The organism is Modestobacter marinus, assembly GCF_019799945.1.
GTDB classification, from domain to species: Bacteria; Actinomycetota; Actinomycetes; order Mycobacteriales; family Geodermatophilaceae; genus Modestobacter; species Modestobacter marinus_B.
Genome location: NZ_JABGCH010000037.1, coordinates 1 through 40,428 on the forward strand (window position 1 = coordinate 1; position 40,428 = coordinate 40,428).

General features: G+C 73.8%; 37 protein-coding genes and 1 tRNA gene. 29 read left to right on the plus strand and 9 right to left on the minus strand.

What is annotated here, in order from left to right; genetic code table 11:
- Nucleotides 1–72: 72 nt before the first annotated feature.
- The 5 genes from HK417_RS21580 to HK417_RS21600 all read right to left on the minus strand — a co-directional run bounded on the left by HK417_RS21580 (nucleotide 73) and on the right by HK417_RS21600 (nucleotide 3,968).
- Nucleotides 73–591, minus strand: coding sequence for an EAL domain-containing protein (locus tag HK417_RS21580; RefSeq protein ID WP_222271598.1), 519 nt, complete (start codon nucleotides 589–591; stop codon nucleotides 73–75).
- Nucleotides 516–1,433, minus strand: coding sequence for a putative bifunctional diguanylate cyclase/phosphodiesterase (locus HK417_RS21585; RefSeq protein WP_222271600.1), 918 nt, complete (start codon nucleotides 1,431–1,433; stop codon nucleotides 516–518). The genes HK417_RS21580 and HK417_RS21585 overlap by 76 nt, the downstream gene beginning before the upstream one ends.
- Nucleotides 1,434–1,679: 246 nt before the next feature.
- Entirely contained in the window at nucleotides 1,680–2,303 is a 624-nt protein-coding gene (locus HK417_RS21590; RefSeq protein ID WP_222271602.1) for a hypothetical protein, read from the minus strand.
- Nucleotides 2,304–2,305: 2 nt separating this feature from the next.
- The gene (locus tag HK417_RS21595) at nucleotides 2,306–2,635 is read right to left on the minus strand and encodes a hypothetical protein (protein ID WP_222271604.1); all 330 of its coding nucleotides are present in this window, start codon (nucleotides 2,633–2,635) and stop codon (nucleotides 2,306–2,308) included.
- Between the two features lie 70 nt (nucleotides 2,636–2,705).
- Nucleotides 2,706–3,968, minus strand: a complete 1,263-nt coding sequence (locus HK417_RS21600; protein WP_222271606.1) for an isochorismate synthase — start codon at nucleotides 3,966–3,968, stop codon at nucleotides 2,706–2,708.
- A gap of 38 nt (nucleotides 3,969–4,006) precedes the next feature.
- On the opposite strand from HK417_RS21600, the gene HK417_RS21605 reads away from it, so the two are divergent.
- From HK417_RS21605 to HK417_RS21710, 22 genes are all read left to right on the plus strand, one after another.
- Nucleotides 4,007–4,723 carry a demethylmenaquinone methyltransferase gene (locus tag HK417_RS21605; protein ID WP_308123756.1) on the plus strand — a complete coding sequence of 239 codons (717 nt, stop codon included), beginning with the start codon at nucleotides 4,007–4,009 and terminating at the stop codon, nucleotides 4,721–4,723.
- 471 nt (nucleotides 4,724–5,194) lie between these two features.
- A complete protein-coding gene (locus HK417_RS21610; RefSeq protein ID WP_222271608.1) occupies nucleotides 5,195–6,445 on the plus strand; it encodes a glycosyltransferase family 2 protein in 1,251 nt (416 codons plus the stop codon).
- The gene (locus HK417_RS21615) at nucleotides 6,442–8,145 is read left to right on the plus strand and encodes a right-handed parallel beta-helix repeat-containing protein (RefSeq protein ID WP_222271611.1); all 1,704 of its coding nucleotides are present in this window, start codon (nucleotides 6,442–6,444) and stop codon (nucleotides 8,143–8,145) included. The genes HK417_RS21610 and HK417_RS21615 overlap by 4 nt, the downstream gene beginning before the upstream one ends.
- Before the next feature lie 26 nt (nucleotides 8,146–8,171).
- The gene (locus HK417_RS21620) at nucleotides 8,172–9,212 is read left to right on the plus strand and encodes a right-handed parallel beta-helix repeat-containing protein (RefSeq protein WP_222271624.1); all 1,041 of its coding nucleotides are present in this window, start codon (nucleotides 8,172–8,174) and stop codon (nucleotides 9,210–9,212) included.
- 88 nt (nucleotides 9,213–9,300) lie between these two features.
- On the plus strand, nucleotides 9,301–9,456 hold the full coding sequence (locus HK417_RS21625) for a hypothetical protein (RefSeq protein WP_222271627.1): 156 nt from the start codon (nucleotides 9,301–9,303) through the stop codon (nucleotides 9,454–9,456).
- Nucleotides 9,457–9,664: 208 nt separating this feature from the next.
- Nucleotides 9,665–10,027, plus strand: coding sequence for an NADH-quinone oxidoreductase subunit A (locus HK417_RS21630; RefSeq protein WP_222271630.1), 363 nt, complete (start codon nucleotides 9,665–9,667; stop codon nucleotides 10,025–10,027).
- A 9-nt stretch (nucleotides 10,028–10,036) separates the two neighbouring features.
- Nucleotides 10,037–10,702 (plus strand): NuoB/complex I 20 kDa subunit family protein, encoded by a 666-nt coding sequence (locus HK417_RS21635; RefSeq protein ID WP_222271633.1) that lies wholly within the window; start codon nucleotides 10,037–10,039, stop codon nucleotides 10,700–10,702.
- Nucleotides 10,699–11,391 (plus strand): NADH-quinone oxidoreductase subunit C, encoded by a 693-nt coding sequence (locus tag HK417_RS21640; protein ID WP_222271636.1) that lies wholly within the window; start codon nucleotides 10,699–10,701, stop codon nucleotides 11,389–11,391. Before HK417_RS21635 ends, HK417_RS21640 begins: the two co-directional genes overlap by 4 nt.
- Nucleotides 11,392–11,413: 22 nt before the next feature.
- The gene (locus tag HK417_RS21645; protein WP_222271639.1) at nucleotides 11,414–12,739 is read left to right on the plus strand and encodes an NADH-quinone oxidoreductase subunit D; all 1,326 of its coding nucleotides are present in this window, start codon (nucleotides 11,414–11,416) and stop codon (nucleotides 12,737–12,739) included.
- Complete coding sequence (gene nuoE / locus HK417_RS21650; protein WP_222271642.1) at nucleotides 12,739–13,770, plus strand: NADH-quinone oxidoreductase subunit NuoE; 1,032 nt, start codon at nucleotides 12,739–12,741, stop codon at nucleotides 13,768–13,770. The genes HK417_RS21645 and nuoE overlap by 1 nt, the downstream gene beginning before the upstream one ends.
- Nucleotides 13,771–13,775: 5 nt before the next feature.
- A complete protein-coding gene (gene nuoF / locus HK417_RS21655) occupies nucleotides 13,776–15,104 on the plus strand; it encodes an NADH-quinone oxidoreductase subunit NuoF (RefSeq protein ID WP_222271645.1) in 1,329 nt (442 codons plus the stop codon).
- The gene (locus HK417_RS21660; RefSeq protein ID WP_222271648.1) at nucleotides 15,101–17,566 is read left to right on the plus strand and encodes an NADH-quinone oxidoreductase subunit G; all 2,466 of its coding nucleotides are present in this window, start codon (nucleotides 15,101–15,103) and stop codon (nucleotides 17,564–17,566) included. Before nuoF ends, HK417_RS21660 begins: the two co-directional genes overlap by 4 nt.
- Nucleotides 17,563–18,969 (plus strand): NADH-quinone oxidoreductase subunit NuoH, encoded by a 1,407-nt coding sequence (gene nuoH / locus HK417_RS21665; protein WP_222271661.1) that lies wholly within the window; start codon nucleotides 17,563–17,565, stop codon nucleotides 18,967–18,969. Before HK417_RS21660 ends, nuoH begins: the two co-directional genes overlap by 4 nt.
- The gene (gene nuoI / locus HK417_RS21670) at nucleotides 18,962–19,597 is read left to right on the plus strand and encodes an NADH-quinone oxidoreductase subunit NuoI (RefSeq protein WP_222271671.1); all 636 of its coding nucleotides are present in this window, start codon (nucleotides 18,962–18,964) and stop codon (nucleotides 19,595–19,597) included. Before nuoH ends, nuoI begins: the two co-directional genes overlap by 8 nt.
- Nucleotides 19,594–20,442, plus strand: coding sequence for an NADH-quinone oxidoreductase subunit J (locus tag HK417_RS21675; protein ID WP_222271674.1), 849 nt, complete (start codon nucleotides 19,594–19,596; stop codon nucleotides 20,440–20,442). The genes nuoI and HK417_RS21675 overlap by 4 nt, the downstream gene beginning before the upstream one ends.
- A 236-nt stretch (nucleotides 20,443–20,678) precedes the next feature.
- Complete coding sequence (nuoK, locus tag HK417_RS21680; protein ID WP_222271677.1) at nucleotides 20,679–20,978, plus strand: NADH-quinone oxidoreductase subunit NuoK; 300 nt, start codon at nucleotides 20,679–20,681, stop codon at nucleotides 20,976–20,978.
- Nucleotides 20,979–20,997: 19 nt separating this feature from the next.
- Nucleotides 20,998–22,917 carry an NADH-quinone oxidoreductase subunit L gene (gene nuoL, locus HK417_RS21685; RefSeq protein ID WP_222271685.1) on the plus strand — a complete coding sequence of 640 codons (1,920 nt, stop codon included), beginning with the start codon at nucleotides 20,998–21,000 and terminating at the stop codon, nucleotides 22,915–22,917.
- A gap of 28 nt (nucleotides 22,918–22,945) precedes the next feature.
- Nucleotides 22,946–24,574 carry an NADH-quinone oxidoreductase subunit M gene (locus HK417_RS21690; RefSeq protein WP_222271694.1) on the plus strand — a complete coding sequence of 543 codons (1,629 nt, stop codon included), beginning with the start codon at nucleotides 22,946–22,948 and terminating at the stop codon, nucleotides 24,572–24,574.
- Nucleotides 24,574–26,118 carry an NADH-quinone oxidoreductase subunit NuoN gene (gene nuoN / locus HK417_RS21695; RefSeq protein ID WP_222271697.1) on the plus strand — a complete coding sequence of 515 codons (1,545 nt, stop codon included), beginning with the start codon at nucleotides 24,574–24,576 and terminating at the stop codon, nucleotides 26,116–26,118. The genes HK417_RS21690 and nuoN overlap by 1 nt, the downstream gene beginning before the upstream one ends.
- 49 nt (nucleotides 26,119–26,167) lie before the next feature.
- Complete coding sequence (locus HK417_RS21700; RefSeq protein ID WP_222271709.1) at nucleotides 26,168–27,241, plus strand: polyprenyl synthetase family protein; 1,074 nt, start codon at nucleotides 26,168–26,170, stop codon at nucleotides 27,239–27,241.
- A gap of 18 nt (nucleotides 27,242–27,259) precedes the next feature.
- Entirely contained in the window at nucleotides 27,260–28,498 is a 1,239-nt protein-coding gene (locus tag HK417_RS21705; protein WP_222271712.1) for a PQQ-dependent sugar dehydrogenase, read from the plus strand.
- A gap of 178 nt (nucleotides 28,499–28,676) precedes the next feature.
- A complete protein-coding gene (locus HK417_RS21710; RefSeq protein WP_222271715.1) occupies nucleotides 28,677–29,129 on the plus strand; it encodes a hypothetical protein in 453 nt (150 codons plus the stop codon).
- A gap of 90 nt (nucleotides 29,130–29,219) precedes the next feature.
- Here the strand turns inward: HK417_RS21710 and HK417_RS21715 are convergent, their stop codons facing one another.
- Both HK417_RS21715 and HK417_RS21720 read right to left on the minus strand, forming a co-directional pair.
- Entirely contained in the window at nucleotides 29,220–30,311 is a 1,092-nt protein-coding gene (locus tag HK417_RS21715) for a 2-oxoacid:ferredoxin oxidoreductase subunit beta (protein WP_308123760.1), read from the minus strand.
- The gene (locus HK417_RS21720) at nucleotides 30,308–32,236 is read right to left on the minus strand and encodes a 2-oxoacid:acceptor oxidoreductase subunit alpha (RefSeq protein WP_261327543.1); all 1,929 of its coding nucleotides are present in this window, start codon (nucleotides 32,234–32,236) and stop codon (nucleotides 30,308–30,310) included. The genes HK417_RS21715 and HK417_RS21720 overlap by 4 nt, the downstream gene beginning before the upstream one ends.
- Before the next feature lie 214 nt (nucleotides 32,237–32,450).
- Here HK417_RS21720 and htpX point away from each other — a divergent pair, with 214 nt between their 5' ends.
- Nucleotides 32,451–33,323, plus strand: coding sequence for a zinc metalloprotease HtpX (gene htpX, locus HK417_RS21725; protein WP_222271736.1), 873 nt, complete (start codon nucleotides 32,451–32,453; stop codon nucleotides 33,321–33,323).
- 29 nt (nucleotides 33,324–33,352) lie between these two features.
- Nucleotides 33,353–34,567, plus strand: a complete 1,215-nt coding sequence (locus tag HK417_RS21730; RefSeq protein WP_222271740.1) for an amidohydrolase — start codon at nucleotides 33,353–33,355, stop codon at nucleotides 34,565–34,567.
- On the opposite strand, the gene HK417_RS21735 is transcribed toward HK417_RS21730, so the two are convergent.
- Nucleotides 34,558–35,049 carry a YajQ family cyclic di-GMP-binding protein gene (locus HK417_RS21735; protein WP_222271743.1) on the minus strand — a complete coding sequence of 164 codons (492 nt, stop codon included), beginning with the start codon at nucleotides 35,047–35,049 and terminating at the stop codon, nucleotides 34,558–34,560. The two genes, HK417_RS21730 and HK417_RS21735, sit on opposite strands and share 10 nt — an antisense overlap.
- A gap of 96 nt (nucleotides 35,050–35,145) precedes the next feature.
- Between HK417_RS21735 and HK417_RS21740 the strand changes: the two genes are divergently transcribed.
- Nucleotides 35,146–35,227: transfer RNA gene (locus HK417_RS21740), tRNA-Tyr, on the plus strand.
- Between the two features lie 60 nt (nucleotides 35,228–35,287).
- Here the strand turns inward: HK417_RS21740 and HK417_RS21745 are convergent.
- Complete coding sequence (locus tag HK417_RS21745) at nucleotides 35,288–35,728, minus strand: pilus assembly protein TadG-related protein (protein WP_222271747.1); 441 nt, start codon at nucleotides 35,726–35,728, stop codon at nucleotides 35,288–35,290.
- A gap of 52 nt (nucleotides 35,729–35,780) precedes the next feature.
- Here HK417_RS21745 and HK417_RS21750 point away from each other — a divergent pair, with 52 nt between their 5' ends.
- From HK417_RS21750 to HK417_RS21765, 4 genes are all read left to right on the plus strand, one after another.
- A complete protein-coding gene (locus tag HK417_RS21750; protein ID WP_222271751.1) occupies nucleotides 35,781–36,173 on the plus strand; it encodes a hypothetical protein in 393 nt (130 codons plus the stop codon).
- A 66-nt stretch (nucleotides 36,174–36,239) separates the two neighbouring features.
- Nucleotides 36,240–36,737: a hypothetical protein gene (locus tag HK417_RS21755; RefSeq protein WP_222271753.1), complete on the plus strand. Its 498-nt coding sequence runs from the start codon at nucleotides 36,240–36,242 to the stop codon at nucleotides 36,735–36,737.
- 409 nt (nucleotides 36,738–37,146) lie between these two features.
- Complete coding sequence (locus tag HK417_RS21760; protein WP_222271764.1) at nucleotides 37,147–37,995, plus strand: hypothetical protein; 849 nt, start codon at nucleotides 37,147–37,149, stop codon at nucleotides 37,993–37,995.
- A gap of 392 nt (nucleotides 37,996–38,387) precedes the next feature.
- Nucleotides 38,388–40,428, plus strand: a 2,041-nt coding sequence (locus HK417_RS21765) for a diguanylate cyclase domain-containing protein (protein ID WP_222271781.1), incomplete at its 3' end; no start/stop codon positions are given.

The window sequence follows — 40,428 nt, forward strand, 5'->3', positions numbered from 1 at the left end:
ATGGATGCCGTCAGACAGCTCCACCCGACCCGGAGGTCGCTCCCACGTCAACAACGGTCCTGGTCAGTACAGCTAGACCCCCGAGGGGGTGGACGGCCGGACCCGCCCGAGCAGCAGCAGTTCCGCCTCGGCTGCCTCCAGCGGCGCGGCGAACAGGTAGCCCTGGGCCAGGTCGCACTGCTCGGCGCGCAGCCGGTCCCGCTGGGCCGTCGTCTCCACGCCCTCGGCGACCACCTCCAGGCGCAGCCGGCGGCCGAGCTGCACCAGCCCGTGCACGATGGCCGCGTCGTCGTCCGGGCCGTCGAGCAGGCCGACGAACGAGCGGTCGATCTTGAGGACGTCGACGGGGAACTGGCGCAGGTAGCTCAGCGACGAGTAGCCGGTGCCGAAGTCGTCCAGCGCCAGCCGGACGCCGAGCGCGCGGAGCTCGCAGAGCCGCTCGGCGGCCGAGTCCGGGTCGGGGACCAGGGCGGTCTCGGTGACCTCGAGCACCAGGGAGGACGCCGGCAGCCCGCTCACCGCGAGCGCCTCGGTGACGTGCTGGACCAGCGCGCCGCCGGACAGCTGCCGGGCCGAGACGTTGACCGCCACCGTGATCGGGGTGGGGGACGGGTGCGCCCGTTGCCACCGGTGGCCTCGGCGAGCGCCCAGCGGCCGATCGGCACGATCAGCCCGGCGTCCTCGGCCACCGGGACGAACCGGTCCGGACCGACCGGGCCCAGCCGCGGGTGGTCCCAGCGCAGCAGCGCCTCGAAGCCGACGACCTGCTCGGTGCGCAGGTCGACCACCGGCTGGTAGACCAGCCGCAGCTGCCCCGCGGCCAGCGCCCCGGCGAGGTCCCGCTCGAGCTCGATCCGCTCCAGCTCCTCCGCCCGCATCCCCGGTTCGAAGACCACCCACCGCGCCCGGCCGGCGGTCTTGGCCCGGTACATGGCGATGTCGGCGTCCCGGAACATCGACAGCGGGGTCGCCTGCGGCTCGGCCACGACGATGCCGATGCTGGCCGCCACCGAGACCCGCTGGCCGTCGAGGTCGATCGGCTGCCCGATCACCGCCAGCAGCCGGTCGGCGAGCGCGGCCGCCGCGGGCAGCCCGCCGGACGTGTCGCCCACCAGGACGGCGAACTCGTCCCCGCCCAGCCGGGCCACCGTGTCCGCGTCCCGGACCACCCCGCGCAGGCGGGTGGCCACGGTGCGCAGCAGCTCGTCGCCGGCCAGGTGGCCCAGGCTGTCGTTGACGTCCTTGAACCCGTCGAGGTCCAGGCACAGCACGATCGGCGGGCTGCCGGACCACCGCGCGCGGCGCAGGGCCTGCTCGGCGCGGTCGAGGAACAGCGACCGGTTGGCCAGCCCGGTCAGCCCGTCGTGGAACGCCTGGTGGGAGAGCTCCTGCTCGGCGACCTTGCGGGCGGTGATGTCGTAGACGCTGACCACGGTGCCGGCGACGTCGGGGGTCGGCGTGCAGGTCGACCGCCCGGCCGCCCAGCCAGACGGTGCCTCTCGGGGAGTGGGCGCCGCACAGCTCGATCTCCACCGGCGTCCCGGGCTGCGCGGCGGCCCGGCGCAGCACGGCGAGGACGGCGACCGGGTCGACGCCCACCGAGCCCAGCAGCTGCAGCAGCGACCGGCCGGCATCGGCGGGCTGGCCGAGCAGGTCGGCCAGCGAGCGCGACTCGGTGGTCAGCCGGCCGGCCGGTCGACCACGACGACGGCGTCGGAGGAATTCACCGCCAGGGCCTCGTACCGGCGGGCCTGGGAGCGCACCGCCTTCCACGCCCGCTCGCCGTCGAGCGCCAGCACGCGGGTGCGGATCGACGCCAGCACCAGCAGGACCGCCCAGACGACCAGGACGGGGACGGGGTTGACGTCCACCCCCCGGTGCCAGCCGATCACCTCCACCACGGCCGGGGCGGCGGACGGGGCGGTGTTGAGCAGCATCCGCCAGCGGCTGTGGGCCGGCCGGCGGGTGGTGCTGGGCTCGGCCGGGGCCGGCCGGGTCCACGGCACGCCGGCCAGCAGGGCGATGCCCACGAGCCAGCCGCCGGACTGCCAGCCGCTGGCTACGTCCGGGTCGGCGAGCAGGAGCCGGGCGAGGTCGGCGACCAGCCAGCTCACCACGCCGGCGAGGCCCATCAGCGCGGTGAGCCGCACCCGGCCGTCCAGGACGACCCGCCAGGCGAGCAGCCCGATGAGCACGGCGTCCAGCACCGGGTAGCCGATCCAGGTGATCCGGGCGAGAGCGCTGACGCCGTCGGCGGTCAGCGTGCCGACGACGGAGCTCTCGAAGAGGAGCAGCAGGGCCACGGTCAGCGCGGTGCAGCCGTCCAGCGCCGCGTGCAACTGGGCGCCGGGGCGGTGCCGGCGGTCCAGACGAGCACCTGCCAGAGCACGTCACCGATGGCGTTGAAGGTGAGGGTCAGGGCCACCCAGGGCACCGCGCCCCGCCGGCCGCCCCGGCGCAGCCGGCCGTACCAGGCGGCGCACGCGCCACCGATGCTCACGGTCAGGTAGGCGGTCGCGCCGGGCAGGGTCCCCGGCCAGGTGACCACGACGGCGAGCAGCGCGCCGACCAGCGCGACGAGCAGCACGGCGCCCGGCCTCGTCCACCGCGGGACGCTCCGGGCTGCGTTGCTCACCGGTTCGGGTTCGGCCCCGTGGCCGACGTCACTTGAGGCGGGGACCGGCGGTTCCGCCCGTCCGGGTGAGTCAGTCCTCCAGCGCCGCCTGGAACGCGGCGAGCTTCGCCTGGGTCTCGGCCAGCTCCGCCGTCGGGTCGGAGCCGGTGACGATGCCGCAGCCGGCGAACAGGCGCGCCTGGCGGCCCTCCTCCGCCCCGGTGAGCTGGGCGCAGCGGATCGCCAGCCCGAACTCGCCGTCGCCCCGCGCGTCCAGCCAGCCGACCGGGCCGGCGTACCGCCCGCGGTCCATCCCCTCGAGCTCGCGGATCACCTCGGCGGCCCGGGCGGTGGGGGTACCGCCGACGGCCGCGGTCGGGTGCACCGCGCCGACCAGCTCCAGCAGCCCGGAGGGGTCGTCGTCCCGCTGCCGGCCGCGCACGTCGCTGGCCAGGTGGCGGACGTTGGGCAGGGTCAGCACGGCGGGCTCGCCCGGCACGTCGAGCTCGCTGCAGAACGGCCGCAGGGCGGCGACCAGCGAGTCGACGGCGTAGGCGTGCTCGCTGTGGTCCTTCACGGAGCCGGCGAGCGCAGCGGCCAGCCGCGTGTCGTCCGCCCCGGCGCCGCGGCGGGCGGTGCCGGCCAGCACCCGGGACTCCAGCGCGCGGCCGGTGCGGCGCAGCAGCAGCTCCGGGGTGGCCCCGAGCAACCCGTCGACGGCGAAGGTCCAGGTGTCGGGGAAGCGCTCGGCCAGCCGCAGCAGCAGGCGGCGCGGGTCGAGCGGGCGGTCCGCGGTGACAAGGAGGTCGCGGGCGAGCACCACCTTGGCCAGCTCGCCGGCGTCGATCCGGGAGACCGCGGTGGAGACCGCGCCGCACCAGGCCATCGGGTCCAGCGCCCCGTCGGCGTAGGCGAGCTGGCCGATCGAGGTGGCCGCCTCCTGCGGCGAGGTCTCGACGACGGCGCGCTCCTCGCTCCCGGCGTCCCCGGTGACGGTCACCCAGGTCTGGCCGTTCCGCCGGCCGACGACCACCTCCGGGACGACGAACACCGACGTCGAGGCCTGCGGGTCGAACGCGATCGAGCCGAAGACGACCGGGCCGGACCCGGGGACCCCGAGCGGGTCCTGCACCTCGGTGTGCGCGCAGCGGTCGGCCCACCACGCACTGGCCTCGGCGAGCGCCCCGGGGCCGGAGACCTCGAGCCGGTCGGCCTCACCCCAGCCGACCAGGCCCTCCCCGCGCCGCACCCAGGCCAGCGCGCCGTCGGCGGGCAGGAGGGTGAGCAGCGGCGTGCGCCGGCGGCCGAGGGGCGTGGTCGTGACCGAAGCGGAGGAGACGGCTGCCGTGGTCACCGGTCCAGGGTAAGAGGCGCGCAGGTAGCGTCGCCGCCGTGGCGAGCGGTGGACGACCTGAGGCGGCGGGGATGCGGGCCGGGCTGGACAAGCGCCCCACCGACGTGGCGGCGATGTTCGACCGGGTCGCCGGCCGCTACGACCTGACGAACACCGTGCTGTCCGGCGGGCGGGACGCCGGCTGGCGGCGGGCCACCCGGGAGGCGCTCGGCGCGCGCCCCGGGGCGACCGTGCTCGACGTGGCGGCCGGGACGGCGGTCTCCACCGTCGAGCTCGCGGCCGGGGGTGTGTACGCGATCGCCTGCGACTTCTCCCAGGGCATGCTGCGCGCCGGCGCCGACCGGGACGTGCCCAAGGTGGCCGGCGACGCGACGGCCCTGCCGCTGGCCGACGAGAGCGTGGACGGCGTCGTCATCTCCTTCGGCCTGCGCAACGTGGCCGACCCGCGGGCGGCGCTGCGCGAGTTCCGCCGGGTGACCCGCCCCGGCGGAAGGCTGGTGGTGTGCGAGTTCTCCAGCCCGACCTGGCGGCCGTTCCGCACCGTCTACACCGAGTACCTGATGCGGGCGCTGCCGGTGATCGCCCGCGCGGTGAGCAGCAACCCCGAGGCGTACGTGTACCTGGCCGAGTCGATCCGGGCCTGGCCGGCGCAGGCGGAGCTCGCGTCGTGGCTGCAGGACGCCGGCTGGACCGACGTCGCCTGGCGGGACCTCACCGGCGGGGTCGTGGCCCTGCACCGCGGCACCCGGGCCTGAGGCCCCGAGCGACGGAATGGCGTCGGGCATTTCCGGGCGAGCGCCGGGAATGGCACGCGAGAAGGGGGCCGAGGTGCTCTCGGCCCTTCTCCGCGACCGACCGTAAAAGGCGGTCCCCCCGGGCGCCAGGGAGCGCCGGAGCGCGCCGGGTGGGGGTGACGATCAGTGACGTCTTGTGGGCGAACGGTGATGTACGGGGCATGGTCGATCGCTCCCCGTCGAGGTCGGCCGCCGATTCCGGCCGACCGAGGCCGATGTCTAGCGGTCCGTGGTGCCGATCTCACCCGCGGCGACGGCGCGCGCTGGACCCGGCCGCGGACATCCCGGCCGTGTCGCATTCGTAATTTCCGTTCGCTAGATAGTCCACACGCCCTGCGAACGGCGAGGAAGCGACCCACGGTCGGGGGTCGCACATTTCCGCGGCGCATTTCCCGAGTCGCCCGTCCGCACTCGCGACCCAGGAGTGCACCTGTGTCAGACGTGTTGTCCGTAATCGTCCGTGACTGGCAGCTGCTGCTGCCGATCGGCGTCATCGGTGCGCTGTCCTGGTCGATCTGGCTCATCCGCAAGGTGCTGTCCGGGCGGTACCGGCCCGTGGTCAACGGCTTCCGGACCACCACGTCGGTGGTGGTGCCCTCCTTCCGGGAGGATCCCGACGTGCTCGAGCGCTGCCTGGACACCTGGCTGGCGCAGAGCCCCACGGAGGTCATCGTGGTGCTCGACGTCGAGGACACCGAGGCGTTCGCCCGGCTCACCGCCCGGCGCAACCCGCAGCTGAGGGTCATCTCCTTCCCGCACCAGGGCAAGCGGTCGGCGTTGGGCGTGGGCATCCGCGCCGCCAGCGGCGAGGTGCTCGTGCTCGCCGACTCGGACACCCTCTGGCGGCCCGGCCTGCTCAGCGCGGTGCAGATGCCGTTCGCCGACCCCACGGTGGGCGCCGTCGGCACCCGGCAGAACGTCTACCGCCCCCGGTCGAGCATCTGGCGGCGGGTGGCGGACTGGATCATCGACCTGCGCTACCTGGACTACGTGCCGGCGACCGCCCGGGCGGGGGCGGTCGTGTGCGTCTCGGGCCGGACGGCGGCCTACCGGCGCAGCGCGGTGCTGCCGGTGTTGGAGCACCTCGAGCACGAGTTCTTCCTGGGCCGCCGCTGCGTCGCCGGGGACGACGGGCGGTTGACCTGGCTCATGCTGGCCAGCGGCTACCGGACGGTGCACCAGGACAGCGCCCGCGCCCTGTCGATGTTCCCCAACACGTTCCGGGCGTTCTGCAAGCAGCGCGTGCGCTGGGCCCGCAACTCCTACCGCTGCTACCTGACCGCGGCGTGGCAGGGCTGGCTGTGGCAGGTGCCGCTGGTCAGCCAGGTGACGGTGCTGCAGATCCTCTTCACCCCGGTCACGATGTTCGCCGCGGTCTTCTACGTGGTGGCGGCGGGGCTCTCCGACCGCGGCTGGCACGCCCTGGCGCTGTCGCTGACCTGGGTGCTCGTCGGACGGGCGATCCGCAGCGTCAGCCACCTGCGCCGCCGTCCGGCCGACCTGGTGATCCTGCCGCTCGTGGCGGTGGTGATCGCACTGATCGCGCTGCCGATCAAGACCTACGCGCTGTTCACCATGAACCGGCAGGGCTGGCTGACCCGGCGCACCGACCTCACCGGCGGCGAGGCGCAGGACGAGGCGAGCCTCGGTGCCGCGTTGGCTCCCGGGACGGCGACGGCATGAGGGGCCTGCCCCGACGGTTGGTCACCCGGCGCCGGCTGGCCGCCGCCGTGGTGTTGACGGCCGGGCTGCTCGCGGCCGGGGGGCTCCCCGGCACCCCCGGCGACGAGGGCGGCACATCCGACCGGGCCGCGCCGCCGGCTCCCCGGGAAGCGGCGCTGGCGGGCAGCACCACCGTGCAGGGCGAGCGGCAGAGCGCGGTCCTCGCCGCGGACGACCGGCGGCTGCTGGAGCTGGTGGGCTCGATCTCCGCCGGTGCGGGCACCTACGTGCAGGCGGTCGGCGGCGTCGACACCCAGGTGCTCACCCGCAGAGAACGAGCCTGGACGCTGGAGGACCTGATCGCCCTCGGCGCCGCACAGGTGCAACCGGACGACGCGGTGCTGGTGACCCGGCACGTCCTCGTCGCACCGGGCGCCCGGCTGACGATCGAGGCGCCCGGGAGGGCGGTGCGCCTGCGGAGCCAGCCGTCCGGGTTCGCCTCGCTGGTGGCCTGGAAGGCGGAGCTGACGCTCAGCGGCGCGGCGGGCCGGCCGCTGCGCCTCAGCAGCTGGGACCCCGGCCGGGGCACGGCGGACGTCACTCCCGTCGACGGGCGCTCCTACGTGCGGGAGGTGGGCGGCGCGATGTGGTTGCGCGACGTCGACGCCACCCACCTCGGCTTCTGGGCCGGCCGCACCAGCGGCGTCGCCTGGACCGGCAGCGCCACCGCCCCGGCCACCGGGGGCGCCGTCGGGTCGTCGTTCCGGTCCAACCACTACGGCGCCTTCTCCTCGGAGGGCGCGGACCTCGTGTTCACCGGCTCGGTCTTTGCCGGCAACACCGTCGACGGGCTCGCCCTGCACCGGCGCACGGTCCGGACGACGGTGCAGGACTCGACCGCCCGGGACAACGGCCGGCACGGCTTCTCCGCCGACCGGGGCTCCCAGTCGGTGACCTACCGCGGGGTCACCGCGGTGCGGAACTCCGGCTCGGGCGTCTGGTTCAGCGGCTCACCGCTGTCGACGAACCTGTCCGCCGGGGGCGCGCCGCTGCGGGCCTACGGGCAGCTGAGGGTGGCCGGCGGGCGGTTCGCCGAGAACGGCAGGGCCGGGATCCGGGTGGTGGACGGACACCAGGTGGTGATCAGCGGCGCGGAGGTGGTCGGCAACCGCGACGGCGTCGTGCTGGACGGGACGACGTCTCCGACGCGGGTGGACGACACGGTGGTCACCGGGCAGCACCGCTTCGGCATCGCCGTCAGCGGGGGGACGGCGACCGTCGCGGACAACCGGGTCACCGGGAGCACGACCGGCATCCGGGTGCAGGACGCGGACGTCGCGGTCACCGGCAACGCGGTCACCGAGGCCACCGCCCACGGGATCAGCGTGATCGGGCGGGCGGAGGGCACGGCGCTGGCGGACAACACCGTGGCCGGCCGCGGACCCAGTGCGCTGGACGCCTACCGGCTCGCCGCAGGGCTCTCGGTCGTCCAGTCGGGCAACGACGTCACCGGCTGGGCGCGGGACCGCGACAACAGCGACTACTGGGCGTCCTTCGTCCCGAACCACCCGATGCTGGTCCTGTGGGTCGTGGTCCTGGGCGTGCCGCTGGCGCTGCGGCTGCGCGCCCGCCGGCACCGGGGCTCGCCGGGGAGGGCGCCGTACCAGGACGACCTCCTCCGGGAGCGGTCGGGACTGCTGCGGGTGGACGCCGCCCGGTGAGCCGGCCCCGCCCCTACCGTGGTGCGATGCGCATCCGGCGCGGCGTGCCGGCCGTTCTCGGGCTCACCCTGCTGGCCGCCTGTTCCTCGGGGGGCGGGGACACCCGGGCCGAGCCCTCGGCGGCGGCGCCGTCCGCCGTCCCGCTCCCACCTCCCGCGCCGGTGAGCTGCGAGGGGGTCCCGGCGGTCGAGGTCGGGGACGCGGACGGGCTGCAGCGGGCGCTCGGCGAGGCGGTGCCCGGCCAGCTGATCCGGCTGGCCGACGGCCGGTACGAGGGCCACTTCACCGCCTCGGCGGTGGCCTCCGCGGAGGCGCCGATCCGGCTGTGCGGCGGCCGGGGCGCGGTGCTCGACGGCGGTGACGTGGACAGCGACTACACGCTGCACCTGAGCGGTGCCGCCTTCTGGCAGATCCAGGGGTTCACCGTGACCGGTGGGCAGAAGGGCGTGATGGTCGACGGCGGCGTGGGCAACCGCATCGAGGGCCTGCTGGTGACCTCCATGGGCGACGAGGCCGTCCACCTGCGCCGCGACAGCACGGACAACGTGGTGAGCGGCAACACCATCCGCGACACCGGACTCCGCAAGCCGCAGTACGGCGAGGGCGTGTACGTCGGGACCGCGGAGAGCAACTGGTGCCAGATCATCGACTGCCGGCCCGATCGCAGCGACCGCAACGTGGTCGAGGGCAACGACATCGCCGGGACGACGGCCGAGTCGGTCGACGTCAAGGAGGGCACCTCGGGCGGGGTCGTGCGGGGCAACACCTTCGACGGTGCCGCGATGGTGGAGGCCGACTCGTTCGTCGACGTCAAGGGCAACGACTGGACGGTGGAGGACAACGCCGGCACGACCGCGCCCGAGGACGCCTTCCAGGTGCACGAGGTGGTCGACGGCTGGGGCCGGGGCACGGTGTTCCGCGCCAACTCGGCCAGCGGCGTCCCCGGCCTGCTGGTCAACGTGGCCGGCCCGCGGGAGATGCGGGAGGCCACGACCGTCGCCTGCGACAACTCGGCGACGGGGGCCGAGGGCGGGCTGAGCAACGTGGACTGTCAGCGCGTCCGCTGACCGCCGGGCCCGGGGCGCGTTCTTGCGCCGTGCGCGGACGGCGGCGGGACCGGTTCCGCCGCCGGGCCGGCAGGAGCAGGGTCGAGGCATGACGTTCCCCCCGCCCCCCGGGCCCCCGCCGCCCTCGCCGTCCCCCTCGCCGATCGACCCGATCCCCTCGCCGGACCCCGCGCCGGTGCCGCAGCCCAGCCCCACCGACCCGACGGCGCCGCCGCCGACGCCTGACCCCGGACCTCTCACCTGACCTCGACGAACGGCCTGTCAGGACCCCCGGTGTGAACTCGGTCACCGGGGGTCCTGGCTTCCGGGCCCGCGGGGGCATAGGCTTCGACCGCTCGACTTTGTGAAGTTGTTCACAAGCGTCACGTGCCGGTCCACCGGCGCGGAGTGGAGGTCGTTGCGGTGCACGGCACGACGAGGCGCGCCCCGGACCGTCGGGAGGGGCGCCGCTGATGCTCGCCACCTACGTCCCGCTGATCGGGCTGTTCGTCCTCGCCGCCGGCTTCGCGGTGTTCTCGGTGACGGTCGCGCCGTTCATCGGCCCGCGCCGCTACAACCGCGCGAAGCTCGAGGCCTACGAGTGCGGCATCGACCCGGTGGACCAGCCGCTGACCGGCGGTCGCTTCCCGGTCAAGTACTACGTCACCGCGATGCTGTTCATCGTCTTCGACATCGAGATCGTCTTCCTCTACCCGTGGGCGGTCGCCAACGACGCCCTCGGGGTGTTCGGTCTGGTCGAGATGGCCGTCTTCATCGGCACCGTCTTCATCGCCTACGCCTACGTGTGGCGGCGCGGCGGCCTCGAGTGGGAGTGAGGCACTGACATGGGACTCGAGGAGAAGCTGCCCAGCGGCGTCCTGCTGACGTCGGTCGAGAAGCTGGTCAACTGGACCCGCAAGTCGTCGCTGTGGCCGGCGACGTTCGGGCTGGCCTGCTGCGCCATCGAGATGATGGCCTCCGGCGCCGGTCGCTACGACCTGGCCCGGTTCGGCATGGAGGTCTTCCGCGCCTCGCCCCGGCAGGCCGACCTGATGATCGTCGCCGGCCGGGTGAGCCAGAAGATGGCGCCGGTCCTGCGGCAGATCTACGACCAGATGCCCGAGCCGCGCTGGGTGCTCGCGATGGGCGTGTGTGCCAGCTCCGGCGGCATGTTCAACAACTACGCGATCGTCCAGGGCGTCGACCACATCGTGCCGGTGGACATGTACCTGCCCGGCTGCCCCCCGCGGCCGGAGATGCTGACCGACGCGATCCTCAAGCTGCACCACAAGATCCAGCACGAGCCGCTCGGCCCCAAGCGCGCCCGGGAGCTCGCCGCCGCGCGGGCCGCGGGCACTGCTCCCGACCTGCACGTCGAGATGCCCTCCACGGTCCGCGCGGACAAGGAGAAGCGGCGCGCCTACGAGGAGGCCGCCGCGGCCGGGCGCACCGGGCAGTTCGCGATCGAGCAGCGCGGTGGGTTCGTGATCGAGCCGGAGCGCACCCGATGACCACCCCGGCCGACGGCTTCCGGCGCGGCGCCTTCGGCGTCAGCGGCAGCGGCGACACCTCCGGCTTCGGCGGCCTGGTCCGCGTCGAGCCCGGCGGGGCCGTCGCGCTGCACTCCACCGAGCGGCCCTACGGCGGGTGGTTCGACGAGGTCACCGACGCGCTCATCGACGCGGTGGGGGAGGCCACCTACGCGGCGGCCGTCCAGCGGGTGCTGGTCGACCGCGGCGAGATCACCTACTTCGTCGTCCGCGAGCACCTGCTCACCCTGGTGCAGGCGCTGCGGGACGACGAGGCGCTCCGCTTCGAGCTGCTGTCCAGCCTGTCCGGCGTCGACTACCTCGACAGCGGCGGCCCCGCGGTCGCCCCGGGCCGGCCGCGGCTGCACGTCGTCTACCACCTGACCTCGATGACCTACCGCCGGCGCATCCGGCTGGAGGTCGCGGTGACCGCCGAGGACCCGCACGTCCCCTCGGTCACCCGGGTCTACCCGACGGCGGACTGGCACGAGCGGGAGACCTGGGACATGTTCGGCGTCGTCTTCGACGGCCACCCGGCGCTGACCCGGGTCCTCATGCCCGACGACTGGGAGGGACACCCGCAGCGCAAGGACTACCCGCTGGGCGGCGTCCCGGTCGAGTACAAGGGCGCCACCGTGCCTCCCCCGGACGAGCGGAGGAGCTACCGATGAACGGATTCGAGGCGATGTCGTCGTGACCACCCTCGACGACCCGTACGCCGCCGGTTCCCGGGAGACCACCGAGGGGCGGGTCTACACCGTCACCGGCGGCGACTGGGACCAGACCTTCGGCGCGGACCCGCACGAGGACGAGCGGCTCGTGGTCAACATGGGCCCGCAGCACCCCTCCACCCACGGGGTGCTGCGGCTGGTGCTCGACCTCGAGGGCGAGACCGTCACCAAGGCACGGGTGGTCATCGGTTACCTGCACACCGGCATCGAGAAGACCACCGAGTACCGCACCTGGACCCAGGGCACGACGCTGGTCACGCGGATGGACTACCTGGCCCCGCTCTACAACGAGACCGCCTACTGCCTGGCCGTGGAGAAGCTGCTGGGCATCGAGGCGCCGCCGCGGGCCCAGACCATCCGGGTCCTGGTCATGGAGATCAACCGGATCGCCTCCCACCTCGTGGGGCTGGCCACCGGTGGCATGGAGCTGGGCGCGCTCACCGCCATGACCAACGGCTTCCGCGAGCGGGAGTTGGCGCTGGACCTGCTGGAGGAGATCACCGGGCTGCGGATGAACCACGCCTACGTGCGCCCCGGCGGCGTCGCGCAGGACCTCCCGGAGGGCGCGGTGGAGCACATCCGCGAGTTCCTCGCGGTGATGCCGGAGCGGGTGGCCGGGTTCCACCGGCTGCTGACCGGCCAGCCGATCTGGCAGCGGCGGCTCAAGGACGTCGGCTACCTCGACGTCACCGGCTGCGTCGCGCTCGGCGTCACCGGCCCGGTGCTGCGGGCCGCCGGGCTGCCGTGGGACCTGCGCAAGGTCGAGCCGTACCTCGGCTACCAGACCTACGACTTCGAGGTGCCGACCACGGACACCTGCGACGCCTGGGGCCGGTACCTGGTGCGCATGGCCGAGATCAACGAGTCGCTCAAGCTCATCGGTCAGGCCCTCGACCGGCTCGAGCCCGGCCCGGTGATGGTCGAGGACAAGAAGATCGCCTGGCCCGCGCAGCTCTCGCTCGGCGCCGACGGTCTCGGCCAGTCGATGGAGCACGTGCGGCACATCATGGGCCAGTCGATGGAGGCGCTGATCCACCACTTCAAGCTGGTGACCGAGGGCTTCCGCGTGCCGGCCGGCCAGGTGTACGTGCCGATCGAGTCCCCGCGCGGCGAGCTGGGCTACCACGTGGTCAGCGACGGCGGCACCCGCCCGTTCCGGGTCCACGTCCGCGACCCCAGCTTCACCAACCTGCAGGCCACGGCCGCGATGAGCGAGGGCGGCATGATCGCCGACGTCATCGCGGCGATCGCCTCCATCGACCCGGTGATGGGAGGAGTCGACAGGTGATGAGTGCTCTTCCGGGTTCGCCCGAGGGGACGGCGGTCACCGGGCTCGACTCGAGCCCGGTGGAGGCCCGCCCCGAGGTGCTGACCCAGCTGCCGCCGCTGACCGCGCAGACCGAGGCCGAGGCGCGGGAGATCATCGCCCGCTACCCGCAGCCGCGGTCGGCGCTGCTGCCGATGCTGCACCTGGTCCAATCGGTGCAGGGCTACGTGTCCCCGGAGGGCGTCGGCTTTTGCGCGCGCATCCTCGGGCTGACCAAGGCCGAGGTCGGCGCGGTCGCCACCTTCTACACGATGTACAAGCGGCACCCGACCGGCCGGCACCTGGTCAGCGTCTGCACCAACACGCTCTGCTCCTTCCTCGGCGGGAAGCGCATCTACGAGGCGCTGTCCGCCGACCTCGGCGTCGGCCACGACCAGACCGCCGCCGACGGCTCGGTCACCCTCGAGCACGCCGAGTGCCTGGCCGCCTGCGACTACGCGCCGGTCGTCACCGTCGACTACGAGTTCTACGACCAGCAGGACGTCGAGGCGGCCCGGGCCCTGGTCGCCGCCCTGCGTCGGGGCGAGAAGCCGTTGCCCACCCGCGGCGCCCCCCTCACCGACTTCCGCGGGATCTCCCGGCAGCTCGCCGGCTTCTCCCAGCACCCGGACGTCGCGGCCGAGCGGGCGGCGATCGACGCGCCCTCCGCGGGCGCGCCGACCCTGGCCGGGATCGTGCTGGCCGCCGAGCGCGGGGAGACCGCACCGCCGATGCACGAAGGGCCCCGTCCGGGGGCCCACCCTTCGCAGGCTCAGGGCGGGCCCCCGGACGGGGCCGGAAGGACAACGGGGGAGACCCCGGAGGTCCGCGCCGCCGACACCGCTCTCGCCTCGGCGGACACCCCGGCCGAGCGGGCCGGCGCCGCGCAGCACCACCCGGACACCCCCGAGCCCGCCGGCCGGCAGCCGGCCGAGCGGGGCGCCGAGGGCACCGACACACCCCCGACCGGCACCGGAGCCGGGCAGCAGAGTTCCGTCGAGCGAGAGGTCTGACACAGATGCCGCTCACCCCCGTCCTCACCCAGCGCTTCGGCCTCGAGCGCTCCTGGACGCTGGACGCCTACGAGGCGACCGACGGCTACCGCGCGCTGCGGCAGGCCCTGACGATGGCACCCGACGAGCTGGTCGCGATGGTCAAGGACTCCGGACTGCGCGGCCGCGGCGGGGCCGGCTTCCCGACCGGCATGAAGTGGAGCTTCATCCCGCAGCCCAAGCCGGGGGAGAGCCCCACCGGGCCGGCCGCGGCGCCCAAGTACCTCGTGGTCAACGCCGACGAGGGAGAGCCGGGCACCTGCAAGGACCTCCCGCTGATGACGACCGACCCGCACGCCCTGGTGGAGGGCGTGGTCATCACCGCCTACGCCATCCGGTCGCACTTCGCCGTCATCTACGTCCGCGGGGAGGCGGTGCACGCACACCGCCGGCTGATGGCCGCGGTGCAGGAGGCCTACGCCGCCGGGTACCTGGGCCGCGACGTCCTCGGCTCCGGCTACGACCTGGAGCTGGTCGTCCACGCCGGCGCCGGTGCCTACATCTGCGGCGAGGAGACCGCGCTGCTGGAGTCGCTGGAGGGCTTCCGGGGCCAGCCGCGGCTCAAGCCGCCGTTCCCGGCGGTCGCCGGCCTCTACAGCTCGCCGACGGTGATCAACAACGTCGAGACGCTGATGACCGTGCCCTACGTGGTGCGCGGCGGGGCGGACTGGCTGAAGCTCTTCGGCCCGGAGCGCTCGCCCGGCCCGAAGGTCTACTCGCTGTCCGGCCGGGTGGTCCGGCCGGGCCAGTACGAGGCCCCGATGGGGACGACGATGCGCGAGCTGCTGGAGATGGCCGGCGGCGTCCGCCCGGGCCACCAGCTCAAGTTCTGGACGCCGGGCGGCTCCTCGACGCCCTACTTCACCGCCGAGCACCTCGACGTCCCGCTCGACTTCGACTCGGTGGCCGCCGCCGGCTCGATGCTCGGCACCACCGCGCTGATGGTGTTCGACGAGACCGACTCGATCGTCGAGGCCACCCTGCGGTTCACCGAGTTCTACGCGCACGAGAGCTGCGGCAAGTGCACCCCGTGCCGGGAGGGCACGTTCTGGCTGGCCCAGGTCCTGCAGCGGCTGCTGGACGGTGCGGGCACGGCCGGTGACCTGGACCTGCTCACCGACATCGCCGACAACATCCTGGGCCGGTCCTTCTGCCCGCTCGGGGACGGTGCCACCAGCTGCATCGCCAGCTCGATGAAGTACTTCCGCGACGACTACGTCGCCCTGCTGCCCCCGGACGAGCAGGTGCGGCTGGGCCGCTCGCTCCGGATCGAGCCCGTGGGAGTGGCCTCGTGACGTTGACCCCCGCCGTTCCCGAGCCGGCTCCGGCGCTGCCGCCGGGAGCCCCCGGTCCGCACACCCCGCCGGACGCCGTGCACTGCACCATCGACGGCTTCCCCGTCGCGGTGCCCAAGGGCACGCTGATCATCCGGGCCGCCGAGCAGATCGGGGTGCAGATCCCGCGGTTCTGCGACCACCCGCTGCTCGACCCGATCGGCGCCTGCCGCCAGTGCCTGGTCGAGGTCGAGGGGCAGCGCAAGCCGGTCGCCTCCTGCACCACCCCGGTCGCCCCGGACATGGTCGTGCGCACGCAGCTGACCAGCCCGGTCGCCGACAAGGCCCAGCAGGGCACGATGGAGATGCTGCTGGTCAACCACCCGCTGGACTGCCCGGTCTGCGACAAGGGCGGCGAGTGCCCGCTGCAGAACCAGGCGATGAGCAACGGCCGCGCCGAGTCCCGGTTCGTCGACGTCAAGCGCACCTACCCCAAGCCGCTGCCGATCTCGTCGCAGGTCCTGCTCGACCGGGAGCGGTGCGTGCTGTGCGCCCGCTGCACCCGGTTCAGCCAGCAGGTGGCCGGTGACCCGTTCATCGAGCTGTTCGAGCGCGGGGCGCTGGAGCAGGTCGCGGTCTACGAGGACGAGCCGTTCTCCTCCTACTTCTCCGGCAACACCACCCAGATCTGCCCGGTCGGCGCGCTGACCAGCGCGACCTACCGGTTCCGGGCCCGCCCGTTCGACCTGCGCAGCGAGCCGAGCGTGTGCGAGCACTGCGCCAGCGGCTGCGCGCAGCGCACCGACTACCGCCGCGGCGTCGTGACCCGCCGGCTGGCCGGGGAGGACCCGGCGGTCAACGAGGAGTGGAACTGCGACAAGGGCCGGTACGCGTTCCGGTACGCCACGTCGAACGAGCGGTTGGTGACGCCGCTGGTGCGCCGGGACGGTGAGCTCCGGCCGGCCTCCTGGCCGGAGGCGTGGACGGTGGCCGCCGAGGGGCTGGCCGCGGCCCGCGCGGCCGGGGGCGTGGGGGTGCTCCCGGGCGGCCGGCTGACCGTCGAGGACGCGTACGCCTACGCCAAGTTCGCCCGGGTGGTGCTGGGCACCAACGACGTCGACGCGCGGGCGCGGGCGCACTCCGCCGAGGAGCTGGCGTTCCTCGCCGCGCACGTGGCCGGCACCGCTCCGGGCGCGGGCGCGTTGAGCTACGAGGAGCTGACCGCAGCCCCGGTGGTCCTGCTGGTCGGGTTCGAGCCGGAGGAGGAGTCGCCGATCGTCTTCCTGCGGCTGCGCCGCGCGGTCCGCACGAACGGCATGCGGGTCTTCGACGTCGCGCCGTTCACCACCCGGGCGGCGGAGAAGCTGCAGGCCACCGTGCTCAGCACCGTCCCCGGCGACGAGGCCCGCTCGCTGACCGCGCTCGCCGCGGGCACCTGGGGTGGCCCCGCCGTCGAGGCGATCCGCGAGCCGGGGGCCGTGGTGCTCGTCGGCGAGCGGCTGGCCGAGGTGCCCGGCGGCCTCTCCGCGGTCGTCGCCCTGTCCCGGGCCTCCGGTGCCCGGATCGGCTGGGTGCCGCGCCGGGCCGGCGAGCGCGGAGCGGTGGAGGTCGGTGCGCTGCCGGGCCTGCTGCCCGGCGGGCGCCCGGTGACCGACGCCGCGGCCCGCGCCCAGGTGGCCGAGCGCTGGGGCGCGCCGGTGCCGACCACCCCGGGCCGGGACACCGCCGGCATCCTCACCGCCGCACGGGACGGCGCCCTCGGCGGACTGCTGGTCGGCGGGGTCGACCCCGCGGACCTGCCCGACCCCATCCTCGCCGCGGCGGCGCTGGCCGCGGCCGGCTTCGTGGTCAGCCTCGAGCTCTTCCCCTCGGCGGTCACCGCGCACGCCGACGTCGTCCTGCCGGTGGCCGCCGCGGCGGAGAAGGCGGGCGCCTACCTGGACTGGGAGGGCCGGGTGCGGGCGTTCGACGCCACCCTGCACGGCAGCGGGCAGCTCAGCGACGCCCGGGTCCTGCAGGGCCTGGCCGCCGCCCTCGGGGTGGAGCTCGGCCTGCCCACCGTGACCGCCGCGCGCGGCGAGCTGATGGCCCTCGGCGGCGCCACGTCGGCTCCGCCGTCCACCGGACTGGACGTCGCGCCGCGGCCGACCCCGCCGGTCGGCCGGGACCAGGCGGTGCTCGCCTCCTGGCGGCAGCTGATCGACGACGGCACGCTGCAGCGCGAGGAGCCGGCGCTGGCCGGCACCGCCCGGCCGCCCGCCGCCCGGCTGGGCAAGGACGACGCCCGGCGGCTGGGGCTGGCCGACGGCGACCTGCTCACCGTCACCGGCCCCGCGGGCTCGGTGACCCTCCCGGTGCTGGTGACCGAGATGCCCGAGCGCGTGGTGTGGCTGCCCATGCGCTCTCCGGGCAGCCACGTGCGCACGACCCTGGGCGCCGGCCCGGGGAGCATCGTGACCCTCAGTGCAGGAGGTGCGGCATGAGCCCGCTCGCCGCCGCGGACTCCCCGACGCTGGCCGACTTCGGCTCCGACCCGTGGTGGATCGTGCTCATCAAGGTCGTCGGCGTCTTCGTCGTGCTGGTCCTGATGACGTTGTTCGCCATCGTCTTCGAGCGCAAGGTCGTCGCCCGCATGCAGCAGCGGATCGGCCCCAACCGGGTCGGCCCCCGCGGCAGCCTGCAGAGCCTCGCCGACGGGCTGAAGCTGGCGTTCAAGGAGGACATCATGCCGGCGCTCGCCGACCGGCCGGTGTACTTCCTGGCCCCGGTGATCGCGACGATCCCGGCGTTCCTCGCCTTCTCGGTGATCCCGCTCGGGCCGACGGTCAGCATCTTCGGTGAGCGCACGCCGCTGCAGCTCACCGACGCCCCGATCGGGGTGCTCGTCGTGCTCGCCTGCTCGGCGATGGGCGTCTACGGCATCGTGCTGGGCGGCTGGGCGTCGGGGTCCACCTATCCGCTGCTCGGCGGGCTGCGCAGCGCGGCGCAGATGGTCAGCTACGAGATCGCGATGGGGCTGTCGATCGTCGCGGTGTTCCTCTACGCCGGCACGATGTCCACGTCGGAGATCGTCGCCGCGCAGGCCGACGGGATCCCGCTGTTCGGCGGCGCGGTCACCGGGCCGAGCTGGTTCGCCGTCCTGCTGCCGGTCTCCTTCGTCATCTACGTGACCGCGGTCGTCGGCGAGACCAACCGGGCGCCCTTCGACCTCCCCGAGGCCGAGAGCGAGCTGGTCGGCGGGTTCCACACCGAGTACTCGTCGCTGAAGTTCGCCCTGTTCTTCCTGGCCGAGTACGTCAACATGGTCACCGTCTCGGCGCTGGCCGCGACCCTCTTCCTCGGCGGCTGGCGGGCACCGTGGCCGCTGTCGGAGTGGGACGGCGCCAACTCCGGCTGGTGGCCGCTGCTGTGGTTCTTCGGCAAGGTCATCGTCGCGCTGTTCGTCTTCATCTGGCTGCGCGGCACCCTGCCCCGGCTCCGCTACGACCAGTTCATGCGCTTCGGCTGGAAGGTGCTGGTCCCCACCGCGCTGGTCTGGATCCTCGCCGTCGCCACCATGCGCACCGTCGCCCGGGAGAGCGGCGCCGACGTCGGCGAGGTCGCGGTCTTCGTCGGCGTGCCGCTGGCCCTGCTGGTGGTCGCCGGGCTGCTGATCGCCTCGCGGGCCAGCAACCGCGACACCCGGCTCGCGGCCCGCGCCGCCGCGGCGGGGTCCACCACGCCCACCGTCCCGGAGGTGCTGCCCCCGGCCGGGAAGCAGCGGCCGGCCGCCGGTGGGTTCCCGGTCCCGCCGATGGACCTCGTCGTCCCGCCGTCCCCGCGGCTGGGCCGCCGCGAGCCGGTCGGCGCCGGCGCCCCGTCACCGCAGGAGGACGCGGATGTCTGAGAACACCCCGGCCCGCCGCGAGCCCGGCGCGCTCGCCCGCCGGTCGGACGACGCGCCGGCCGCACCGGCCAAGCGCCTGAGCAAGCTCCCCGGGCCCGCGCAGGGCTTCGGCGTCACCTTCGCCACGATGTTCAAGAAGGTGACGACGGAGGAGTACCCGTACCAGCCGAAGGAGACCAAGCCCCGCTACCACGGGCGGCACGTGCTCAACCGGCACCCGGACGGGCTGGAGAAGTGCGTCGGGTGCGAGCTGTGCGCCTGGGCGTGCCCGGCCGACGCGATCTACGTCGAGGGCGGGGACAACACCGAGGACGCCCGCTTCAGCCCCGGTGAGCGCTACGGCCGCGTCTACCAGATCAACTACCTGCGCTGCATCTTCTGCGGGTTGTGCATCGAGGCCTGCCCGACCCGCTCGCTGACGATGAGCAACGACTTCGAGCTGGCCGACGACGACCGGCAGAGCCTGATCTTCACCAAGGAGCAGCTCATGGCGCCGCTGCTGCCCGGCATGGAGGCGCCACCCCACCCGATGCGGCTGGGCAAGGACGAGCAGGACTACTACGTGCGCCCGCCCGGACCGGCGGAGTCCGGCGTGGGTGAGGCCCCGGTGGCCGGAGCGCAGGCGTGACCCCGCTGGCCGCGGCCGCCGAGGGGGTGCAGATCGGCACCGGCGAGGCCGTCGCGTTCTGGATCCTGGGGCCGATCGCGCTGGCCGGCGCGCTGGGCATGGTGCTGTCCCGGAACGCCGTGCACTCGGCTCTCTGGCTGGTCAACACGATGCTCGCGCTGGGCGTGTTCTACGTCGTCCAGGGGGCGCCGTTCCTCGGCGCGGTGCAGATCATCGTCTACACCGGCGCGATCATGATCCTCTTCCTGTTCGTCCTCATGCTGGTCGGGCGCGAGTCCTCCGACTCGGTGGTCGAGACGCTGCGCGGGCAGCGGGTGGCGGCGATCGTGCTGGGCATCGGGTTCGCCGGGCTGGTCGGCGCCGGGGTCGCCCGGGCGGCCGAGGGCGCCGTCGTCCGCGGGCTGGGGGAGGACGCCGGCGGCGAGGGCAACATCCATGCGATCGCCGAGCTGCTCTTCACTCGCTACCTGCTGGCCTTCGAGGTCACCAGCGCGCTGCTCATCACCGCCGCCGTCGGCGCGATGGTGCTCGCCCACGTCGAACGCGAGCCCGGCGAGCGCCGCACGCAGAAGGAGCTCTCCCGGGCGCGGTTCCTCGACGGTGACCACCCGCAGACCCTGCCCGGCCCCGGCGTGTACGCCCGGGGCAACTCGATCGCACTGCCCGGCCGGCTGCCCGACGGCACCCAGTCGCGGCTCAGCCTCGCCACCGGGGTGGAGGCGCAGCAGGTCGACGAGTTGGCGCCGACCGGCTCGCTCGGCATCGAGCGCGAGGGGCTGCCGCACGCCGGCGGGACGGACGCGGCGCTGGGGACGGCGGACCGCGGAGAGGACACGCCCCGATGAGCCTCGCGAGGACGACGGGCGAGCGAGCATCGCAGCGAGGAACGAGCGAGGAGCGGAACGAGTCCGGAGTGGAGCAATGAGCCTCGCGAGGACGACGGGCGAGCGAGCATCGCAGCGAGGAACGAGCGAGGAGCGGAACGAGTCCGGAGTGGAGCAATGAGCCTCGCGAGGACGACGGGCGAGCGAGCATCGCAGCGAGGAACGAGCGAGGAGCGGAACGAGCGAGGAGTGGAGCAATGAGCCTCGCGAACTACCTGGTGCTCGCCGCGGTGCTGTTCACCATCGGCGCGATCGGGGTGCTGGTCCGGCGCAACGCGATCGTCGTCTTCATGTGCGTGGAGCTGATGCTCAACTCGGTGAACCTCACCCTGGTCACCTTCGCGCGGGCCAGCGGCACCCTCGACGGCCAGTTGATCGCCTTCTTCGTCATGGTCGTCGCCGCCGCCGAGGTCGTCGTCGGGCTGGCGATCATCATGTCGGTCTACCGCACCCGCCGGTCCTCCTCCGTCGACGACGTCAACCTGCTGAAGTACTGAGAGACGGGGACCCCGCCGGATGGAGACCGTGCCCGCCACCGGGCTGCTCAGCGCCGTGTGGCTGCTCATCGCCCTGCCGCTCGCCGGCGCCGCCGTCCTGCTCGTGGGCGGCCGGCGCACCGACCGGTGGGGCCACCTGCTGGCCACCGCGACCGTCCTCGCCGGGTTCGTGCTCGGCCTGCTGTGCACCGTGCAGCTGGCCGGCCTGGACGAGCGGTCTGCCGGCGTGGAGCTGTTCACCTTCATCTCCACCGGCAGCCTTGACGTGCAGGCCGGCCTGCTGCTCGATCCGCTGTCGGCGGTGTTCGTGCTGCTCATCACCGGGGTCGGCGGCCTGATCCACGTCTACTCGATCGGCTACATGGCGCACGACCCCGGTCGCCGCCGCTTCTTCGCCTACCTCAACCTGTTCGTCGCGGCGATGCTGCTGCTCGTCCTCGGCGACAGCTTCGTGGCCCTCTACGTCGGCTGGGAGGGCGTCGGCCTGGCGTCGTACCTGCTCATCGCGTTCTGGTACACCCGACCGGCCGCCGCCACGGCGGCGAAGAAGGCGTTCCTGATGAACCGGGTCGGCGACGTCGGCCTCGCCCTCGCCATCTTCGTGATGTTCGCCCAGCTGGGGACGACGAGCTACGCGGGTGTGCTCGGCTCGGTCGGGCTGCTCGCCGGCGGCACGGTCACCGCGCTGGGCCTGCTGCTGCTGCTCGGGGCCTGCGGCAAGTCCGGCCAGTTCCCGCTGCAGGCGTGGCTGCCCGACGCGATGGAGGGCCCGACCCCGGTCTCCGCGCTGATCCACGCGGCGACCATGGTCACCGCGGGCGTCTACCTCATCGCGCGCAGCGCGCCCATCTACGACGCCACCCCGACCGCACGGAACGTGGTGCTGGCGGTCGGCGCGGTGACGTTGCTGATCGGGGCCATCGCCGGCTGCGCGCAGGACGACATCAAGAAGGTCCTCGCGTACTCGACGGTCAGCCAGATCGGCTACATGTTCCTGGCCGTCGGGCTCGGGCCGGTCGGTTACGCCGCGGGCATCGCGCACCTGCTCACCCACGGGTTCTTCAAGGCCGGGCTGTTCCTCGGGGCCGGGTCGGTGATGCACGCGATGGGCGACCGGACCGACATCCGCCGGTTCGGCGGGCTGGCCCGGCGCCTGCCGGTCACGTTCGTCACCTTCGGCCTGGGCTACCTCGCGCTGATCGGCTTCCCGTTCCTGTCCGGCTACTGGACCAAGGACGCCATCATCGAGGCCGCCCTCGACCGGGGCGGCTGGTCGGGCTGGCTGCTCGGCGCGGTCGCCGTCGTGGGCGCCGGGCTCACCGCCTTCTACATGACCCGGCTGGTGCTGATGACCTTCTTCGGCCGGCCCCGCTGGGAGGACGACTCCGCTCTGCCCACTGGCACACCGCACGAGGCGCCGCCGGTGATGACCGCGCCGATGGTGCTGCTGGCGGTCGGCTCGGTGGCCGCCGGGTTCCTGCTGGTGCAGGTGTTCCCGCTGGACGCCTGGCTGGAGCCGGTGTTCGGCGAGCCGGCAGAGGCCGCGCACGTCGTCGCGCCGGCCGTCGTCGGCGTGGTGGTCACCGCGGTGATGGCGCTCGGGGTGCTGGCGGCCTGGCTGGTCGTCGGCCGCCGCGAGGTGCCGACGACGGCGCCCGCCCGGGTCTCCCCGGTGGTGGCCGCCGCCCGCCGGGCGCTGTACGCCGACGCGGTGAACGAGGCGCTGATCATGCGGCCGGGTGTCTGGCTGACCCGGGCGCTGGTCTTCCTGGACAACCGCGGGGTCGACGGACTGGTGAACGGCACGGCGGCGGCGCTGGGCGGCTCGTCGTCCCGGCTGGGCCGGGTGCAGACCGGCTTCGTGCGCAGCTACGCGCTCGGCATCCTCGGCGGCGCGGTGCTGGTCGCCGGCGCGCTGGTGGCCGGGACGACGGCATGACCCACACGACCCGACCGGAGGGGAGCCGATGAGCGACGTCCCGTGGCTGCTGGCGATGATCGTGGTCCCGGCGGTGGGAGCCGGCGTCGTCGCGGCGCTGCCGGCCGCCAAGGCGGGCCTCGCCCGGCTGCTGGCCCTCGCGGTCAGCCTCGTCGTCCTGGTGCTCGCGGTGCTGGCCGCGGTGGCCTTCGACCCGGGCGGCCCGCGCTTCCAGCTGACCAGCTCGGCGCCCTGGATCCCCGATTTCGGCGTCGAGTTCGCCCTCGGCGTCGACGGCATCGCCCTGGTCATGCTGCTGCTGGTCGGCGTGCTGGTGCCGGTCGTCGTCGGGGCGTCCTGGCACGAGACGTCCACCGGCAAGCGCTCGATGCGGACGTTCTGGGCCTGGCTGCTGGCCCTCGAGTCGACGATGGTCGGGGTCTTCGCCGCCACCGACGTCTTCCTCTTCTACGTGTTCTTCGAGGCGATGCTGGTCCCGATGTACTTCCTCATCGGCGGCTTCGGCGGGCCGAACCGGCAGTACGCGGCGGTGAAGTTCTTCCTCTACAGCCTGCTCGGCGGGCTGGTCATGCTCGCCTCGGTCATCGGGCTGTACGTGGTGAGCAACTCGCAGCTGGGGGAGGGCACGTTCGCCTTCGACGCGCTCCGCCAGCTGGACATCGACCCCGGCGTGCAGAAGCTGCTGTTCGCCGGGTTCGCGCTCGCCTTCGCGATCAAGGCGCCGCTGGTGCCGTTCCACACCTGGCTGCCCGACGCCGGTGCCGAGGCCCCGATCGGCGGGGCGGTGCTGCTGGTCGGCGTCCTGGACAAGGTGGGCACGTTCGGCTTCCTGCGCTACTGCCTGCCGCTGTTCCCCGACGCCTCCCGCGAGCTCGCCCCGTGGGTGCTCACCCTCGCGGTCATCGGGATCCTGTACGCCGCGCTGCTCGCGGTCGGTCAGACCGACCTCAAGCGGCTGGTCTCCTACACCTCGATCGCCCACTTCGGCTTCATCGCGCTCGGCATCTTCGCCTTCAGCACCGAGGCCGCCACCGGCGCGGTGCTGTACATGGTCAACCACGGCATCGCGACCGGTCTGCTGTTCGTGGTGGTCGGCATGCTCATCGCCCGCGGCGGCTCCCGGCGGATCGCCGACTACGGCGGCGTCTCGTCCCGGGCGCCGCTGCTGGCCGGGGTCTTCCTGCTGGCCGGCCTGGCGTCGCTCGCGCTGCCCGGCACCAACAGCTTCGTCAGCGAGTTCCTGGTGCTCATCGGCTCGTTCCCGAACCGGCCGGTGTTCACCGTCGTCGCGACGGTAGGCATCATCCTGGCCGCGCTCTACGTGCTGCTCGTCTACCAACGCACCATGCACGGGCCGTTCCGCGGCGTGCTCGCGGCGGCGGAGGAGCCGCCACCCCCGACCGCGGCCCGACCGGACGGGGGCGGCGCCACCGCGGTGCTCACCGCACCCGCGCCCGGCCGGACCGCGCCGGTGCGCGACCTCTCCCCGCGGGAGCTGGCGGTGGTCGCGCCGCTGGTCGCGCTGGTCCTGCTGCTCGGCTTCTTCCCGCAGCCGCTCATCGCGCTGGTGGAGCCGGCGGTGCAGGCGACGATGAGCGACGCCGGCGTCGACCCGGCGGGCACCAGCCCCGCCGTGGGCGAGGAAGGAACCGACTGATGCCCCCGATCGAGGCACCCGACCTCTCCTTCGCGGCGCTGGCCCCGCTGCTGCTCGTCTTCGGCGCCGCCTGCGTCGGCGTGCTGGTGGAGGCGTTCGCCCCGCGCGCCGTCCGGCACCCGGTCCAGGTCGGGATCGCGCTGGTCGGCACGGTCGGCGGCTTCGTGACCACCCTGCTGCTGGCCGGCACCGGCGAGGTCACCGCCGGCGGGGCGCTGGCCGTGGACGGCGTGGCGCTGTTCCTGCAGGCGACGATCACCGCGCTCGGCGCGCTGTCGGTCCTGCTGTTCGCCGAGCGGTCGCTGGACCCGGCCCGGTCGGCGTTCGTCGCCTCCGCGGCCGTGCCCGCCGGCAGCGCCCGGGACGTGCAGCTGGCCGTCTCCGAGCGGGTGCAGACCGAGGTCTACCCGCTGGTCACCTTCGCCGTCGGCGGCATGATGCTGTTCACCAGCGCCAACGACCTGCTGCTGATGTTCGTCGCGCTCGAGGTGCTCAGCCTGCCGCTGTACCTGCTCTGCGGGATGGCCCGCCGCCGCCGGCTGCTCTCCCAGGAAGCCGCGCTGAAGTACTTCCTGCTGGGCGCCTTCGCCTCCGCCTTCTTCCTCTACGGCCTGGCCCTGGTCTACGGCGCGACCGGCAGCGTCCGGCTCGCGGTGATCCGCGAGGGCGCGACCGGTGCGGGCAACGACCTGCTGCTGGTCCTCGGCCTGGCGTTGCTCGTCGTCGGGCTCATGTTCAAGGCCAGCGTCGCGCCCTTCCACGTCTGGACGCCGGACGTCTACCAGGGCGCGCCGACCCCGGTCACCGCCTTCATGGCCGCGGCCACCAAGGTCGCCGCGTTCGGCGCCGTGCTCCGGCTGCTCTACATGGCCTTCGGCACCGCGGAGGAGATCTGGCGGCCCCTGGTCTACGCCCTGGCGATCGCCTCCATGGTCGTCGGCGCGGTGCTGGGCCTGACCCAGACCGACCTCAAGCGGCTGTTCGCCTACTCCTCGATCGCGCACGCCGGCTTCCTGCTCACCGGCGTCATCGGGCTGAGCGGGGACGGCGAGGACCCCGGCCTGGCCGCGACGATGTTCTACCTGCTCACCTACGGGCTCACCACGATCGGCGCGTTCGCCCTGCTCACCCTCGTCAGGGACGGCTCCGGGGAGGCCACCCACCTGTCCCGGTGGGCCGGCCTGGCGCAGCGCTCCCCGCTGACCGCGGCGCTGATGACCCTGTTCCTGCTCGCCCTCGCCGGGATCCCGCTCACCAGCGGCTTCACCGGCAAGTTCGCGGTCTTCCGGGCCGCCATCGAGACCGGGGCGTGGCCGCTGGCCGTCGTCGCCCTCGTCACCAGCGCCGTCGCGGCCTTCTACTACCTGCGCGTCGTCGTGCTCATGTACTTCTCCGACCCGGCGCCCGACGGCCCCACGATCGGCGTGCCCGGGTCCCCGACCACGGCGGTGCTGGCGGTGACCGCGGCCGCCACCCTGGTCCTGGGGATCGTGCCGGGGTCGGTGCTGGACCTGGCGCAGTCCGCTGCGGTGCTGGTCGGATGAGGCAACCGCTCTCGGGGACACCGGGAACGGGCTGTATCTTCCTCGGTTGATGACCGGAGCCGGCACCACCAGCCCTCGGGGCGGGAACGACACGCAGGTGGACGCCCAGTCGTGGCACCGGCCCTCGACCCCTGCCTCGACGATCGGACCCTGGCTGCCCGAGGGGGCGCTGGGGGAGTCGATGTCCGCGGGGCTGGCCCGGGTCGAGGCCGCGCTCACCGCGGCCGTCGCCAGCGAGCACGCCTTCGTGCGCGAGACCGCCGGGCACCTGATGGCCGCCGGGGGCAAGCGGTTCCGGCCGATGCTCGCGCTGCTGGCCGCGCAGCTCGGCGACCCCGACGCCCCCGAGGTGGTCCAGGCCGCCGTCGTCTGCGAGCTCACCCACCTCGCGACGCTCTACCACGACGACGTGATGGACGAGGCCGCCGTGCGCCGGGGCGCCCCCAGCGCCAACAGCCGCTGGGGCAACAGCGTGGCGATCCTGACCGGCGACTTCCTCTTCGCCCGGGCCTCGGACCTGCTGGCCGACCTCGGCCCGGAGGCCGTCCGGGTGCAGGCCCAGACCTTCGAGCGGCTGGTCACCGGCCAGCTGCGGGAGACCGTGGGCGCGCAGCCGGGGGAGGACCCGGTCGACCACTACCTCGGCGTCCTCGCCGACAAGACCGGCTCCCTGGTGGCCACCTCGGCGCGCTTCGGCGCCTCGTTCGCCGGCGTCGCCCCCGAGCTGGTGTCCGCCCTCACCGCGTTCGGTGAGGAGGTGGGGGTGGCCTTCCAGCTGTCCGACGACCTGCTGGACATCCTCAGCGAGGAGGGCGCCTCCGGGAAGTCCCCCGGCACCGACCTGCGCGAGGGGATCGCCACCCTGCCGGTGCTGTTCGCGCTGGCCGACGACGACCCGGCCGAGAGCCGGCTCCGGGAGCTGGTCGCCGGCCCCGTCGTGGACGAGGCCGAGCACGCCGAGGCGCTGGCCCTGCTGCGCAGCTCGGCGTACCTCGAGCGCGCCACCGGCGTGCTGGCCGAGTACGCCGAGCGCGCCCGGGCCCGGCTGGTCGACGTCCCGGCGGGGCCGGTGCGCGAGGCGCTGTCCGCGCTGTGCTCCTACGTGGTGACGCGCACCAGCTGAGGCAGGCATCCTGGGGCGGTGCGCCGACGGCCGTGGTCGCTGCTCTGCCTGGTCCCCCTGCTGCTGAGCTGCGGGGTCGGGAACGGCGACCCGGCCGCGGCGTCCGCACCGACCAGCTCGGCGAGCCTGGCCCCGGCGCCCGCGGAGCCGACCCCCGGCCCGCCGTCGGCTGCGGCGTCGACCGTGGTGCCCGCCCTGCGGGTCGAGGTGCTCGCCGACGGCCTCGACCACCCCTGGGACGTCGCCCAGGCCCCGGACGGCACCCTGCTGCTCGACGAGCGCTCCGGTGGCCTGACCGCGGTGCGGCCCGACGGGACGGTGCAGGAGGTGGCGGCCGACTTCAGTGACCTCTTCGCCCGCGGGGAGACCGGCCTCATGGGCCTGGTGCTGGACCCGTCGTTCGCCGCGGACCGGCGGTTCTACACCTGCGCGGGCATCCGGGAGGGCGACGGCGCCGAGGTGCAGGTGACCGCCTGGACCGTGGACGAGCAGTGGCGCACCGCCACCCGGGTCGCCGACCCCCTGCTCGGCGGCATCCCGGTCAACGAGGGCAGCGGCCGGCACGGTGGGTGCCGGCTGCGCTTCGACGCCACCGGCGCCCTGCTCGTCGGCACCGGCGACAACGCGGTCGGCAGCAACCCGCAGGACCGCGCCTCCCTGGCCGGGAAGGTGCTGCGGATCGACCCGGCCACCGGCGGGCCCGCGCCGGGCAACCCGTTCGCTGCCGACCCCGACCCGCGGACCCGCCTGCTGCTGAGCTACGGGCACCGCAACGTCCAGGGGCTCGCCGTGCAGCCGGGCACCGAGCGGGTCTTCGTCGCCGAGCAGGGCACCCGGCGGGACGACGAGATCAGCCCGTCGGTACCCGGTGGCGACTACGGCTACGACCCGGACGGCCCGGGCGGCAGCTACGACGAGAGCGTGCCGATGACCGACCTCACCCGGCCCGGCGTCGTCCCGCCGGTGTGGGCCTCCGGTGCGCCGACCATCGCGACCTGCGGCATCTCCTTCCTCGACGGCGCGGCCTGGGGTGCCTACGAGGGGCTGCTGCTGGCCGGCGTGCTGAAGGACACCGGTGTGCTCGCCCTGCGGCTGGACGGCGCCGGCGCGCTGGTCGAGCAGTTCCGGCTCCCCGAGCTGGAGGACACGTACGGCCGGATCCGCACCCCGCAGGCCGGGGCCGACGGCGTCCTCTACGTCACCACCGACAACGGCAACGGCACCGACCAGCTACTGCGGGTCACACCGGCGGCCTGAGTCGCCCTATGGACCACAGCAGGGGTGCGGGTTGCTGCTGCCCGTGACGCCCCGCCGGGGTTACGGAACCGTTCAGCCTCGGTTCATCTGGGTGTGGATGTGGTCCCGGACACAGCTCGGAAGGGTCGGCCCCGCCATGTCAGAGGGCCGCATTCGCGGCTGATGAGAGGGAGATCCCATGCGTTCTGCTCGACTGTTCCTCGTCGCCCCCGCGGTGACCGCGCTCGTGTTCGCCGGAGCCGGGCCCGCGCTGGCCAGCGGGGGTGGCCACGACGGACACGACGACACCGACGCCGAGGTGCTCGAGATCGACGACGAGGCCTGGATCAAGGACGACGGCGACAAGGTCAAGGTCGAGTTCGACTACAAGTGCTGGGGCGACGAGGACGACATCACCACCAAGGTCACGCTCAAGCAGTGGGACGACGACGTCAAGTACGAGAAGGAGTTCGACAACGAGCTCGACTGCGACGGCGACGAGCACACCAAGGAGGTGACCCTCGACAAGGAGGGTGACGACGAGGTCGAGGAGGGCAAGGCCAAGGTCACCGTGCGCTTCGAGGACGAGGACGGCGACGAGCTCGACGAGGAGAGCGAGTACGTGGAGGTCGAGGAGAAGCACTGGAGCTGACCACGAGTACCACTGACCTGCCGACCTGACGAGCGAGGGGCGTCCGGCACCACCCGGTGCCGGACGCCCCTCCTCGTGGATCTTGCAGCTCTAGCCGACGGTCCAGCTGTCCGTGCCGGTGAGCAGCGCGTCCAGGTCGGCCGGCGTCTGATCGGCGGCGTCGGTGAGCTGGTCGGCCATCATCCGCTCGTAAGTCGGCTTGACCACCTTCCGGAACACGCCCATCGGCGTGTAGCGGAGGTCCTGCGTCGCGAGCCGGGACAGCGCGAACGCGTAGGACGGGTCCTGCCGCTGCGCGTCGTGCACCACGATCTCGGACGCGTCGACCTGGTTGGTCTCGGCGATCCGCAGGCCACCGAAGTCGTCCCGAACGACGCAGGAGGCGCCGTCCGGACCGAACACCAGGGGCTTGCCGTGCTCGAGCGGGATGGTCCACATCGGGCCGGTCGTCGGGTCCTTGAGCAGCTCGAACGCGCCGTCGTTGAAGATGTTGCAGTTCTGGTAGATCTCCACCAGCGCGGTCCCCCGGTGCTCCGCGGCCTGGCGCAGCACGTCGGTGAGACCCTTGCGGTCGGAGTCCATCGCCCGGCCGACGAAGGTCGCGTCCGCGCCCAGCGCCAGCGACACCGGGTTGAACGGGTGGTCCAGCGAGCCCATCGGCGTGGACTTGGTGACCTTCCCGACCTCGGAGGTGGGGGAGTACTGGCCCTTGGTGAGCCCGTAGATCCGGTTGTTGAACAGCAGGATCGTCAGGTTCAGGTTGCGGCGCAGGGTGTGGATCAGGTGGTTGCCGCCGATGGACAGCGCGTCGCCGTCCCCGGTCACGACCCACACCGACAGGTCCGGCCGCGACGCGGCCAGGCCGGTCGCGATGGCCGGCGCCCGGCCGTGGATCGAGTGCATCCCGTAGGTGTTCATGTAGTACGGGAAGCGCGAGGAGCAGCCGATGCCCGAGATGATGACCATGTCCTCGCGGGCGATGCCGAGGGTGGGCAGGAAGCTCTGGACGGCGTTGAGGATGACGTAGTCACCGCACCCGGGGCACCAGCGGACCTCCTGGTCGGTCTTGAGGTCCTTGGCCTTCAGCGTGGTGGTCTTCTCGCCGGAGGCGGCGACCGCGTCGGCGATGGGACCGGGCGCGGGCATCCCCAGGTCGTGCACGTGGGCGTCGAGCGTGGTCACAGCGCGGCTCCGTTCCCGGCCGGGACGGCGCCCGGCGTGCTGGTGCTGTCGATGACGTCCTGCAGCACCCCGGCGAGCTCGGCGGCCCGGAAGGGCAGCCCGCGCACCTGGGTGTGGCTCAGGACGTCGATGAGGTACTTCGCCCGCAGGACCATCGCCAGCTGGCCGAGGTTCATCTCCGGGCAGACCACGCGGTCGTACCGGGCCAGGACGGCGCCCAGGTCGGCCGGCAGCGGGTTGAGGTGCCGCAGGTGCACCTGGGCCACCGACCGGCCCGAGGTGCGGATCTGCCGGCAGGCGGCGCCGATCGGCCCGTACGTGGAGCCCCAGCCGATGACCGCGACGCGGGCGTCGCCGTCCGGGTCGTCCACGTCGGTGGGCGGGATGGACGCCGCGATGCCGTCGACCTTGGCCTGCCGGGTGCGGGTCATGAAGTCGTGGTTCGCCGGGTCGTAGGAGATGTTGCCGGTGCGGTCGGCCTTCTCCAGCCCGCCGATCCGGTGCTGCATCCCCGCGGTGCCGGGGATCGCCCACGGACGCGCCAGGGTCTCCGGGTCGCGCAGGTAGGGCAGGAACTCGCCGTCCTCGCCGTTGGGCGCGGTCGCGAACTCGACCCGCAGGTCGGGCAGGTCCTCCTCGGCGGGGATCGCCCACGGCTCGGCGCCGTTGGCCAGGTAGCCGTCGGAGAGCAGGATCACCGGGGTCCGGTAGGTGAGCGCGATCCGGGCGGCCTCGAGGGCGGCGTCGAAGCAGTCGCCGGGGGACTTCGGCGCGATCACCGGGACCGGGGCCTCGCCGTTGCGCCCGTAGAGGGCCTGCAGCAGGTCCGACTGCTCGGTCTTGGTGGGCAGCCCCGTGGACGGGCCACCGCGCTGCACGTCGACGATCACCAGCGGCAGCTCGGTCATCACGGCCAGGCCGATGGTCTCGGCCTTGAGCGCGACGCCGGGGCCGGACGTCGTCGTCACGCCCAGCGCGCCACCGAAGGAGGCGCCCAGGGCGGCGCCGATGCCGGCGATCTCGTCCTCGGCCTGGAAGGTGCGCACACCGAAGGCCTTGTGCCGGCTCAGCTCGTGGAGGATGTCGCTGGCCGGGGTGATCGGGTACGCGCCGAGGAACACCGGCAGGCCCGAGCGGCGCCCGGCGGCCACGAGCCCGAAGGCGAGCGCCTGGTTGCCGGAGATGTGCCGGTAGCGGCCCGGCGCCATCGGGGCGGGCTTCACCTGGTAGGAGACCGCGAACGCCTCCGTGGTGTCGCCGTAGTTGTAGCCGGCGCGGAAGGCGGCGATGTTCGCCGCGGCGATCTGCGGCTTGCGGCGGAACTGCCGCTCCAGGAAGCGGATCGTGCCCTCGGTGGGCCGGTGGTACATCCAGGACAGCAGGCCGAGTGTGAACATGTTCTTGCTCCGCTCGGCCTCCTTCTTGCCCAGGCCGGAGTCGGCGAGCGCCTCGAGCGTCATCGCGGTCAGCGGCACGCTCACCAGCTGCCACTTGTCCAGCGACCCGTCCTCGAGGGGGTTGCTGGCGTAGCCCACCTTGGCCAGGTTGCGGGCGGTGAACTCGTCGGAGTCGGCGATGATGAGGCCGCCGCCGGGAAGGTCGGGCAGGTTCGCCTTCAGCGCGGCCGGGTTCATCACGACCAGGACGTCGGGGGCGTCACCGGGCGTCATGATGTCGTGGTCGGCGAAGTGCAGCTGGAAGGAGCTGACCCCCGGCAGGGTCCCCGTCGGTGCACGGATCTCGGCGGGGAAGTTCGGCAGCGTCGACAGGTCGTTGCCGAAGGACGCCGTCTCGCTGGTGAAGCGCCCACCCGTCAGCTGCATGCCGTCGCCCGAGTCCCCGGCCAGCCGGATGACCACGCGGTCGAGCTCGACGACGCTCTTGACGAGCCCGCCCGGGGCGGAGCTGTGGGCTGCGGTGTCCATGGTCGGGGCAACGTCGTCCGCGAGAGTGGTGATTCCGGGGTTGGTGCCAGTCATGGTGTGAGCTACCTCCGGATGGCCAGGTTACGTGCGTGGCGCGCCGGTACCGACCCCTCGGTGCGCGAACGTGAGACAAGCCACAGTCCGGCCGCCACTGCGGCGAGTACCCCGCGTCCCACCAGGGGAACGGCCCGGAGCCCCGTCGCGTTCGAAGGGCGTGCGACGGTGGAGCAACGGGCTGAAGACGGCCGTGCTGCTGGGCCTGATGGCCGGCGTCATCCTGCTGGTCGGCAGCTTCTTCGGTCGCACCGGGCTGTTCGTCGCCGTGCTCGTCGCGCTCGGCGTCAACGGGTACGCCTACCTCAACTCCGACCGGCTGGCGCTGCGGGCGATGCGCGCGTTCCCGGTGACCGAGACGCAGGCGCCACAGCTGTACGCGATCGTCCGCGAGCTGGCGACCGAGGCCCGCCAGCCGATGCCGCGGCTCTACGTGAGCCCGACCAACCAGCCGAACGCCTTCGCCACCGGGCGGAACCCGCGCAATGCCGCGGTGTGCTGCACCCAGGGGATCCTGGAGCTGCTGGACCGGCGCGAGCTGCGCGGCGTCCTCGCGCACGAGCTCTCGCACGTCTACAACCGGGACATCCTGATCAGCTCGGTCGCCGGCGCCATGGCCACGGTCATCACCTACGCGGCGCACATGGCGATGTTCGCCTCGATGTTCGGTGGCCGCTCGGACGAGCGGGAGGGCGGGAACGTCCTGGGCGGACTGCTGCTGCTGTTCCTCGGGCCGCTCGCGGCCGGGGTGGTGCAGATGGCGGTCAGCCGCAGCCGCGAGTACCAGGCCGATGCCTCCGGCGCCGAGCTCTCGCAGGACCCGCTCGCGCTGGCCAGCGCGCTGCGCAAGCTCGACCGGGGCATCGCGGCGCGGCCGCTGCCGCAGGAGGATCGGCTGGTCGCGCAGAGCCACCTGATGATCGCCAACCCCTTCCGGGGGCAGGGGATGGCCTCGATGTTCTCCACGCACCCGCCGATGCCCCAGCGCATCGCGCGGCTGGAGGAGATGGCCCGGCAGCGCGGCCAGCACTGATCGACCGGCACGGAGGACGGCGAGGGGCGATGGGCTCGATCGGCGGACGGCCCGGCCCCGGCCCGGCGACCGTGTTCCGGGACGTGCGGCCGATGGGCGGCGCTCCCCGCGACCTGGTCGTGGCGGACGGGGTGATCGCCGACGGCCTGGTCGACGCGCAGCAGATCGGTGACGTCGTGGACGGCCGTGGCCTGCTGGCGCTGCCGTCGCTGGTCGACGCGCACGTCCACCCCGACAAGACGTCGTGGGGCGAGCCGTGGTCGGCCCGCAGGCCGGTGACCGACGGCATCGCCGGCTACGTCGAGCAGGACGTCGAGTCCTTCCACCGCCTGGCGTCGCCCGTCGCCGAGCGGTCCGGCCGGCTGATGGCGCACGCGGCGGCGATGGGCACCCGGGCGATGCGGGCGCACGTCGACGTCGCCCCCGCGTACGGGCTCGCGGGCCTGCTCGGGGTGCACGAGGCCCGCCGCCGGCTGGCGCACGCCCTCACCGTGCAGGTCGTGGGCTTCCCGCAGCACGGTGTGCACCGGGCACCCGGCACCGCGGAGCTGCTGGCCGAGGCCGCGCGGGAGGGGCTGATCGACGTCGTCGGCGGGATCGACCCGATCGGTTTCGACGACGCGATGGAGGCCCAGCTCGACCTGGTCTTCGGGCTGGCCGAGGCGCACGGCCTCGGCGTGGACGTCCACCTGCACGACACCGGGCCCGCCGGCCTGGTGCCGCTGCGGGAGATCATGTCCCGGACCCGGGCGCTGGGCCTCGGCGGCACGGTGACCGTCAGCCACGCGTTCTGCGTCCCGGCCGCGCCGGATGCCGAGCGGCTGGCCGACGAGCTGGCCGAGGCCGGGGTCGCCCTGACGACCGTGGTGCCCGACGTCGTCCGGGTGCTGCCGGTCGCTCGCCTGCGCGCCCGTGGGGTCCGCGTGGGACTGGGCTCCGACGGGGTCCGGGACTCGTGGAGCCCCTTCGGCAACGCGGACATGCTGCACCGCGCCCACCTTCTCGGCCTCATCACCCGCGTGCGGCTCGACGAGGAGCTCACCGACTGCTACCTGAGCGCGGCCCACGGCGGCGCGGACGTGCTGGGCCTGCCCCGGGCCGACCTCACCCCGGGTTCACCCGCCGACTTCCTGCTCGTCGAGGGCGAGTGCCTGCCGCAGGTCGTGGTGGACCTGCCGGCCCGCGCCGTGGTGGTGCGGGCCGGCCGGGTGGTCGCGCGGGACGGCCAGCTGGTTCAGCGGTAGTTGTCGAACTGCAGGGCGACGTCGAGGTCCTTGCCGCGCAGCAGCTGCTGAACCGCCTGCAGGTCGTCGCGCTTCTTGCCGCTGACCCGCAGCTGGTCGCCCTGGATCTGCGCCTGGATGCCCTTGGGACCCTCGTCGCGGATGATCTTCGCGATCTTCTTGGCGGTGTCGGACTCGATGCCCTGCTTGATCGTCGCGCCGATCTTGTACGACTTGCCCGAGGCCTGCGGCTCCCCGGCGTCGAGCACCTTCAGCGAGATCCCCCGCTTGACCAGCTTCTCCCGGAAGACCTCGAGCGCGGCGCTCACCCGCTCCTCGGTGTCGGCCTGCAGCGTGACGCCGCTCTCGCCGGCCCAGGCGATCGAGGCGTTCGTGCCCCGGAAGTCGAATCGTTGGGACAGCTCCTTGCCCGTCTGGTTGAGCGCGTTGTCGACCTCCTGCCGGTCGACCTTGCTCACCACGTCGAAGGACGCGTCGGCCATCTCGCCACCTCTCTCTCACGCGCGGGCGACCCGCGCGCACCGGGACCCTGGGCTGACCCTGGTCCGTCGTCTTGTACGCTCTCCCGGTACCACCACGGCGGGTTGCCCGAGTGGCCAATGGGAGCGGACTGTAAATCCGTCGGCTTAGCCTACGAAGGTTCGAATCCTTCACCCGCCACGCCTGGTACGACGGCCCCCGACCTCACCGGTCGGGGGCCGTCCTCGTTCCCGGGCCGGATCACGGCGCCGTCGGCGCGCGGGCGCCGGCCACCGCGGTGCGCTCCAGCGGGCCGCCGCCGAGGAACAGCCAGTCGAAGGCCACCCGCACCCACCGCGTGCAGGTCACGGTGACCTCGGCCCCGTCCGTCGCCGCCGACCACGAGTCCAGCCGCACGCCGGCGTCGGCGAGGTGGTCGGCGACGGCAACCTCCGCCGTCGCCCGCGTGAGCGGCAGCTCGCTGCCCACCCCTCGCGTGTAGACGATCGACTCGTCGGCCTGGTTCGCCGCCGCGAGCGCCGCGCCGTCGCACGCCGACTGCACGTCCTGCTGCTCCAGGAAGGCGTCCGAGGCGGTGATCGCGCCGAGCACCATCAGGGCGGCGACGAGCCAGCAGACCAGCACGAAGGGCAGCGTCGAGCCCGCCTCCGGGTCGACGGCGGCAGGCCGGCGTGCTCGCACGGCGCGGAGGGTAGCTGGTCCCGGCAGTCGGTCGCGTCACTGTCCACCGGTTGTGGACAGCGCCTGTGGACGGTGTGGACGACGGGGCATCGACGCCGCCCACCCGGTCCGCAGCCTGTGGACGACGCCCCGCCCGCGCCCGGCGGGCCGCAAGACTCCCGGGATGGCGATCGAGGTGGTGCCCGAGCGGCTCTACGCGCTCTCCGCCGTGCTCGACGCGTCGGCGCTCCGGGTCGCACAGGTCGGGGCCGCGGTGCCCGACGGGACGATCGCGGGCTCACTGGGCGTGGGACTCGCCCGCTTCACCGGGACGCTGCGCACCGCGACCGGCTGCGTGGCGGGCGAGCTGGGGTGGCTGGCCGGCGCGGTGGCGGCCGCCGCCGACTCCCGGCTCCGGCTGGACGGCTCGCTGTCGCCGCGGGCCGATGCGGCGGTGGCGGAGTGACCGTCGTCCTGCCGGTCCCGGAGGCCCTGCCCGACCCCGCCGGGCTCACCGGCCGAGCTGGACGCGGTGCTGCAGGGGCTCACGGCGGCGGGCTTCTCCGCGGGCCTCGCCGTCCACCTGCTGGAGCCGGCCGCCGTCCTGGACGGCTGGCGGGGCGCGGATGCCCGGGTGGCGGCGGGGGAGGTGGCCGCCGTCACCCAGCTCACCGCGGCCCTGCGAAACGCCCTCGCCGCGGGCGTCGCCCGCCTCGTCTCGCACCACGAGCTGTGGCTGCAGGTGGCCGGCCGGGTCGCGGAGCTGCGCGAGGAGCAGCGGGTCGCCTTCCGCGCCGCCCGCGCCCGGCTGGCCGTGCTCCTCGCGCCCACCGCGGCCGCCGCCGTCCCCGTCCCGCCCGGCGCCACCGCGCTGGTCGCCGACGTCGCCGCGGGGCGGACGCGGATCGCCGGACCGAGCACGGGGCGCTGCTCGTCGCGCTGGAGGAGGACGCCGGAGCGACCACCGCGGCGCTGGCGCGCGCGACCACTGCGCTGGACGGCGCCGATCCCGGCACGGCCGCCGCGCTGACCGTCCGGCTCGCCGCCCGGCTCCCCGGCTGGGGCACGGGGAGCTGACCCGGCTCGCGGTCGAGGCGGCCGCCGACCTGACCCGCCCCGGCACCACGGACCAGCTGCTGGCCGCCGCCGACCGCTGGCTGCCCCTCGCGGCCGATTCGGTCTTCGCCGGTGTCCTGGTCGGCCGACCCCGACGGCGCCGTCGACCAGGTCGCCGTGGGCATGGGCGTGGTGCTTGCCGCCCCGGCGGCGGGAGCGGGCCTGGCGGCGTCGTGGGGAAGGCAGGTGCGCGAGGACGCGAGGACGCGAGGGCGTCGGCGCGGTCGACCGGACGACCGGCACCCACCCCGACCCGGTCGCCGCCGCGCTGACGGTGCTGGCCCGGGCCGGGGACCCGGCCGCGGCGGCCACGTTGCTGGCCAGTGCGCCTGCGTGGCGCGTCCTGCTGGAGCGGTCCTGGCCGGCGGGGGAGACTCGGCCCGGGTGGTCGGACTCGCCACGGCCGCCGCCGGGACGCCGGCGGTCGCCAGGAGCCTGCTGGAGTCGCTCGGCCGTGGCCTCGACCCCGATCCCGGCGAGCGGGACGACCCGGTGCTGCGCGACGTCGACGTGCCACGCTGCGGCTCCTGGCGGCTCCGCTGGGCGAGCTCGTCGCCGATCAGCTCGACGGGCTGGTCCCCGCGCTCGTCGCGGCCGGCGCGGGCACGCCGGTCGACGCCACCACCGAAGCGGCGCTGCGGGGGCTGGGCCTGCTCGTCAGCGAGCCGGCCGCCGAGACGTCGGTCACCGACCGTGGCGGCGAGGTCGCCGGTGCCTACGTCGCGGTGCAGGAGTTCGGCGACCGGATCCGCTACTCCCTGGAGTACGCGCGGGCCCTCTCCGACGCCACCGACTGGCACCGCCTGTGGACGCTCGTCACCGCACCGGGGCACCTGGTGCGGGGACCGGCGGAGGACCTGGTCGACGGACTCCTCGACGCTGCGGGGACCGGTCTGCACGCCGACGGTGAGGCGCGCCTGCCGCCGGACACCGGCCGGGTCCGCGTGGCCGACGACGCCGTCGGCTTCCTTCGGCGGGCGCGGCACCCCGGCGGGACGACGGGAGGAGCCGAGACTGCTGCGCGGGGGGGGGGCATGTGCGGCCTCGAGCGCGCTGCTGACCCGCCCCGCGCCTCCCGCGCCCGACCCCCTCGACGTGATCGACAAGGTGGCGCCGCCGTCGGGGCGGCAGCGTCGCCCGATCGGGTTCTCCAGATGATGATCTTGTACTAACGATAGTCACGCAGTGCGACGACACTCGCGGTGTCGGGGACACGTCCGTGTCAAGACTTGCATCGTGTGGGTGACCCGCTGCAGTCTCCTCGTTGCGGTCTGTGCCGGACGACGCTCTGCCCCCGCGCGGGCGGCTGCCGCATCCCTGCAGCCTGTCCGCGCCACGAAGGAGCACCCATGTCCGCCACCACCTCCGTCTTCGCTGCTCAGTCCACCTCCGCCGCCCGCGGCTGGAAGTGGGGCCGTGGTTGGAAGTGGGGTCGCTGACGCGATGACGACCCCGACGGGGTGGCGCGCGGACGTGCCCACCCCGTCGGGGTGAGACGTCTGCCACCGGCAGATGCCCCGCTGTTACCGTCGCGCCGACGCCGCTCCTATCAGACAGGTCCCCGTTGGCCGACACCACCGCCCCCGAGCAGCAGGGGGTCCCCCTGCTCCGGCGGCCCTGGAGCATCGCTGCCCTCGCCGCCGCGCTCGCCGTCATCGCGGCCCTGCCGACCCTGCCGGTGTCGTGGACGACCCCGCCGTTCTGGGCGGTCGCCGCCCTCTTCGCCGCCTTCGTGCTCACCGAGTCGGTGCAGCTCGACCTCGAGGTCGGCAAGCAGACGATCTCCCTGTCGCCCACCGAGATCGCGTTGGTGGTGGGGCTGGTCGAGGTCGGCGGCACCTGGACGGCAGTCACGAGGGTCGCCGCGATCGTCGTGGTGATGTCCTGGCAGCACTACCCCGCGGCCAAGCTGGCCTTCAACGCCGCCCTGGGCGTCGCCGAGCTGGGTGCCGCGCTGGCGGTGCTGTCGCTGCTGCCCCCGCTGGACATCACCGACCCCGTCACCTGGTTGTCGCTGGTGCTCGCCATCCTGGTCACCGGGCTGGTCGGGATGGTCGGTGTGGGCGCCGCCATCTCCCTCAGCCAGGGCTTCCCCGGCTGGTCGTTCTGGCTCTCCGCGCTGCCCAGCACCGCGGTGGGCCCGCTGAGCGTGGTCGTCGGCGTGATCGCGCTGCTCCTCGTCGAGGAGAACCCCTGGGCCTGGACGCTGATCCTGCCGCTGCTCGTCGGTTTCGTGGCGATCTTCCGCCAGTCCACCCGGGCCTCCCGCGAGCGCCGCACGGTGCAGCGGGTCTACGACTTCGCCCGCCGCGTCGAGCTGGTGACCCCGGACGAGGCGGGCACCCGGGAGATCGTCAGCGCGGTCCGCGAGCTGCTCAACGCCGAGCGGGTGGCCCTCTGGCTGCCGCCGTACCTGGACGAGGGCCCGCGGCTCGTCGTCGACGGGGAGGGCGGCCTCGAGTGGTACGCGGGCCCGGGCGACCCGGACGACCTGGTGCGCCGCCGCGCGCTCGCCCCCGAGGCCGACGGCCCGGTCCTGTTCTCGGCGGCCCGCGCGGACACCGGGGAGCTCGCCGCCCTGGCCCGGCGCGGAGCCCGCGAGGTGCTGGGCGCCCCGGTCACCACTGCGGCCGGTGAGCCCGGGTACCTCGAGGTCTGCGACCGCCGCAGCGACATCGTCACCTTCGCCTCCGGCGACCGGGGCGCACTCGACTCGATGCTCACCCACGTCAACGCGGCGATCCGGCAGCAGCAGCTGCTCAGCCAGATCCGCCACGACGCCGACCACGACCGCCTCACCGGCCTGCCCAACCGGCAGCGGCTGGCCGTCGAGATCGACGCGATCCTGCGTGAGGACCCCGCCGGCTCCCGGGCCGGTCTGGTGCTCGCCTCCCTCGACGGCTACACCAACGTCACCGACACGCTCGGTCACGGGGCCAGCGACGAGTTGCTGGTCGTGACCGCCGGCCTGCTGCGCGAGCACGCGCCGCCCTCGGCGATGCTGGCCCGGATGGAGGGCGGCCAGTTCGCCGTCCTGCTGCCCGGGCTGTCGCTGCCGGCCACCGAGCGGGCCGCGCGCCGGCTGCGGGAGGCGGCCTCCACCCGCGCCTCGGTGGCGGGCCTGGACCTGGAGGTGTCGCTGACCATCGGTGTCGCGGCCGCCCCGGTGCACGGTTCGGACGCCGGCACGCTCATCCAGCGGGCCGACGTCGCCCTGCTCGCCGCGCACGGCTCCGGTGGGGTGGCCACGTACCACCCGGTTCTGGACCAGCAGAGCCTCCGTCGCCTGCAGTTGGGCACGGAACTGGAGACGGCGATGGCCGAGGGGCAGATCTCGGTCGTCTTCCAGCCCATCGTGGACACCAGGACCAACGACATCGTCTCGGTCGAGACGCTGTTGCGCTGGTCACATCCGCGCTACGGACCCGTGCCGCCCGACGACTTCATCGGCCTCGCCGAGCAGATCGGCCGGATCGGCCAGCTCACCGACTTCGTCCTGGACCGCGCGCTGGACCGGTGCCGCCGCTGGCTAGATGTTCTGTCCCGTCAGGTTGGTAACGCGGGCGGCGGGAGGGAGTCCGCCGAGTGCGGTGTGGCCGCGGTGA

What these genes read in the sequence shown, in the direction of transcription:
- HK417_RS21615 (WP_222271611.1), top strand. Translation starts at nt 6,442, where the DNA reads ATGAGGGGCCTGCCCCGACGGTTGGTCACCCGGCGCCGGCTGGCCGCC.
- HK417_RS21620 (WP_222271624.1), top strand. Translation starts at nt 8,172, where the DNA reads ATGCGCATCCGGCGCGGCGTGCCGGCCGTTCTCGGGCTCACCCTGCTG.
- HK417_RS21625 (WP_222271627.1), top strand. Translation starts at nt 9,301, where the DNA reads ATGACGTTCCCCCCGCCCCCCGGGCCCCCGCCGCCCTCGCCGTCCCCC.
- HK417_RS21630 (WP_222271630.1), top strand. Translation starts at nt 9,665, where the DNA reads ATGCTCGCCACCTACGTCCCGCTGATCGGGCTGTTCGTCCTCGCCGCC.
- HK417_RS21635 (WP_222271633.1), top strand. Translation starts at nt 10,037, where the DNA reads ATGGGACTCGAGGAGAAGCTGCCCAGCGGCGTCCTGCTGACGTCGGTC.
- HK417_RS21640 (WP_222271636.1), top strand. Translation starts at nt 10,699, where the DNA reads ATGACCACCCCGGCCGACGGCTTCCGGCGCGGCGCCTTCGGCGTCAGC.
- nuoE (WP_222271642.1), top strand. Translation starts at nt 12,739, where the DNA reads ATGAGTGCTCTTCCGGGTTCGCCCGAGGGGACGGCGGTCACCGGGCTC.
- nuoF (WP_222271645.1), top strand. Translation starts at nt 13,776, where the DNA reads ATGCCGCTCACCCCCGTCCTCACCCAGCGCTTCGGCCTCGAGCGCTCC.
- nuoH (WP_222271661.1), top strand. Translation starts at nt 17,563, where the DNA reads ATGAGCCCGCTCGCCGCCGCGGACTCCCCGACGCTGGCCGACTTCGGC.
- nuoI (WP_222271671.1), top strand. Translation starts at nt 18,962, where the DNA reads ATGTCTGAGAACACCCCGGCCCGCCGCGAGCCCGGCGCGCTCGCCCGC.
- nuoK (WP_222271677.1), top strand. Translation starts at nt 20,679, where the DNA reads ATGAGCCTCGCGAACTACCTGGTGCTCGCCGCGGTGCTGTTCACCATC.
- nuoL (WP_222271685.1), top strand. Translation starts at nt 20,998, where the DNA reads ATGGAGACCGTGCCCGCCACCGGGCTGCTCAGCGCCGTGTGGCTGCTC.
- HK417_RS21690 (WP_222271694.1), top strand. Translation starts at nt 22,946, where the DNA reads ATGAGCGACGTCCCGTGGCTGCTGGCGATGATCGTGGTCCCGGCGGTG.
- nuoN (WP_222271697.1), top strand. Translation starts at nt 24,574, where the DNA reads ATGCCCCCGATCGAGGCACCCGACCTCTCCTTCGCGGCGCTGGCCCCG.
- HK417_RS21700 (WP_222271709.1), top strand. Translation starts at nt 26,168, where the DNA reads ATGACCGGAGCCGGCACCACCAGCCCTCGGGGCGGGAACGACACGCAG.
- HK417_RS21710 (WP_222271715.1), top strand. Translation starts at nt 28,677, where the DNA reads ATGCGTTCTGCTCGACTGTTCCTCGTCGCCCCCGCGGTGACCGCGCTC.
- HK417_RS21720 (WP_261327543.1), bottom strand. Translation starts at nt 32,236, where the DNA reads ATGGACACCGCAGCCCACAGCTCCGCCCCGGGCGGGCTCGTCAAGAGC.
- HK417_RS21730 (WP_222271740.1), top strand. Translation starts at nt 33,353, where the DNA reads ATGGGCTCGATCGGCGGACGGCCCGGCCCCGGCCCGGCGACCGTGTTC.
- HK417_RS21735 (WP_222271743.1), bottom strand. Translation starts at nt 35,049, where the DNA reads ATGGCCGACGCGTCCTTCGACGTGGTGAGCAAGGTCGACCGGCAGGAG.